52 protein-coding genes (2 of these 52 cut by a window edge) are annotated in these 56,737 nt (G+C 71.3%); 30 read left to right on the forward strand and 22 right to left on the reverse strand.

Features of this window, described 5'->3' with window-relative positions; translation table 11 throughout:
- From F5972_RS25495 to F5972_RS25505, 3 genes are all read left to right on the forward strand, one after another.
- Positions 1 to 285 carry the 3' portion of a class II aldolase/adducin family protein gene (locus F5972_RS25495; protein ID WP_150936597.1) on the forward strand. Its footprint begins 399 nt before the window's first position, so 285 of the gene's 684 nt are visible here — the last part of the coding sequence; the start codon falls outside the window, past its left edge; its stop codon occupies positions 283 to 285.
- 88 nt (positions 286 to 373) lie between these two features.
- Positions 374 to 1,597: an LLM class flavin-dependent oxidoreductase gene (locus F5972_RS25500; RefSeq protein WP_150936599.1), complete on the forward strand. Its 1,224-nt coding sequence runs from the start codon at positions 374 to 376 to the stop codon at positions 1,595 to 1,597.
- 354 nt (positions 1,598 to 1,951) lie between these two features.
- Positions 1,952 to 2,728: a class I SAM-dependent methyltransferase gene (locus F5972_RS25505; RefSeq protein WP_150936601.1), complete on the forward strand. Its 777-nt coding sequence runs from the start codon at positions 1,952 to 1,954 to the stop codon at positions 2,726 to 2,728.
- Between the two features lie 5 nt (positions 2,729 to 2,733).
- On the opposite strand, the gene F5972_RS25510 is transcribed toward F5972_RS25505, so the two are convergent.
- The gene (locus F5972_RS25510) at positions 2,734 to 4,800 is read right to left on the reverse strand and encodes a cellulose binding domain-containing protein (RefSeq protein WP_150936602.1); all 2,067 of its coding nucleotides are present in this window, start codon (positions 4,798 to 4,800) and stop codon (positions 2,734 to 2,736) included.
- Between the two features lie 239 nt (positions 4,801 to 5,039).
- The gene (locus F5972_RS25515; RefSeq protein ID WP_150936605.1) at positions 5,040 to 6,449 is read right to left on the reverse strand and encodes an MFS transporter; all 1,410 of its coding nucleotides are present in this window, start codon (positions 6,447 to 6,449) and stop codon (positions 5,040 to 5,042) included.
- 390 nt (positions 6,450 to 6,839) lie between these two features.
- Here F5972_RS25515 and F5972_RS25520 point away from each other — a divergent pair, with 390 nt between their 5' ends.
- Positions 6,840 to 8,240 carry a hypothetical protein gene (locus F5972_RS25520; RefSeq protein ID WP_150936607.1) on the forward strand — a complete coding sequence of 467 codons (1,401 nt, stop codon included), beginning with the start codon at positions 6,840 to 6,842 and terminating at the stop codon, positions 8,238 to 8,240.
- A gap of 932 nt (positions 8,241 to 9,172) precedes the next feature.
- On the opposite strand, the gene F5972_RS25525 is transcribed toward F5972_RS25520, so the two are convergent.
- Both F5972_RS25525 and lpdA read right to left on the reverse strand, forming a co-directional pair.
- A complete protein-coding gene (locus F5972_RS25525; RefSeq protein ID WP_150936609.1) occupies positions 9,173 to 10,078 on the reverse strand; it encodes an HD domain-containing protein in 906 nt (301 codons plus the stop codon).
- Between the two features lie 138 nt (positions 10,079 to 10,216).
- A complete protein-coding gene (gene lpdA / locus F5972_RS25530; RefSeq protein WP_150936611.1) occupies positions 10,217 to 11,617 on the reverse strand; it encodes a dihydrolipoyl dehydrogenase in 1,401 nt (466 codons plus the stop codon).
- A 108-nt stretch (positions 11,618 to 11,725) separates the two neighbouring features.
- Between lpdA and F5972_RS25535 the strand changes: the two genes are divergently transcribed.
- A complete protein-coding gene (locus F5972_RS25535) occupies positions 11,726 to 12,127 on the forward strand; it encodes an SRPBCC family protein (protein WP_150936613.1) in 402 nt (133 codons plus the stop codon).
- 82 nt (positions 12,128 to 12,209) lie between these two features.
- Here the strand turns inward: F5972_RS25535 and F5972_RS25540 are convergent, their stop codons facing one another.
- Positions 12,210 to 12,539, reverse strand: a complete 330-nt coding sequence (locus F5972_RS25540) for a hypothetical protein (RefSeq protein WP_150936615.1) — start codon at positions 12,537 to 12,539, stop codon at positions 12,210 to 12,212.
- Positions 12,540 to 12,967: 428 nt separating this feature from the next.
- Between F5972_RS25540 and F5972_RS25545 the strand changes: the two genes are divergently transcribed.
- The gene (locus F5972_RS25545) at positions 12,968 to 13,540 is read left to right on the forward strand and encodes a COG4315 family predicted lipoprotein (RefSeq protein WP_150936617.1); all 573 of its coding nucleotides are present in this window, start codon (positions 12,968 to 12,970) and stop codon (positions 13,538 to 13,540) included.
- Here F5972_RS25545 and F5972_RS25550 read toward each other — a convergent pair.
- Entirely contained in the window at positions 13,537 to 14,037 is a 501-nt protein-coding gene (locus F5972_RS25550; protein ID WP_225311852.1) for a MarR family winged helix-turn-helix transcriptional regulator, read from the reverse strand. The genes F5972_RS25545 and F5972_RS25550 overlap by 4 nt on opposite strands.
- A gap of 71 nt (positions 14,038 to 14,108) precedes the next feature.
- Here F5972_RS25550 and F5972_RS25555 point away from each other — a divergent pair, with 71 nt between their 5' ends.
- The 8 genes from F5972_RS25555 (at position 14,109) to F5972_RS25590 (ending at position 18,775) form a co-directional block, all read left to right on the forward strand.
- Positions 14,109 to 14,531 (forward strand): nuclear transport factor 2 family protein, encoded by a 423-nt coding sequence (locus F5972_RS25555; protein WP_150936619.1) that lies wholly within the window; start codon positions 14,109 to 14,111, stop codon positions 14,529 to 14,531.
- A gap of 193 nt (positions 14,532 to 14,724) precedes the next feature.
- A complete protein-coding gene (locus F5972_RS25560; protein ID WP_150936621.1) occupies positions 14,725 to 15,198 on the forward strand; it encodes a GAF domain-containing protein in 474 nt (157 codons plus the stop codon).
- Between the two features lie 65 nt (positions 15,199 to 15,263).
- A complete protein-coding gene (locus F5972_RS25565) occupies positions 15,264 to 15,992 on the forward strand; it encodes a GAF and ANTAR domain-containing protein (protein ID WP_165900800.1) in 729 nt (242 codons plus the stop codon).
- On the forward strand, positions 15,964 to 16,329 hold the full coding sequence (locus F5972_RS25570; protein WP_150936625.1) for an STAS domain-containing protein: 366 nt from the start codon (positions 15,964 to 15,966) through the stop codon (positions 16,327 to 16,329). The genes F5972_RS25565 and F5972_RS25570 overlap by 29 nt, the downstream gene beginning before the upstream one ends.
- Positions 16,330 to 16,389: 60 nt before the next feature.
- Positions 16,390 to 17,442, forward strand: coding sequence for a quinone-dependent dihydroorotate dehydrogenase (locus F5972_RS25575; protein WP_150936627.1), 1,053 nt, complete (start codon positions 16,390 to 16,392; stop codon positions 17,440 to 17,442).
- Between the two features lie 28 nt (positions 17,443 to 17,470).
- Positions 17,471 to 17,668, forward strand: a complete 198-nt coding sequence (locus tag F5972_RS25580; protein ID WP_117408511.1) for a heavy-metal-associated domain-containing protein — start codon at positions 17,471 to 17,473, stop codon at positions 17,666 to 17,668.
- A gap of 121 nt (positions 17,669 to 17,789) precedes the next feature.
- Entirely contained in the window at positions 17,790 to 18,260 is a 471-nt protein-coding gene (locus tag F5972_RS25585; protein ID WP_150936630.1) for a hypothetical protein, read from the forward strand.
- A 107-nt stretch (positions 18,261 to 18,367) separates the two neighbouring features.
- Positions 18,368 to 18,775 carry a DUF4037 domain-containing protein gene (locus F5972_RS25590; protein ID WP_150936632.1) on the forward strand — a complete coding sequence of 136 codons (408 nt, stop codon included), beginning with the start codon at positions 18,368 to 18,370 and terminating at the stop codon, positions 18,773 to 18,775.
- Here the strand turns inward: F5972_RS25590 and F5972_RS25595 are convergent.
- From F5972_RS25595 to F5972_RS25610, 4 genes are all read right to left on the reverse strand, one after another.
- Positions 18,717 to 20,357, reverse strand: coding sequence for a beta-N-acetylhexosaminidase (locus F5972_RS25595; protein WP_150936634.1), 1,641 nt, complete (start codon positions 20,355 to 20,357; stop codon positions 18,717 to 18,719). The genes F5972_RS25590 and F5972_RS25595 overlap by 59 nt on opposite strands.
- A 163-nt stretch (positions 20,358 to 20,520) precedes the next feature.
- A complete protein-coding gene (locus tag F5972_RS25600) occupies positions 20,521 to 21,474 on the reverse strand; it encodes an N-acetylmuramoyl-L-alanine amidase (protein WP_150936636.1) in 954 nt (317 codons plus the stop codon).
- Between the two features lie 66 nt (positions 21,475 to 21,540).
- A complete protein-coding gene (locus F5972_RS25605; RefSeq protein WP_150936638.1) occupies positions 21,541 to 21,807 on the reverse strand; it encodes a hypothetical protein in 267 nt (88 codons plus the stop codon).
- Between the two features lie 115 nt (positions 21,808 to 21,922).
- Positions 21,923 to 23,026 (reverse strand): LacI family DNA-binding transcriptional regulator, encoded by a 1,104-nt coding sequence (locus tag F5972_RS25610; RefSeq protein WP_150936640.1) that lies wholly within the window; start codon positions 23,024 to 23,026, stop codon positions 21,923 to 21,925.
- Positions 23,027 to 23,258: 232 nt separating this feature from the next.
- Between F5972_RS25610 and F5972_RS25615 the strand changes: the two genes are divergently transcribed.
- Entirely contained in the window at positions 23,259 to 23,939 is a 681-nt protein-coding gene (locus F5972_RS25615) for a TetR/AcrR family transcriptional regulator (protein WP_225311853.1), read from the forward strand.
- A 302-nt stretch (positions 23,940 to 24,241) separates the two neighbouring features.
- Here F5972_RS25615 and bldC read toward each other — a convergent pair whose 3' ends face one another.
- Together bldC and F5972_RS25625 are read right to left on the reverse strand one after the other, a co-directional pair.
- Positions 24,242 to 24,445, reverse strand: coding sequence for a developmental transcriptional regulator BldC (gene bldC, locus F5972_RS25620; RefSeq protein ID WP_013133571.1), 204 nt, complete (start codon positions 24,443 to 24,445; stop codon positions 24,242 to 24,244).
- Positions 24,446 to 24,804: 359 nt separating this feature from the next.
- The gene (locus F5972_RS25625; protein WP_150936642.1) at positions 24,805 to 25,671 is read right to left on the reverse strand and encodes a hypothetical protein; all 867 of its coding nucleotides are present in this window, start codon (positions 25,669 to 25,671) and stop codon (positions 24,805 to 24,807) included.
- Positions 25,672 to 25,805: 134 nt separating this feature from the next.
- Between F5972_RS25625 and F5972_RS25630 the strand changes: the two genes are divergently transcribed.
- Together F5972_RS25630 and F5972_RS25635 are read left to right on the forward strand one after the other, a co-directional pair.
- Positions 25,806 to 26,924: a Leu/Phe/Val dehydrogenase gene (locus F5972_RS25630; RefSeq protein ID WP_318527632.1), complete on the forward strand. Its 1,119-nt coding sequence runs from the start codon at positions 25,806 to 25,808 to the stop codon at positions 26,922 to 26,924.
- 151 nt (positions 26,925 to 27,075) lie between these two features.
- Positions 27,076 to 27,306: a DUF3073 domain-containing protein gene (locus tag F5972_RS25635; protein ID WP_117410310.1), complete on the forward strand. Its 231-nt coding sequence runs from the start codon at positions 27,076 to 27,078 to the stop codon at positions 27,304 to 27,306.
- Between the two features lie 379 nt (positions 27,307 to 27,685).
- Here F5972_RS25635 and purM read toward each other — a convergent pair whose 3' ends face one another.
- Positions 27,686 to 28,714 carry a phosphoribosylformylglycinamidine cyclo-ligase gene (gene purM, locus F5972_RS25640; protein ID WP_150936645.1) on the reverse strand — a complete coding sequence of 343 codons (1,029 nt, stop codon included), beginning with the start codon at positions 28,712 to 28,714 and terminating at the stop codon, positions 27,686 to 27,688.
- Positions 28,711 to 30,147: an amidophosphoribosyltransferase gene (gene purF / locus F5972_RS25645; protein ID WP_150936647.1), complete on the reverse strand. Its 1,437-nt coding sequence runs from the start codon at positions 30,145 to 30,147 to the stop codon at positions 28,711 to 28,713. Before purF ends, purM begins: the two co-directional genes overlap by 4 nt.
- A 164-nt stretch (positions 30,148 to 30,311) precedes the next feature.
- On the opposite strand from purF, the gene F5972_RS37475 reads away from it, so the two are divergent.
- Positions 30,312 to 30,854, forward strand: coding sequence for a hypothetical protein (locus F5972_RS37475; RefSeq protein WP_191910311.1), 543 nt, complete (start codon positions 30,312 to 30,314; stop codon positions 30,852 to 30,854).
- Between the two features lie 37 nt (positions 30,855 to 30,891).
- On the opposite strand, the gene F5972_RS25655 is transcribed toward F5972_RS37475, so the two are convergent.
- Positions 30,892 to 31,332 carry a sterol carrier family protein gene (locus F5972_RS25655; RefSeq protein ID WP_150936651.1) on the reverse strand — a complete coding sequence of 147 codons (441 nt, stop codon included), beginning with the start codon at positions 31,330 to 31,332 and terminating at the stop codon, positions 30,892 to 30,894.
- 140 nt (positions 31,333 to 31,472) lie between these two features.
- Between F5972_RS25655 and F5972_RS25660 the strand changes: the two genes are divergently transcribed.
- Positions 31,473 to 32,021 carry an RNA polymerase sigma factor gene (locus F5972_RS25660; RefSeq protein WP_150936653.1) on the forward strand — a complete coding sequence of 183 codons (549 nt, stop codon included), beginning with the start codon at positions 31,473 to 31,475 and terminating at the stop codon, positions 32,019 to 32,021.
- The gene (locus F5972_RS25665; RefSeq protein ID WP_150936655.1) at positions 32,018 to 32,803 is read left to right on the forward strand and encodes a hypothetical protein; all 786 of its coding nucleotides are present in this window, start codon (positions 32,018 to 32,020) and stop codon (positions 32,801 to 32,803) included. Before F5972_RS25660 ends, F5972_RS25665 begins: the two co-directional genes overlap by 4 nt.
- Positions 32,804 to 32,863: 60 nt before the next feature.
- Here the strand turns inward: F5972_RS25665 and F5972_RS25670 are convergent, their stop codons facing one another.
- Positions 32,864 to 34,327 (reverse strand): MFS transporter, encoded by a 1,464-nt coding sequence (locus F5972_RS25670; RefSeq protein WP_150936657.1) that lies wholly within the window; start codon positions 34,325 to 34,327, stop codon positions 32,864 to 32,866.
- Positions 34,328 to 34,433: 106 nt separating this feature from the next.
- Here F5972_RS25670 and F5972_RS25675 point away from each other — a divergent pair, with 106 nt between their 5' ends.
- From F5972_RS25675 to F5972_RS25695, 5 genes are all read left to right on the forward strand, one after another.
- Positions 34,434 to 35,129: a TetR family transcriptional regulator gene (locus tag F5972_RS25675; protein WP_150936659.1), complete on the forward strand. Its 696-nt coding sequence runs from the start codon at positions 34,434 to 34,436 to the stop codon at positions 35,127 to 35,129.
- A gap of 274 nt (positions 35,130 to 35,403) precedes the next feature.
- Positions 35,404 to 36,144 (forward strand): collagen-like domain-containing protein, encoded by a 741-nt coding sequence (locus F5972_RS25680; RefSeq protein WP_150936661.1) that lies wholly within the window; start codon positions 35,404 to 35,406, stop codon positions 36,142 to 36,144.
- A 345-nt stretch (positions 36,145 to 36,489) separates the two neighbouring features.
- Positions 36,490 to 37,275 (forward strand): collagen-like domain-containing protein, encoded by a 786-nt coding sequence (locus F5972_RS25685; protein ID WP_150936663.1) that lies wholly within the window; start codon positions 36,490 to 36,492, stop codon positions 37,273 to 37,275.
- A 401-nt stretch (positions 37,276 to 37,676) separates the two neighbouring features.
- Complete coding sequence (locus tag F5972_RS25690; protein ID WP_225311855.1) at positions 37,677 to 38,267, forward strand: collagen-like protein; 591 nt, start codon at positions 37,677 to 37,679, stop codon at positions 38,265 to 38,267.
- 241 nt (positions 38,268 to 38,508) lie between these two features.
- Positions 38,509 to 39,165: a class I SAM-dependent methyltransferase gene (locus F5972_RS25695; protein ID WP_150936667.1), complete on the forward strand. Its 657-nt coding sequence runs from the start codon at positions 38,509 to 38,511 to the stop codon at positions 39,163 to 39,165.
- A 10-nt stretch (positions 39,166 to 39,175) separates the two neighbouring features.
- Here the strand turns inward: F5972_RS25695 and F5972_RS25700 are convergent, their stop codons facing one another.
- A complete protein-coding gene (locus F5972_RS25700; RefSeq protein WP_150936669.1) occupies positions 39,176 to 39,421 on the reverse strand; it encodes a hypothetical protein in 246 nt (81 codons plus the stop codon).
- Positions 39,422 to 39,590: 169 nt separating this feature from the next.
- Between F5972_RS25700 and F5972_RS25705 the strand changes: the two genes are divergently transcribed.
- On the forward strand, positions 39,591 to 40,598 hold the full coding sequence (locus F5972_RS25705) for a NosD domain-containing protein (RefSeq protein ID WP_150936671.1): 1,008 nt from the start codon (positions 39,591 to 39,593) through the stop codon (positions 40,596 to 40,598).
- Between the two features lie 64 nt (positions 40,599 to 40,662).
- Here the strand turns inward: F5972_RS25705 and F5972_RS25710 are convergent, their stop codons facing one another.
- The 5 genes from F5972_RS25710 to purS form a co-directional block, all read right to left on the reverse strand.
- A complete protein-coding gene (locus tag F5972_RS25710; protein ID WP_225311857.1) occupies positions 40,663 to 41,220 on the reverse strand; it encodes a DinB family protein in 558 nt (185 codons plus the stop codon).
- Between the two features lie 120 nt (positions 41,221 to 41,340).
- Positions 41,341 to 43,596 carry a phosphoribosylformylglycinamidine synthase subunit PurL gene (purL, locus tag F5972_RS25715; protein ID WP_150936675.1) on the reverse strand — a complete coding sequence of 752 codons (2,256 nt, stop codon included), beginning with the start codon at positions 43,594 to 43,596 and terminating at the stop codon, positions 41,341 to 41,343.
- Between the two features lie 34 nt (positions 43,597 to 43,630).
- Positions 43,631 to 44,314 carry a phosphoribosylformylglycinamidine synthase subunit PurQ gene (gene purQ / locus F5972_RS25720; protein ID WP_150936678.1) on the reverse strand — a complete coding sequence of 228 codons (684 nt, stop codon included), beginning with the start codon at positions 44,312 to 44,314 and terminating at the stop codon, positions 43,631 to 43,633.
- A gap of 194 nt (positions 44,315 to 44,508) precedes the next feature.
- Positions 44,509 to 44,958: an ATP-binding protein gene (locus tag F5972_RS25725; RefSeq protein ID WP_150936680.1), complete on the reverse strand. Its 450-nt coding sequence runs from the start codon at positions 44,956 to 44,958 to the stop codon at positions 44,509 to 44,511.
- 173 nt (positions 44,959 to 45,131) lie between these two features.
- Positions 45,132 to 45,377: a phosphoribosylformylglycinamidine synthase subunit PurS gene (gene purS, locus F5972_RS25730; RefSeq protein ID WP_150936681.1), complete on the reverse strand. Its 246-nt coding sequence runs from the start codon at positions 45,375 to 45,377 to the stop codon at positions 45,132 to 45,134.
- A gap of 398 nt (positions 45,378 to 45,775) precedes the next feature.
- Here purS and pdhA point away from each other — a divergent pair, with 398 nt between their 5' ends.
- The 4 genes from pdhA to F5972_RS25750 form a co-directional block, all read left to right on the forward strand.
- On the forward strand, positions 45,776 to 46,867 hold the full coding sequence (gene pdhA / locus F5972_RS25735; protein ID WP_225311858.1) for a pyruvate dehydrogenase (acetyl-transferring) E1 component subunit alpha: 1,092 nt from the start codon (positions 45,776 to 45,778) through the stop codon (positions 46,865 to 46,867).
- Positions 46,864 to 47,838 carry an alpha-ketoacid dehydrogenase subunit beta gene (locus F5972_RS25740; RefSeq protein ID WP_150936685.1) on the forward strand — a complete coding sequence of 325 codons (975 nt, stop codon included), beginning with the start codon at positions 46,864 to 46,866 and terminating at the stop codon, positions 47,836 to 47,838. The genes pdhA and F5972_RS25740 overlap by 4 nt, the downstream gene beginning before the upstream one ends.
- 13 nt (positions 47,839 to 47,851) lie before the next feature.
- The gene (locus tag F5972_RS25745; RefSeq protein ID WP_150936687.1) at positions 47,852 to 49,255 is read left to right on the forward strand and encodes a dihydrolipoamide acetyltransferase family protein; all 1,404 of its coding nucleotides are present in this window, start codon (positions 47,852 to 47,854) and stop codon (positions 49,253 to 49,255) included.
- 495 nt (positions 49,256 to 49,750) lie between these two features.
- On the forward strand, positions 49,751 to 56,737 hold the 5' portion of the coding sequence (locus F5972_RS25750; RefSeq protein WP_150936689.1) for a DUF7507 domain-containing protein. Its footprint extends 4,932 nt past the window's final position; only the first 6,987 of its 11,919 coding nucleotides appear in the window; its start codon is at positions 49,751 to 49,753; its stop codon lies beyond the right edge, outside the window.

Genomic DNA, 56,737 nt, shown 5'->3' on the forward strand with positions numbered 1-56,737 from the left:
CGGCCCATCCCGCCGAACTACGAGCCGCTGGTCAACCGCGGGCAGACGGTGGACATCCCCTGCGCGCCGTACCGCACGCGCAACAACGGAGACCTCGGCGCCTCGATCACCGCGCTCCTCGGACAGCACCCGGAGACCAAGGCCGTGCTGCTGGCCAACCACGGGCTGCTCGCCTTCGACGACGGCCCGCTGAGCACGGCGCGGCTGGTCGCCACGATCGAGGAGGCGGCGGCCCTGGAGATCCTCGCCGTCCCCCTGGGCGGCTCGAAGCCGATCGTCCAATGAGCCGGAGCACGACGAGCCGGAGCACGACGAGCCGGAGCACGATGAGCCGGAGCACGATGAGCCGGAGCACGACCGCAGGAGTGAACCCATGACCGAGCCCGGCTCCCTCCCGCCGCTCCCCGAGCGCCGCCTGGAGATCCTCTGGTACCTGATCGCGGGCGACGGCCGGTATCCCTGGGACCCGGCCTGGAGGCGGCGGGTCGACTTCGAGTACGTCCAGGCGTGGGCGAAGTCGATCGACGTCAACGGCTTCTACGGAGCGTTGCTGGCCACCCAGCCGACGAGCGGCATGGACCCCTGGATCACGGCGGCCTCGCTGGTCCCGACCACCCGGCGGATGAAGTTCGTGATCGCCGTCCACCCCTCGGTCTACACGCCGACGTCGCTGGTCAAGCTCGCGACCACGCTCGACCAGAACTCCGGCGGACGGGTCGTCCTGAACGTCGTCAGCGGCCACACCGGGCTGGAGGCCGCCGGGGTGCACCTCAAGCACGAGGAGCGCTACGAGCACACCGACGAGTTCCTCACCGTCTACCGGGCGCTGATGCGCGGGGAGCGGGTCGACTTCGACGGTAAGCACCTCAAGATCCGCGGAGCCGAGGCGGCGTTCCTGTCCCTCCAGCAGCCGTACCCGCCGCTGTGGTTCGGCGGCGCCTCGCCGATCGCCCGTGACGTCGCCGCCAAGCACGTCGACAACTACCTGACCTGGGGTGAGCCGCCCGCCGAGACCGCCGAACTGATCGCGGACGTCCGCGCCCGCGCGGCGAAGCACGGCCGGAGTCTCCGGTTCGGCATCCGGCTCAACCTCATCGTCCGGGACACCGACGAGGAGGCCTGGGCCGCCGCCCAGGACATGCTCGACCACCTGGACGACCACGTCGTCGCCCGGGTGCAGGCCGAGTCCGGGCGGCAGGAGTCGGTGGGGCAGGCCCGGCAGCTGTCGTTCCACAAGGGCGTCAAACCCCGCTTCGCCCAGGACCTGGAGGTCTATCCGAACGTCTGGTCCGGCTTCGGCCTGATCCGGGGCGGCCCCGGCCTGGCGCTGGTCGGCAGCCCCGAGTCGGTCGCCGCCCGGATCCGCGAATACCACGCCCTCGGGATCGACTCGTTCATCGTCTCGGGCAATCCGCTGCTGGAGGAGACCTACCGGTTCGGCGCCCAGGTCATGCCGTTGCTGCCGGTGACGCACGACGACCCCGGGCCGCTGCGGCCCGCCGGATACACCCGGCCGAACCCCGCCGGCTCGCCGCCGTCCGGGCCGTCTGCGTCCGGGCCGGCACCGTCCGGTTCGCCGCTGGTCGCCGCCGGCTGAGCCCGGAACCGTCCGTACGCGGCGCCGACGCGGCACCGCCCTCCTCGTCGCGAAGAACGAGGAGGGCGGGCTTCATGCGGTTTTTCGCCATCTCAACACCGGGCGGCTTTGCTGGCGATGAGCCGCGGGGTCGCGCCCGGCGAGGCGGGCGCTTGTGAGAAAGCCTCTCACGGCGTAATTCACCCTTCAGCGGCATCGAGGGCAAGAATTCGCCGCAATCGTCAAAAACAGCATTTCGTCATTCGAGGATTTCCGGGAACCCCGGCGTGGCGGAGCCGTTCTTCCGGGCAAATTTTCCTTGATGCCGTACGTGAAACCGAATGACCTCGCCTGCCGCGCGCCTACCTTTGGGGCATGCAGCGACAGCCATACGTGAAAAGGCCGCGGTCACGTCTCAGCTACCAGGTGGCCTACGCCTTGCGTCATCCCGGAAAGGTCTGGCCGCATCTGCGGCGGATGACCCGCGACGCGCGGCTGCGGCTGACGACCGCCGACCACGTCTCCTACTACCGGGAGGTGATGCGCGCCGACATCGCGGAGATGGACGCGGACGCCGCGATCGGCAGTCACGGCAGGGAAAGCTGGCTGCGGATCGGCAAACTGCAGTTCGACTACCTGGTCCGGCACGGGCTCACGCCGCGCGACCGCGTGCTCGACATCGGCTGTGGCAACCTGCGCCTGGGCTGGCGGCTGATCGACCACCTGGAGCCGGGCCACTACCACGGCATCGACATCTCGCCGGAGATCCTGCTGGCCGCCGCGGACACGGTCGCGCAGCGCGGGCTGCAGTCGCGGCTGCCGCACCTGACCCTGGTGAACGACCTCACCTTCGGCTTCCTCCCCGACGCGCACTTCACCGTGGTCCACGCGCACAGCGTCTTCTCCCACAGCCCGATCGAGGTCATCGACGAGTGCCTGCGGCACGTCGGGCGCGTCCTGCACCCCGACGGCTTCTTCGACTTCACCTTCGACCGTACGGAGAAGGCCGAGCACCATGTGCTGCGCGAGGACTTCTACTACCGCACCGAGACGCTGGTGCGGCTCGCCGAGCGGTACGGCCTGAAGGCCAGGTTCATGGACGACTGGGAGCGGTCCCGGCACCGGCAGTCCAAGCTGCGCGTCACCCACTGACAGGCCTACAGCGTCGAGCAGACGGTGCCGTTCAGGCGGAAGACCGTGGGGGAGGGGTAGGCCCCCTCGTTCGCGCCGACGAACCCGACGCCGACCGACCCGCCCGCGGGGATCGTCGCGTTCTGTTCACCGGGGACGACCCGTACGTCCTGACCCTCCGACGTCCACGTGCCGCCCGACCCGCTGCTGACGCGTTCCCCGGCCACCGGGAAGCGGAACGCCAGCGTCCAGCCGGACACGTCGGCCGCGCCGCGGTTGGTGACGGTGACCGTGGCGACGAAGCCCCGGCCCCAGCCCTGCGTCACCCGGTAACGGACCGCGCAGGCGCTGTCCGGAGGCGTGGGGGCGGTGAAGGTCACCGGGGCGGAGGGCCGCGACAGCCGTCCGGCCCGGTCCCGGGCCAGCACGTTGACCGTGTAGGCGGCGCCGGGCTCCAGACCGCGCAGCGTCAGCGAGGTGTCCCGGGTCGTGCCCAGCAGCGTGGTCTCCGTGCCCACCTGGCGGTACACCTCGTACCGGTCCGGCCGCGGTCCCCCGGCGGCGGGCCAGCTCACGGTGACGCCGTCAGCGGCGCCGCGCGCCGTCGGCGTGCCCGGGGCCGGCGCGGGCTTCGGGCCCTTCGCCGCGCTCAGCGTCATCGTCGTCACCGAGTACGGCGGCAGCGTCCGCGCGTACGGGCCGCCCTGCTCCGCCCGGACGATCGAGGTGGCCCCGCGCGTGAAGGCGTACGTCACTGGGGGCCGCCCCGAGGGGGTGAACCCGTCGTACCGGAGCCGCACGGGATAGGCGGTGGCCGGATCCTTGTTGACCAGCACGACGGACAGGTCGCCGTCGGCCCGCCTCACGGCGTGCACGGCCACCTTCGACTGGTCGGAGGCCGCCCTGATCAGGTCGTCGCCGGGACGGGCGGCGGTGCCGAGGATCTCGATGCCGTGGTAGGAGGGGAACGGCGTGTTGACGGGAGGTTCGCAGACGCCGTCGGCGCACTGGCCGAGCGACAGGAAGCCGATGTCCTGGAAGTCGGTCTCGCCGTCGATCGTGCTGATCTTCTCGACCGCGTTGTGGGTGTCGAACCAGTCCACGGTGAAGACGCCGTTCTCCAGCGCGGTCAGGTAGGCGTCGGTGGCGAACAGCCCGGCCGCGTGCGTGTTGCGCCCGATGTTGGAGGCGACCTCGGTCAGCGCGAGCGGCATGTCGCGGCCGCCCAGGGCGGCGACGTCGGCCCGCACCTGGGCCAGCATCTCGGCGAGCCCCGGCGGGGAGGCCAGCAGCTTGGCGACGTCGCCGGTCGTGTCCGGGATGCTCGTGCCCGGATACCAGTGCACGGTGAAGAAGTCGACCTCGGAGGCCAGGGCCGGGATGACCGTGTGGTTCCAGTTCGCCGAGTCGCCCGCGGCCACCACGCCGTCCGGCCAGCTTCCGGGGATGGTGAGCACCGCCCCGACCTTGACGGCGGGATCGACGGCCTTCATCGCGCGGACGAAATCGAGCGCGTTGCGGGCGTACGCCGCGGGGCTCTTGTCCTGGTGGTCGTCGGACTCCCAGGTGGCGCCGTAGTGGCCGTTGCCATAGATCTCGTTGCCGATCTCCCAGTACTTCACGCCGTACTTCTTGACGACGTTGGCGTACCGGACCCATCCGGCCGCCTCCTCCGGGGTCCCGGTGCCGTAGTTGGCGATCACCACGGGCTGGGCGCCGGCGGCCCTGACCGTGCGCATGAACGCGTCGAAGTCCGTGCCGGGCGCGACGGTCCCGCCCGGCGCCGTGTGGGTCTCCCAGTGATAGAGGTCGCCGTACGAGCCGCCCGGGTAGCGCACCGCGGCGATGCCCGCCCGCCGGTACAGCCGCGCCACCACCGGGTCGTTCATGTGCGCGTCCCAGATGGCGGCGTTGGCGCCGTACGCCGCCTCGTGGACGGCGCCGAGCCCGGCGTTCGCGTTGACCGTGACCGTGACGGTGCCGCCCCGCGCCGGTGGGGCGAGCGGCGGCGGAGAGCTCTGGGCGGGGGCCGCGGCGGCGAGCAGGGGCGCGGCCACGAGCGCGGCGAGCGGAACGGCCAGGGCTCTTCGCATGAAGTACTCCGGTACGGGGGGAGGGGTGCTTCCGGTGCCACCAGGCTCCGACGATCGCCCGCCGTGATCGTTTCGTCAAGCCCGGCGCCCGCCCGTCCGGCGTCGTCCCCGGGTGGGCGCCGATCAGCGCCGATCAGCGGTGGTCGGCCGCGATCGGCGCCGGTCACGGCCATGATTCGTTCAGCCCCGTCGTCAGCCCCGCTTGGCCGGGGCCGGTGGCGGTCACGGCCGTGATTCGTTCAGCCTCGCTCGGCGGCGGGTGCGGCGTCGCGCGGGCGGGACACCCTGGGCCCGCCCTCACCGCGCGCCCGCAGGGCGGCCGCCGCGACGGCCACTGCCGGCATGAGGATGACCGCCGCCGCGACGTTGACCGCCTGGAATCCGCCGGCGGCGAGGATCGGGCCCGCCAGAGCGGCCGCCACGGCCCCCGCGTAGCTCATGCCGGCGTCGGTGGCGCCCTGCAACGGAATCCGCAACCGGTCCGGTGCGGTGTTGGCCAGCAGGACCGACGCGGAGAGCATCGAGGCGGACCAGCCCAGGCCCAGCACGATGAGCGCGGTCGCGGTGAGCGCGCTGCCGGCCTGCAGGGCGGCGGCGGAGAAACCGAGGACCACGGACGCCGCGAGCATCGCCATCCCGGCGAGGGCGACCCGGACCGGGCCGAACCGGTCGGCCAGCCAGCCGAAGAGCGGGCTCAGCGCGTACATCCCGAGCACGTGCAGGGAGATCACCACGCCCACCAGTTGCAGCGACATGCCGTGGTGCTGCATGTGCAGCGGGGTCATGATCATCACCATCACCATCACCGCGTGCGCCACCGCGATCAGCACGACGCCGAGCCGGGCCACCGGATGCCGCAGGGCCCAGCCCAGCGCGGCGCGCGCCCCGCCCGGAGCCGCGCCGGGAGACGAGCCCGGGGATGTGCCGGGGGAGACGCCGTCCGCGCTCTCCGCGCCGGAGAACGTGTCGTTCAGCCCCGGAGACGCGCGATCCACGCCGGGGGACGTGCCGTCCGCGCCCCGATCACCCGCTGCGGCCCCGGCGCGACCGGCCGGGACGGGCGCGCGGGCCGCGCGCGGCAGGAACAGCACGGCCACGGCCGCCAGCGCGAAGGACAGGACCGCGAACAGGTACGGCCCGGTCAGCGCGGGCAGGCCCAGCAGGCGGCCGGTGCGCTCGCCCGGCTCGCTCAGGTTGGGCCCGGCCACCGAGCCGATGGTGGTCGCCCACATCACCAGCGACATCAGCCGGGCCCGGGTCGCCGCGGGCACGCCGTCCGCCGCGGCGTACCTGGTTTGCAGGTTGACCGCCTGGGCGACGCCGAAGAGGGCGAGCCCGGCCAGCAGGACGACGATCTGCGCGACCACCGCCGCGGTGATGATCAGCACGGCGCCGGTCATCGCCAGCGCGTATCCCACCCCGAGTGAGCGGCGCCGTCCGGACCGGGCGGCCAGGCCGGCCAGCGGGACCGCCGCGACCGCCGAGCCGAGCACGCTCGCGGCCTGGCCGAGCCCCGCGAACGCGGTGCCGCCCAGCCGTTCGACCAGCAGTCCCCCGACCGCGAACCCGCCCGCGACCCCGATGCCGCCGAGCAGGTTGCCGGTGACGAGGAGCCCGATCCTGCGCGTGTGGAACCTCGCCCCGCCCATCGGCGGCCCCCTTCTCCCGGCACCCGTCCACCGTCCGGCGGACCGGCACCGATCGTACGCACTCAGACCGACACAACCCGGGCACAGGCTGCGCCCTCGCTCCCCACCCCGGGCGCGGGCCGCCCTATCGGGAAATCGACCCCTGACGAATTGGCGCCGGTTCCCGGCAATTGCGGCGAGCGCGTTAAAAGGTGATGCCGGATCGGTCGCGGCCCTGACAGGGGGCCATCCGGGTCCTATCCTTGACGACGTCATTTACAGAACTTCTCGCGGATTGCGGGAGAAGACGTGCCCAAGACCACGTGTACGCCGCGAAGGGAGAAAGCGCGAAGCGAGATTTCGTGGGGAGAAGGGCTTCGTGATCGGGATGTCGAGTCTTTCATGGAGGTGATGCGGGCGCGCATCCGCGCCGACGCCGAGACGACAGGAGTGGATCTCCGGGCCCTGGAGATCCAGGTGAGGTTGCACCTGCCCCGGCTGAGCAGAACGGCGATCGTCGGATGGTCGCCGGACAAGGTCTACGAGGAGATCCGGCTGCAGGCCGTCGTACGGGCGGCGCAGGTGCGGCAGTCGGCGCAGGACGCGGCGCACCAGGCGCACGCCTCCGTCCTGCTGAACGTCGAGAAGGTGCGCCGTGATCTGAGCCTCTCGTTCACCGACGGCTACCGGACCCGGCTGCGCTTCGGGCAGGTCAGGCCCAGCGTCGGTCATCTCGTCCAGTCCCGCCTGCACTACCTGCACAGCGAGCGGGCCGACACCCTCCTCCAGTTCGGGCTGTTCCTGCCGGGCGCCACGATGCCGCTCACGTACGTGGCCTTCTCCCGGTGCGACCGGCAGTACGTCATGGACGCGCTGGCGGGGCACGGGCTGCGGGCAGAGCCCGGCCGGGTGCTGGTCCTGACGAGAATGCACGGACTGGCCGGGATCCCGGCCAACCTCATGAGCCTCACCGTCGCCCGCGCCGTCAGGGAGATCAGGCTCGCGGACGCCGGCGACTACGTCGTCACCGCCTACAACCCGATGCTCGGCTTCGACGGCGCCGCGTTCCTGGCGTCGGGGTTCACCCCCGTCGCGCTGTCGCCCGTGGCCTACAGGTACGACGAGACGGGGCTGTTCCAGACGCGGCGCATGCCGGGCGGATCGGTGCCGCAGCTGCTGGACACCCCGCGCAACGTCCTCATGATCCTCGGGGTCACCGCGACGGCGAAGCGGAACGTCCGGGCGCTCGACGGCGTGATCACGGTGCCGCGGCGCACCCACTCCGGCGGCGACCACGTGAGGCCCCGGCAGGCGGATCTCGCCTCGCCCGAGTGGCGGGCCCGGCTCCTCGGCTACCGGCGGATGCTGGAGGCCTGCTGGTCGGACCGGACGGTCCATCCGCGTTACCAGGAGGAGCGGGCGGGCGGCGGCGACCCGCGCGGGCAGTGCGGCGTGACCTCGGTCTGGCTCGCCCGCGAGCTGCGCGCCGGCCTGCTGCTCGAACCCGCGTACTGCTACGGCCGCCTGCGGGTCGGCCGGTGCGGCGACGAGGACGTGAGCCACCACTGCTGGGTCGAGATCGGCCCGTCCCACGACCCGGGGCGGCTCGTCGTCGACCTGACCGGCGACCAGTCGAGGAGCGTGCCGGAGCCGATCGTCCTCGGTGAGCACCGGTCACTGGCCGATCAGGGCCTGCGGTACGAGCCCACGACACGGCTCGGCCTCGACGAACTGCCGAAGGATCGGGTGTGGCCACGGTTCCTCGCGCTCGACGACCACCTGCTCGACGGCCGATCGGAGGCCCGGCGATGAGGGCGCCGGGTCTCCTCCGGACGAGGGCGGCCGGCCCGCCGGACGCCCGCCCCTCGGTGCTCCTGCTCTCGTCCGACCTGCGGCGCAGGTACGCCGAGGACGTCCTGACGGCGCTGGCCCTGCCCCGAGGGGCGGTGATCCAGTTCCGCTACAAGGCCGGCTACGTCGCGCGGGCCCTCCAGCGGGCGGTCGCGGACCGCTCGGTCGTCGGGCGGCGGTGCCTGCTCGGCTTCGTGGCCGACGCCCACTCCCCGGCGCCCGAAAGTCCGGCGCCCCCAGCCCCGGCGTCACAGTCGCCGCCGCCGTTCGTCGTACCGGTGCGCCTCGCGAGGGTCGTCGCGGCCGTGCGGGTCGCCGACATGTTCGTGTTCCGCCTCCGGGTGGACGACTACGCGAACCTGGACGACTTCCCCCTGACCGAGGCGGAGATCAGGGCGAGGGGCGCGTCGTTCGTCGCCGGGCTGGAGGCGGTCAACGGCGCCCGCTTCTACCCGGCCACCGCCCGGTTCCCCGACCCGCTCCCGCCGTCGCGGACCCGCGACGACGACCCGCACCTGTGGCTCGGCGTGGCCCGGCGGCTGGCGCAGCATCCCACCTTCAGGTCCTCCTACTTCGTACGGGTGGAGGAGCCCGTGCTGGGCGACGACAGGAAGGCCGGGCTCGACGCGGCGGGCCGGCTGAGCCTCAGCGACAGCGACTCGGTGAAGGTGCGGGTCACCTTCTACGCGGACGGCTACTGCGAGCCGGTGCGGCAACTCGCCTGCGCGACCGACGGCACCTACCTCAAGATCTCCTCCGACTGGTCGTACGACCTGTCGCTCCGCTACGACACGGTGGAGTTCTGGCTCCAGCCCGAGGCGCTCGCCTTCGACGCGCTCGCGCGGGTGACGATCAGACTGGCGGCCGAGGGACCGGCGGAGCAGGCGCCGGGCTCACTGACGACGAAGGTGGGCTTTCCCGTGGTCGTGCACCGGTCGCGGTCGCGGCTCTTCCTCCGGGTGTCCGCGAACGCGGCCGGCGCCTTCCTCGTCGCCCTGCCCGCCGTGCTCGGGCCGTCGTTCCCGTTGCACCTGCGGATGCTGTCCGCCGTCACCGGGGCGGTCCTGCTCGCCCTGGCGACCATCGTCATCTCCCGCGGCGGGAGGTGACGGCTCCTGAGGTGCGGCCCCGCCGGAGAAGAGGTGAGGCCGCCGGGCGAACTCCCGGCACAGCTCCTCGAAGAGAGGCAGCAGTGCCGGGCAGCTCGCCGCGATCTTCCGCCGGGCCGTGATCTCGGTGCGCCGGTACGCCGCCCAGGTCGGCCGCAGCGGGTGATGGTCGGCGAGGAGCACGTTGGCGTGGGGGAGCAGCTTGTCCAGCGCGTAGACGAACCTGCTCTCCGCGTCGCGCTGCGCCCGGTAGCCGTCGAGGTCCTCGACGAGCCAGGGGAACGTCCCGCCGAAGTCGCGGGCGATGATCTCCCGCGCCTCCTCCTCGCGTACGGCCTTCTTCTCCCGCTCCGCCGGGTCGGCGTACACGGAGACGTCCCCCGCGTGGACCTCCGGCAGGTCGTGGACCAGCGCGTACCTGGCGATCCTGCCGAGGTCCAGCGCCGGGTCGACCAGCGGCGCGAGGCAGACGGCGGCCAGGCCCAGGGCGAAGGAGTGCTCCGCGTCGTTCTCGTGCCGCGTGACGTGCTGCGGCACGACGGAGGACCGCTCGATCAGGTAGGGCGGGAAGACCAGCTCACGCATGACGGCCAGCAACGCCGGCGCGTCGGCGGAGCCGGCGTGGCCGGGCGGAACCGGCGTGCCCGGCGTGCCTGAGGTGCCTGTGCCGTTCGCGTCGTCCCTCGCCATCGGGCCGCCCTCGCGTCGTCCGCCCGTACCGGGCCGCCGCACCCCGCGCGGGCCGTACGGGGCCGCCCCTGAGGGCCGTCCCCACCCGCGTCCTCGCGCCTGGCCTTCCGATCAGGGTAACCGACCGTGCGGGGCCCCTCACATGTTGATCATGTGGCCGGCCAGGCCGTGGATCGCCTCCTTCACCGCCTCGCCGAGGGTGGGATGGGCGTGGACGTTGCGCGCCACCTCGTGCACCGTGAGGTCCCACTGCTGGGCCAGCGTCAGCTCCGGCAGCAGCTCGGTGACGTCGGGCCCGATGAGGTGGGCGCCGAGGATCTCGCCGTACTTCGCGTCGCTGAGCACCTTCACGAACCCGGCCGGGTCGGCGAGGCCGTGGGCCTTGCCGTTCGCCGTGAAGGGGAACTTGACCACCTTCACGTCGAAGCCCTGCTCGCGCGCCTGCGCCTCGGTGTGACCGAAGCTCGCGATCTGCGGCTGGCAGTAGGTCGCGCGGGGGATCATCACGTAGTCGAGCTCCATGGTCTCCGCGCCGGCGATCGTCTCGGCGGCCACGATCCCCATCGACTCGGCGGCGTGCGCGAGCATGAGCTTGGCCGTGACGTCGCCGATGGCGAAGATGTGCGGGACGCTGGTGCGGCACCTGCCGTCCACGGCGATCGCGCCGCGCTCGGTGAGCCGTACGCCCGTGTTCTCCAGGCCGTATCCCTCGACGCGCGGCTGGAAGCCGATGGCCTGCAGGACCTTGTCGGCCTCCAGCACGGACGTCTCGCCGTTCCGGGAGACCGTCACCCGCACCTTCGCGCCGCTGTCGTCGATCGACTCGACCCGGGTGGAGGTCAGCACCTCGATGCCGAGCCGCCGGTAGCGCCGCGTGAGCTCGGCGGACACCTCCTGGTCCTCCAGCGGGACCATCCGGTCGAGGAACTCGACGATCGTCACCTTGACGCCGTAGTTGTGCAGCACGTACGCGAACTCGACGCCGATCGCCCCGGCGCCCGCGATGACGACACTCTCCGGCAGGTTCTCGCTGAGGATCTGCTCCTCGTACGTCACCACGCGCTCGGACAGGGACGTCCCGGGCAGCAGGCGGGTCGTCGCCCCGGCCGCGATGATGCAGTGGCCGAACGTCACGGTCCGCACGGAGCCGTCCGCGCCGCGCACCTCCATGGCGTTCGGGCCGGTGAAGGAGCCCCGGCCGTCGTACTCGGCGATGCCGTTCTTCTTCATCAGGTAGTGGACGCCCTTGACGCGGCCGTCCGCGACCTGGCGGCTGCGCCGGAACGCGGCGCCGTAGTCGAGGGAGATCCGGCCGTCCACCTGGATGCCGAACGTCTTGGTCTCGTTCGTGAGGAGGTGCGCGAGCTCGGCGTTGCGCAGCAGCGCCTTGGAGGGGATGCACCCGACGTTGAGGCAGACTCCACCCCAGTAACGCTCCTCGACGACCGCCGTGCTGAGCCCGAGCTGGGCCGCGCGGACCGCCGCCGTGTATCCGCCGGGCCCCGCGCCGAGGACCACCACATCGTAATGATCGGTCATGCACCGGACCCTACGCCGCCGCCTTCTTCCGCGTTCCCCGGGGCCGGATGGACGGGCCAGCCCGGGGTAGAGGCCGGTTACGCGCCAGACAGGGAGGAATGACCGACCATGAGCGAATTCGAGCGTTCCCGCAGGATGCCTGCCCCGGCCGACCAGGTCTTCCGGCAGGCGAGCGACGTCGGCGGCCTCGATCTGTGGATGCCGCGCGAGCTGCATGTGCGCGAGGAGGAGCCGCCCGCGGTCACCGTCCACGAGGACCAGACAGGGGAGGACGAGCGCGCGCTGCTGCGGGCCGAGCAGGACCAGTTGCGCATGGAGTGGGGCACCCGGGACGTCGACCGGTACGCCGGCTGGCTGCAGGTCGCCGGCATCGACGACGACAGCAGCGACGTCACGGTCCACCTGTCCTTCTTCGACGAGGGGTACACGCCGCCCGCGGAGGCGGTCGAGCGGGCCCTCGACGAGAGCCTCGAACGCCTCGCCGAACAGGTGCGCGGCCAGGCCGCCTGACCCGCGGAACCCGTCAGGGGCGGTTCGCGGAGCCGCGCGCAGGCGTACGGCGCGGCTCGCCGGAGCCTCCGCACCTCCGTGTCTACTCGCCGCCGGTGCCGTCCGCGCCCGGCCCGGCGGCCGGGTTCCCCGCCCGGGCGGCGTCGTCACGATCGGTGCCAGGCTGAGCGCTGCCGGCCGGGGCGCTGCCGGCCGGGGCGCTGCCGGCCGGGGCACTGTCGGCCGGGGCGCCGTCGGCGGGGACGGTCTCGGCAGGGGCGGTGGGCCGGGGCAGGGGAAGGGCGAACGCCGAGGCCCGGGCCCCGGCCAGGCCGAGGACCTGCCTTATCCACGCCTCCAGACCTGTAGCGTCCGGCGAGCTCATCCCGGCCTCGGACGGCTCGACGGCGGGCGGTCGCGTGTCCTCGGCCATGTGGATGCTCCTTTTCTTCAGCGGCGTCGGCGACGGAGTGCCCCTCGCGAGGGACGTCGTCGGCGAGGGGCGTCATCGGCATGACCCCGGTCGCCGGCCTGCCGGGCGTGCCCACGGGCCGCCGCGGGTTCAGCTTCGCACCGCCCGGGGCGGGCGCCCGTGCACCTCCTCGTGATCGTTCCGCGTGTCGGCGCGCCCCCGGCGACCCGCCGGTGGACGCGGCGCGGCCGTACGGCTTCGTGTCGTCTTCCCGGGACGCGGCGGTTCATCCGCGGACGTCCGTCCTCCGCCCCGAACGGGCGGGAGATCGGTGAGGCGGAACCCACGGAACGGCAAAGGCCTGTCCCCGATCTTGGCGTCCGACGGCGGGGGCCCCGGCGCCGCGTGTGTCCTTGGAGCCGACTCGCCCACTTCCGAGGAGGCCGAACATGAGGAAACTGCTGTATGCCGGCGCGGTCGCGCTCAGCCTGCTGGCCGCCGGATGCGGCGGTGCCGGCGACAACGAGGCGAACCGTGTCGCCAACGACCAGGTCAACGAGCCGACCCCGGGGGAGCCCTCCGAGTATCCTTCGGGGACGGTCGCGCCGAGCACCGGAGTCCCGGCGACGCCGACCTCTCCCGTCCAGGCCACCCCGACCGGTCCCGCGCGTCTCGACGCGGCGTCCACCTCGCTCGGCACCGTGCTGGCCGGTGTGGACGGCCGGACGGTCTACCTTTTCACCAAGGACAAGGGCGGCGTCTCCGCCTGCACGCAGGCCTGCGCCGCGGCCTGGCCGCCGGTGCTCACCGCGGGCACGCCCCAGCCCGGCTCGGGGGTGCGCGCGGACCTGCTGGGGACGATCAAGCGGCCGGACGGCGGCACCCAGGTGACCTACAACAAGCACCCGCTGTACTACTACGCCAAGGACCGGAAGGCCGGGGACGTGACCGGCCAGAACGTCCGCGACTTCGGTGGAGAGTGGTACGCCGTCACGGCCGAGGGGAAGAGGGCCAAGCATTAGTCCTGAAGCGCGGCCATGCTGTGCAGCAGCCGGGCGAGCAGGGCCGACAACTGCTCGCGCTCGTCCGGCGACAGCAGAGCCAGGAGCGACTCCAGCCCCCGCACGTGGTCCTCGACGCTGCGCTTGAGCAGATCCCGGCCCGCGTCGGTGAGCCGTACGCGGACGCCCCGGCCGTCCTCCGGATCGGGCAGGCGGGACAGCAGCCCCGCCGCCTGGAGGCGGTCGAGGCGGTTGGTGGTCGCGGCGGGGGAGAGCAGGAGCGCCCCGGCGAGCGCGCCCGCCGACATCTCCTCCCCGCCCCGGTAGAGCGTGGCCAGCACGTCGAACTCCCCGCGGTTGAGCCCGTGCGCCCTCAGGGTCGCCGCGATGGCCCCGTTGGCCAGGGTGTCGGCCCTGGTCAGCCGTCCGAAAAGGGCCATGGGCCGGGGGTCGAGGTCCGGCCTGCGCGCGACCCACTGGTCCACCATCTGCCGTACGGGGAAGTCTGGATCCCTCACTCATCTATTTTGACATCAAAAGACATCTGTGCAACTCTTTCGACGTCGAAATACTTTGAGGAGGGGTTCGCATGTCCGCCCAATCGGAGAAGGCACAGGCTGAGAACAACGCCGGGGTCGTCAGGGACTTCTACGACGCGCTGGGCAGGGGAGACCTGGAGGCCGCCGGGGCGTTCCTGACCGACGACTCGGTGCTCCACGTCCCCGGGAAGAGCGCGAACACCGGCGACTACGCCGGGCGGGAGGCCGTCATCGGTTTCGTGATCAAGGCCGCCACGCTCAGCCAGGGGACGCTCAAGCTGCACGTCCACCGCGTCCTGGCCGACGACGAGGCGGCCGTCGCGCTCGCGACGTACACCGCGACGCGGCCGGACCGCGAGGTGCCGCTGGAGAACAACCTCGCGCACGTCATCACCATGCGCGACGGCAGGATCGCCGAGTCGTGGCTGCACAGCCGCGACCAGTACGAGGTCGACGCATTCTGGGGCGAATGACCCCGTTTCCCCATCCGTTCCCGATCGGTTCCCGATCCGCCTTCCCCCGCAGGAGGGCGGATTTTTCGTGTCCTCTCCAGCCCTGTCGGCCAACCCTGAGGATCACCTGGATTCAACTGCTCACAGCCCACTAGGCTTAGGGGTAATCCGCCCTGTGTCCGCGGCCGCTTGATCATTTGAGAGTGGGCTCGCGATGGCATCGGACGCGTCGTCGGTACTGGAGAACGTCCTCACCGGCATGGCCGGTCTGTTCGGCGTGGACGGCGCGGCGTTGATGCTCCTCGACACACAGGACCGCCTCCGCGCGATCGGTGCGACGGACGACGACGGGGTCCTGCTGGAGTCCGCCCAGGAGCACGTGGGCGACGGCCCGGCCATCGCGAGCGCCGCGAGCGGCGGTCTCGTCGCGATCCAGGATCTGCACGCCGATCGCCCCCTGGGGTTCCCGCATGTGGCCGTCCACGCACTCCCGGTCCGGGCCGTCCTCTCCGTACCGCTCATCGAGGGCGGGGAACTCATCGGGGTCCTGGACTTCTACGCCCGAGCGGGGCACGTCTGGGACCGCACAGAGGTGGAAGCCGGTTACCGCCTCGGTGAGCTGATGGTCATCGTTCTGCAGGTCCTGGCAGAGAACAGGACTGATCGCGCCCCTTCCGGGCAGTTGTGATGGCCGAATCGCCACCTCTCCCACAGCCCCGGCGGTGCGAGGTGAGGTTCACGAGAGGATACGGAATGACCCATATCGATCCTGAGGCTCTTGTCGCCAGCCTACGACGTCTGCAGAAGGACAGGTCGGCGACCGGGATCGTGCACCACCTTGAGCGCATCGTCCAAGTGGTCGATCGGCTTTTCGGGTACTCCGGCGCCGGCCTGATGTTCGCCGAGGAGGATCGCACCCTGCGTTACCTCTTCGCGACGGACGAGCGCGGCCGCAGCCTTGAACGGGCCCAGGCGGTGACAAGCCAGGGCCCGTGCGTGGCGGCGTACGTGGGGGACACCGCGGTGACGACGGTCGACGTGCGGGCGGACCGGCGGTGGCCGGCTTTGCGTGACCTGTTGCACCCCGAGGTGCGCGGCGTGGCGGGGGTGCCGATCCGGCTCGGCGGTGTGCCCGTGGGCACCCTGAACGTCTACCAGGACGCGCCGCACGAGTGGCAGGAGACCGACACCCAGGCCCTCCACGCGTACGCGCACGTGATCGAGCAGGTCCTGCTCGCGTCCATGGAGGCGGACGAGAAGGCCGTGCTCGCCGACCAGCTCCAGTACGCCCTGGACTATCGGGTGGTGATCGAGCGGGCCATCGGCTATCTCATGGGCAAGCACGACCTGACGGCCTCACAGGCGTTCACGGGACTGCGCAAGCAGGCCAGGGACAGCAGGCGGAAGGTATCCGAGCTCGCGGCGGAGCTGCTGGGCGAGCAGGGCCCGAGGAATGTTGCGAATCCAGACCACGTCGTCTGAGGCGGGCCTCGGGCTCATCCTGAGCGGCGACCTCGACGTGTCGGGGGAGCCGGAGTTCCGCGCGTGCCTGGGCCAGGTGCTCGGGACCCACCGGCCCGGGCACGTCGAGATCGACCTGTCCGGGGTCGGCTTCCTCGACTGCGCGGGCGCCCGGAGCCTGGTGTGGGCCGACGAGCGCGTGCGGAGCTGGGGCGGCAGCGTGACCTTCCACCACCCCGGCAGAAGTCCGCTGCGCCTGCTGCGGCTGCTGGGCTTCGACGCCGTGCTGTCCATCCGGGTGGCGAGGCGGGTGCCGCTCGTCCAGCCGACCGCCCAGGGCCGCCCGCGGCTCAACTGACCCGCCGGAACCGGGAGGTGCGGGCCGGACGCCCGGCCCCCGGACGATAGTCTGACCGTGATGTATCGACTCGTGTTCACGCAGGTCCTGAGCCGCCTCGACGCCGAGGCCGCCCACCATCTCACGATCAGGCTGCTCCGCCTGCTCGGGATGTTCCCGCCCCTCACGCGGCTGCTGCACCGGCTGCTCGCGCCGCGGGCGGAGTCGCTGCGCGTCCAGGCGTTCGGCGTCCACTTCCCCTCGCCGTTCGGCCTCGCCGCCGGGTTCGACAAGGACGCCCGCTGCGTCGAGCCGCTCTCGGCGATCGGCTTCGGCCACGTCGAGGTCGGCACGATCACCGCGCACGCCCAGCCGGGCAACCCGCGCCCGCGGCTGTTCCGGCTGCCCGAGAGCCGCGCGGTCATCAACCGGATGGGCTTCAACAACACGGGAGCGGCGGCCGCCGCCACCCGGCTGCGCCGGGTGCGCCACCTCCCGGCGGTGGTCGGCGTGAACATCGGCAAGACCAAGGTGGTGCCCGAGTCGGAGGCCGTGCGGGACTACGTCGACAGCGCCCGCAGGCTGGCGCCGCTCGCCGACTACCTGGTCGTCAACGTCAGCTCGCCCAACACCCCCGGCCTGCGCGACCTCCAGGCGGTGGACCGCCTGAGGCCGCTGCTCTCGGCGGTGAAGGAGGCGGCCGGGCGCACCCCGCTGCTCGTGAAGATCGCGCCGGACCTCGCCGACGAGGACGTGGACGCGGTGGCCGAGCTCGCCGCCGATCTCGGTCTCGCCGGGATCATCGCGACCAACACCACGATCAGCCGTACGGGTGTCTCCAGCACCGAGACCGGAGGGCTGTCCGGGCGGCCGCTCAAGACCCGGTCGCTCGAAGTGCTGCGCCGCCTGCACCAGAAGGCCGGCGACCGGCTCACGCTCGTCTCCGTCGGCGGCGTGGAGGACGTCGACGACGTGTGGGAACGGCTGCTCGCCGGGGCCACCCTCGTCCAGGGATACACCGGCCTGATCTACGAGGGCCCGCTGTGGCCGTCCCGGATCAACCGGCAGCTCGCCCGCCGGCTGCGGCGGCACGGATACCGCTCGGTCCGCGACGTGATCGGCCGCACCGCCTGAACCCCGTTTTCCCGGATATGGAGACCGCATGAGCGTGAAGACCTACACCGTCGAAGGCATGACCTGCGGCCACTGCGTCAGCTCGGTGAAGGAGGAGGTCGGGGAGATCCCCGGCGTCACCGGCGTCGAGGTCGATCTCGGCAGCGGCCGCCTGGAGGTCTCCGGCGACGTCACCGACGACGCCGTACGCGAGGCCGTGAAGGAGGCCGGTTACACCCTGGTGTGACCCGGCTGGTCTTCGTGGGCGGATGGGCCGAACGCGATCTTTTCCGGGGAAAAGTGCGAGATCATGCATGGGCGACGTCTCGCAGCCCGCCCCGACGAGAACTGGTAAGCGTGACACCCCCATGAGCGCCATCTACGACCAGGCCGACGGCGAGAGGATCGCCGTGGCCGACAGCGGTGATCTCGTGAGCATCGTCAACCGCTCCGGGAGGATCGTCGTCGCCAAGAAGGACGTCCGCAGGCTCGCGGAGCGGATCCTCGCCGCCGCGGGCCGGATGGCCGTCGTCCTGTTCCCGCCCGCCCTGCGGAAGGACACCCTCTCGGTCGCCGCACGGTCCGGCGGCTGGACGGTCCGCGTCTCGCCGAAGAACGGCGCCCGCGTCCTCGCCGAGATCGACCCCCAGGGGCTCGGGCCGGACGACGCCTACGAGTTCGCCGCCGCCCTCGCGGTGGCCGCCCACCACATCGGCGACGCCGCCCACGCCGACCTGAGCCTGACCACCAGGATCCGGGAGGTCATCGAGGCCCACAAGGACCTCGACACCGAGAAGATCGCCGCCGCCGTCGTGGCCGAGGTCCTCGACGGCACCTGACCGGTCCCGCCCTGCCTCAGGGCCCGGCGCTCACCGGGGAACTGCCACGGAAGTTCCTCGGTCATCCGACCGGCTTCTCCCCGCCGGGCGCCGACAGGACCCGCCACATGCGCGCCGCCGACGGGCCGCTCCGGCATGGTGTCGTCGTGGCGGAGCCGGCCGGCCGGCTCGCCGGGCATCTCGGGTTCGACCCGACCGGGGGCGTCGGCTTGGCCGACTGGCTGGCCATCTCCACCCAGGCATTAGCGGAGGTCACAGCGGGCGCGGTCTTCCACGACGGGCTGGGCCTGCTCGGGCCGGTCCGCGAGCGCCTCGCCTGGTATCCCGACGATGTCTGGCGTTACATCCTGGCCTGCCAGCGGCCACGACCTGGCGGGAGCGCGAGCGCCACCTCGCCGCCTACAAGGCCGTCGGGGCCCTGCACAACGACCTGGGCCTCACGGTGGACCGGGGGATTCACATGCTGGGGCGGGTGGAGTCGGCGGAGAGGCTCAGCTCGTGCAGGTGGCGCATGACCTCCTGGACGGTGACGACTCCCGGACGGTGCCGCCGTCGGCCGGCGCCGCCGCGCTGCCAGGGCCGGGGCCCCGAGAGCGGGCGATACTCGACGCCGATCGCGTCCAGCCGCCCGAGGTGCCTGCCGAGACGGCGGGCGAAGTCCTCGGACGCGGCCGGGCCGCCGGTCCACGCGACCTCCGCGGCGGCGCAGCCCCGGGGCCAGGCGCGGTAGTCGAGTGCGCGGCCGTCCGGGATGTGCTCGCTCCACAGCTGGAACTGCGTTCCGATCACCCGGGCCCGTTCCTCCGAGGACCATGACGCGGGCGCCGGTTCGAACGCCGCCACGTCGGCCACCGTGATCGCGTCGCCCAGGCCGGCCGGTTCCTGGGGTGAGGCGGCCTCGGCGTAGTCGAAGTACATCGGGAAGACCGGCGTCGCCACCACGTCGTGCCCCGCCGCGGCGGCCCGCCGGGCCACGTGCTCGCCGCGCCACGGCATCACGATCGTGTCCGGTCTGAGCCCGCCGCTGACGAACGCCTCGTCCCACACCACCGCACGGCTGCCGCGCTCGGCCAGCGCGTCGGCCAGCCGCCGCAGGAACCACGCGTGCAGGTCGCCGACGCTCTCCAGCCCCAGCGACGCGCGGTACGCCGAGATCTCGGCGGAGGCGGCCCAGTCGTCCAGCACGCACTCGTCCCCGCCGATGTGGAAGTACGGCGCCTCGCCCAGGGCGCCGGCGATCTCGCCGAAGACGGTGAGCAGGAAGTCGACGGTCGCCGGAAGCGGGGAGAGGATCACCGGCGAGATGCCCCACCGGTCGAGCACCCGGTGACGCTCGCCCGGCCGCGACGCGAGCGCGGGATAGGCGGCCAGCACGGCCGAGGCGTGGCCCGGAACGTCGATCTCCGGCACGACGACGACCGCCCGCGCGCGGGCGTAGGCCGCGATCTCCGCCAGGTCGGCGAGCGTGTAGTGACCGCCGTGCGGGACGTCGTCGAAGGCGAGGTCCTCCCCGCGATGACTGACGACCGTGCGGGGACGGTGCGAGCCCACCTCGTGCAGCAGCGGGAACGCCCTGCTCTCCACCCGCCAGCCCTGGTCGTCGGCCAGGTGCAGATGGAGGCGGTTCAGCTTGTGCGACGCCATCAGGTCGATCATCCGCAGCACCTCCCGCTTGGGCAGGAAGCTGCGGGCCACGTCGAGGTGCGCGCCGCGCCAGGCGAAGGCGGGCGCGTCCTCCACCCGGCCACAGGGGATGGTCCAGCTCGTCCCGGGCGGGAGCGCCGACCGGAACGCCTCGTCCGGCAGCGCCTGCCGCAGCGTCTGCGCCGCGTAGAAGGCGCCCGCCCGGCCCCCGGCCTCGATGCGCACACCGTCCCCGGCGATCGTGAGCACGTAGGCCTCAGGCCCGAGCCGGAGGTCCTCCTCCACCCGCAGGGCCGCCGTGGCGGCGTCGCCGGGCCGAGGGTCGAGCACGCCGAGCGCGAGCCGTACGGTGTCGCGAAGGGAGGCCGGCCCCGACACGACGGCCCCGACGGCGATCTCCGTCGATCCGGCGCCCGTCTCGATCAGCCTCGGCAGGGGAAGCAGGTCGTCCATGCCGCGATGATGCCAAACGCCACCGACAGGCGCGGCGACGCCTCCACAGGCCGCCCGGAGCCGCCCCAGATGTGCGAGCAGCCGCGGCGGTGCGCCCACGCGCGTGCGGCTCGGGCCGTCCCCAGCCGGCGGCCCGCACCGGGCCGGCCTCCCGCGGGCCGCCCTAGCGGGTGATGAGGTAGGCCTTGAGGCCCTTGGCCAGCGACTCGGCGATGGTCTGCCGGAAGCTCGCGTCCCTGAACTTGCGGGCCTCGCCGGCGTTGCGCATGTTCCCGCACTCGATGAAGATCTTCGGCACGGTCGACAGGTTGAGCCCGCCGAGGTCGCTGCGGTAGTTCAGCGCCTGCCTGCCGATGTAGGTCGAGTACGGCAGCCCGGTGCCGTTGTGGAAGGCGTCGCGAACCTTCCGGCCGAGCTCCTGGGAGTCGCCGACGACCGGGTCGACCGGCCCGCCGATCTTCTTCGGCATGATGACGTGGAACCCGTGTGCGCCCGGCGCCGCGCCGTCGCCGTGGATGGAGATCGCGGCGTTCGCGTGCGCCCTGTTCCCGATCGCTGCCCGCTGGTTGATGCACGGGCCCCAGCCGGCGTTGTTCGCCCGGGTGAGCTTGACCGTGGCTCCCTGGTCCCGGAGCAGCCGGGCGAGCCGGGTGGACACGTCCATGGTGAAGGCCGCCTCGGTGTAGCCGTCGTTGGTCGACGTCCCGGTGGTGTCGCAGGCCTTCTTCTGGGTGAGGATGTTCACCTGCCGGTTGATCTCCCGGGTGTGCCGGAAGTTGCCCCCGTTGTGGCCCGGGTCGATCACCACGACCTTCCCGCTCAGCGGCTTGGCGGCAGACTCGGACGCGGCCGCCGTACGGGTGACCGGGGCGGAGGCGCCGTCCTCTGTGCCGTCAGCGGCGCCGTCCGGCGTGCTGTCCTCCGTGCCGTCCGCGGAGGCGTCCCCGGAGCCGGTCGCGGGGCCGTCGGTCGTTCCGGTGGCGGTGTCCACGGCTGCGGCCGGCGGAGAGGCGGCGGGGGCCGCGGCCCCCGTCTCGGTGGCCTCACCGCCGCCGCAGGCGGCGGCACCGAACCCGCACAGGGCCAGGGCTGCGGCGGCGAGCGGGCGTCTGATCACGCTGGAAGTCCCTTCCCGGAGGTGTGGTCTCACCAACCTAACCGGAAGGCGGTCGTGATCAGACCGTTATGCCGGGAACCTGGCTATCCAGGCCGGCTCGGGGATCTCCTGCCGGTGCAGGAGTGCGGCCAGCTCACGGGCGTCGTCGGCGTCGAGGCCCAGCACCACGCGGGGCCGTCCCCACGGATGGTCGATCGAGTGGGCGACGTAGCTCGCCACCGACTCCGCGACGTCCTCGCCGTCCAGCCCCCGGCTCTCCCGCCAGTGCGCCCAGGCCCGCTCCAGCTCGACCGCGGCCCGCTGGGCGCAGGAGACCAACTCAGGATCACGCATGAATCCCCCCGATTCTCGGTCGCCGGCCCGCGGGAAGCCACTCGGCGACCCGCCGGGGGGCCGGCGTCACGGCCGCAGTCAACACCGGCCGCGAGGGGACACGTCGCCGGTTGACCTAGCTTTTGGCCTCGCTTGGCGCGGGACCGGTGCTGCGCCGTACGACGAGCTGGGGGGTCACCTGCCGCAGCCGCGCGGTCTGGCCCGGCTCGGTGATGCGGTCGCTGAGCAGCGCCGCCGCCGAGCGGCCCATGGCCCGCCGGGGCTGGTCCACGCTGGTCAGCGAGATGTGGGTGACGGACGCCAGGTGCGTGTTGTCGTACCCGACCACCGACAGGTCCTCGGGCACCCGCAGGCCCAGCTCGCTCGCCGCGCTCAGCACGCCCATGGCCACGATGTCGTTCGCCGCGAAGATCGCCGTCGGGCGTGGTTCGCGCCGCAGCAGCGCCAGCGCCGCGCGCCGGCCGCCCTCCTCGCTGAAGTCGCCGTGCTCGACCATGATGTACGGCGCCAGCGCGTGGCGGCGCATGGCCACCAGGTATCCCTCACAGCGGCAGCGGGCCGCCGACGACGGAGCGCCCTCGATGTGGGCGATGCGCCGGTGGCCCTGCTCCACGAGGTGGTCGACGGCGAGGCGGGCGCCGTACTGGTCGTCGTCGACGACGATGTCCACGCCCTCGAGCTCGACGTCGCGCTCGCCCACCACCACGGTCGGCGTGTACGCCGCGGCCTCGGCCAGCGTGTCGCTGGAGGGGGCGACGCCGAGCAGGACGAGACCGTCCACGCGCAGCTCCAGGAAGGCCTCCACGGCCTCGTCCTCGAACGCCGGGTCCCAGCGGCCGCTGCCGATCAGCAGCCGCAGCCCGTCGCCGTGCAGGCTCTCCTGCAGGCCGTCGAGGAACTCGGCGTAGAACGGGTTGTGCAGGTCGGCCACGAGGGCGCCCACCAGGTGGGTGCGCCCCTCGACCAGGCTGCGCGCCACCGCGTTCGGCCGGTAGCCGAGCTCGCGGGCGGCCTGCAGCACCGCTTCCCTGCGGTGCTCGCTGACGTGCGGGGAACCCCGCAGTACGAGTGACACCAGCGACTTGGAGACGCCGGCGCGTTCGGCCACGTTGCGGATCGTGGGACGTGGCCGAGGGCTGAACCCGTCGGACAGTCCGCAGTCGGGTATCCCGACCCCGGCGTCTTTCCGGGCAGTGGTCTGCATGGACGGTCCTGACATGGTTCTCCCCACGATGCGTGGACGTGCACCTGACACACCAAACGATCGAGTTGCCCTGAGGGTACGGGTTGACCGCCTTAAGAGCGCCTTAAAGCGGGATCATTCCTTCCCAGCGGGTGTGGGAAGGGTAGCCGGAACGCGGGTACGGCGCCCGCGGCGGATGCGGTTCCGGGGTCAACCCTTGATCTGCCCGATCCCCCCATAACGAGGACGATTCGCTAGGGTGCGGGATGTGGGTGCCACACGCCAAGCGGAGGAGGGCGCACGGCCGGCCCGGCGCAGGCTGAGCGTCGACCGGCGGCGGGAAGAGCTCATCGCCGCAGCGCTGGAGCTGTTCAGCAGGCATGACGCCGAGGACGTCTCGATCGACGACGTGGCGGTCACCGCGGGCGCTTCCCGGGCGCTCGTCTACCACTACTTCGGGGGCAAGCAGGAGCTTTACGTGGCGGCCCTGCGCAGCGCCGCCGCCGAGTTGCAGGCGCGGCTGCAGCCGCAGAGCGAAGGCGGCCCCCTGGAGCGGCTCGCGGTGGGCCTGACGCGTTACTTCGACTTCGTGGAGGAGCACGCGGCCGGCTTCGCCGCGCTGCTCAGGGGCGGCCCGGCCAACCGCGCGGGCGAGATCGGCGAGATCGTGGACGGCGTACGGCAGCGCATGCTCCGCATGATCACGTACGAGCTGGGTGTCGAGACGCCCGGCCCGGCGCTGCGCGTCACGCTGAGGTCGTGGATCGCGTCGGTGGAGACGGCCGGGCTCGACTGGCTGGAGCACCGCGACATGGCGCGGGGAGATCTGGAGCGGCTGCTGGTGGGCCAGGTGGTCGCGCTCCTGGAGGTGGCCGGTGGGCACGATCCCGAAGCGGGGACGTTGCTGAGTCCTCCGGCGCTCGTGCCGGATGCCGGGGCGGCCCGCTGAACCGGATCAGGCCAATCGCCGAACGGGGCCGTCTGGTCGCCGAACGGTCGGGTGCGCTCCCCGGTTTTCCCCGTACGGGGACGGTGAGGATGCCCGCTCCAGGCGTTCCGGTAAGGATCGGGTGACCGCGGCGACAGGGAAGAAAGGCGCACGGGACACCGTGCGCGCGGGGAGGCGCCGGGCGGGCGGCGCCGGCCCCAGATCCGTCCCGTGACCACTGACGGGTCACGGGAGCATGGTGGGCGCGCTCACATCCCCGACGCGAGCGCGCCGTCGTTCCCCCGTGACGCGGCGGCCACGTCCTACTCGGACCGCTGCTGCGGAATCCCCGCGAGCAGTGCGCGGACCTCGGTCTCCCGGTACCGCCGGTGACCGCCGAGGGTGCGGATCGACGTCAACTTGCCCGCCTTCGCCCACCGCGTGACGGTCTTCGGGTCGACGCGGAACATCGTGGCGACCTCCGCCGGGGTGAGCAGTGGCTCGGCCTCGGGTGTACGAGCTGACATTTGTGCGGCCTCTCCTCCGTGTGGACCGTCGGCAGCGATCTCCGACTTGTCTGACGCTCGTGCCGCTCCGTACAGCACAATGCTGTCGGCGCGGCACTGTCACGGATGTCCGTCAATGATCCAAAAACGTGCGGTTTCTAAGACCATTTACGGCATCACCCGATGTGACCATACAGCCACGTAGCGCGATTGGCGAGCCCTCCGGGCACAACGTCTCGACCACGGGTTGATGTCACGCTGGGTGATTCTAGCGACACGTTTCGTGGTATCGCAGTGAAAACGGCAAACTACTCAGTTCGTAGATGTGTGATCGACTATCCCATGACCAGAATCTGCACGTCGGGGCGTGTTGATGACCCTCAGTTTGCCGATTCGAGGGCGCGGATCGACCTCCAGCGGACAATCACCCGCTGATACATCGCGAAGGCAAGTTCTTCCTGACCGGTATCCAGGCCCGCCAGGGCCGCGGCGACCTCCGCGACGGACTGGTCGCCCTGGAGCGTCCGGTCGTCCATGAGGTGAACGAGACCGCCGTAGTCGAGCTCGACGAGCGAGTGGGGATGGAACTCCTCCAGCCAGCGGCCGATGTCCTCCACCTCCGTCAGCGCGGAGACCTGCCCGACGTGCCGGCGGATCACCACCAGGGCCCGGGCCACGCGGCGGCGGGCCTGCGCCATCGAGGTGACGTACAGCATGTTCCGGGGCGGTGCGGCGGTGGTCTGCGAGACGGGCTCGGCCGGCTGCTCCGACCCCAGCACGAGCCAGCGCTCGGCCGAGTCGAACGGCACGAACCACGAGGTCGGCACGTGCCAGGTGCTCGCCCGGATGTAGGTGCGCAGGGACTGGTCCCCGCGCTTGAACCGGTCGAAGTCGTCGGCGGTCTGCTCGGCGATGGCCTGGGGGACGAACCGGGAGGCCAGCTTGACCGGCGTGCCGCCCCGGAAGGAGGCGAACGCCAGCCACGACCGGAGCCTGCTCTGCCAGGGGCAGACGTAAAGCGTCTCCTCCACCCGCCGCAGGTAGGCGTTGGGGCTCTCGCGCTCGGGCGCGGGCAGGGGCGGGACGCTCAGCAGGCGGCGGACCGCCTCGCCGTGCTCGACCTCGAGCGCGCCGGCCCGGCGCGGCCGGTCGCGCGAGCCTGCGTACCGGGCCCACCGCGCCCGATCCTGAGGGGTGAAAGCGGTCAGCGGCTCGTACACACGGAGATAGGCGGCGTAGGGGAGCACACCAGAATCGTGCCATGGCGGGGGAGGAACGCGCAGCACTGTCCCGGTTTTTCATGATCGTTTCTTGGCCGGGTCCGATAAGCTGGTGGCGAATCGCCGCAACGAGGCGGCGTACACGATCAGGAGTCACCACCGTGACCGACGTTTTCGGGCTGTCCCACAAGGAATCCGGCTCGGGTGACGGCGCCAACCCCGTTCAGCCGGTACGGCACGAGCAGGTCGTCTTCTGCTCCGACGAGCGCAGCGGCCTGTACGCGATCATCGCGATCTACAGCACCGCCCTCGGCCCGGGGCTCGGCGGCACCCGGTTCTACCCCTATGAGAGCGAGCAGGCCGCCCTCGCCGACGTCCTCAACCTCTCCCGCGCCATGGCGTACAAGAACGCGCTGGCCGGGCTCGACCACGGCGGCGGCAAGGCCGTGATCATCGGTGATCCCGCGGCCGACAAGAGCGAGGCGCTCCTGCGCGCCTACGGCAGGTTCGTCCAGTCGCTGGGCGGCCGCTACTACACCGCCTGCGACGTGGGCACCTACAGCGAGGACATGGACGTGGTGGCGCGCGAGTGCTCCTACGTCACCGGCCGTACCCCGGCGCACGGGGGCGCGGGAGACTCCTCCATCCTCACCGCCTTCGGGGTCTTCCAGGGCATGCGGGCCGCCGCCGACCACGCGTACGGCACCTCGTCCCTGAGCGGCCGGCGGGTCGGGGTCGAAGGGGTCGGCAAGGTCGGCCGCCGGCTCGTCGACCACCTGATCGAGGACGACGCCGAGGTCGTCGTCTGCGACGTGGACGAGCGGGCCGTCGAACGGGTGCGGCAGCGCCATCCGGCCGTCGAGGTCGTGCCCGACGCCGCCACGCTGGCGGCGTCCGACATCGACGTGTACGCCCCCTGTGCGCTCGGCGGGGCACTGGACGACGAGACCGTCCCCCGGCTCAAGGCGAAGATCGTCTGCGGCGGCGCGAACAACCAGCTCGCGCATCCGGGTGTCGAGAAGCAGCTCGCCGAGCGGGGCGTGCTGTACGCCCCCGACTACGTCGTGAACTCGGGCGGGGTCATCCAGGTGGCCGACGAAATCGAGGGGTTCGACATGGAACGCGCCCGCGCGCGGGCCGCCATGATCTTCGACACGACCCTCAAGATCTTCCGGTCGGCCGAGGAGGAAGGGGTGCCTCCCGCGGTCGCCGCGGATAGGCTGGCGGAGCGCAGAATGTCGGAAATAGGTCGGCTAAGGGGGATTTGGCTCCGGCGCTGACCGCCGCCGCTCCTACGACGTACCGAGCGGCGCACAAACCAGGTACGGTAATAGGCGAACGAGAGACTGACGCCTGAAGTCAGGTGGCGTCGGTGCGCGGTGCGTTAGTGACGAGGGGTCGGGCACGACCCCGCATGAGGGGGTCGAGCCAATGGGGCGCGGCCGAGCCAAGGCCAAGCAGGTCAAGGTCGCCCGTCAGCTGAAGTACAACAGCGGCGGGACGGATCTTGAGCGCCTGCGCGCGGAGCTCGGAGTCGTGGACGCCGACGATTCCGGCCACAGTGACGAGCATGACCCTTACGACGAGTTGGCTGATCGCTACAGCGATTACGCGGCCGTCGACGACGATGACGGCGACGACGGCAGCCCCGGGCGGCGTTGAGCCGCTACCGATCGCCAGTTGAGTAACCCGGCGGGGATCGTTCCCCCGCCGGGTTGCTGACTCATATGCGGTGATCAGCGTGTCCGCTACCTGGGACGTGACCTGGGACACGCCTTCACGCGAGGTGGTGCGTACGGTTGTGCGCGCGTTCGCCTCGCGTTCCGGCCACGGCGGCCGGTTCGCGGCTCGCCCGAGAACGCCCGCGTTCTTCCGTTGACGGGCAGCACCCTGCGACGGGAGCCCGTCCTGATGGCGACCCCTGCTGACGAGAACCCGTGCGGTGGGAGCCGGGGCGATCCCTCGCCGCAGGCCCGTGATGGGCGGCGGACATCCGGCGAGAGGTGTCGCACACACCGGACGACCGCCGGACGACGCGGGGTCACTGACGGAAACGCGCCTGTCCCTCTCCGGGGACGATCTCACCCAGCACCCAGGCGGGCAGACCGCGGCCGATCAGCAGCGCCATCGCCCTGTCGGCCTCCGCCGCCGGGACGATCGCGCACATGCCCACACCGAGGTTGAACGTCCTGTCCATCTCCTCCTGGGGCACGCCGCCGTGTCCGGCCAGCACCTCGAAGATCGCGGGAGGCGTCCAGGAGTCGCGGTCGAGCACGGCGTCGGCCGTCTCGGGAAGCGACCTGGCCAGGTTGGCCGCCAGCCCGCCGCCCGTGATGTGGGAGAGGGCGTGCACCTCGGTCTCCCGGATGAGCGTCAGGCAGTCGAGCGAATAGACGCGGGTCGGCGTGAGCAGTTCCTCGCCGAGCGTGCGGTCCAGCTCGGGCAGCTCCCGCTCCAGGTCCAGCCCGGCCTTCGCGATCACGTGCCGGACCAGCGAGTAGCCGTTCGAGTGGACGCCGCTGGAGGCCAGCCCCAGCACCACGTCTCCCGGCACGACCCGGTCGGGCCCGAGCAGCTCGTCGGCCTCGACGACCCCGGTGCCGGCGCCCGCGAGGTCGTACTCGTCGGGTCCCATCGCGCCGGGATGCTCGGCGGTCTCGCCGCCGACCAGCGCGCAGCCCGCGAGGCGGCAGCCCTCGGCGACGCCGCCCACGATGTCGGCGATGCGCTCCGGCACCACCTTCCCGCAGGCGATGTAGTCGGTCATGAACAGCGGCTCGGCCCCGCACACGACGAGGTCGTCCACCACCATGCCGACGAGGTCGATGCCGATCGTGTCGTGCTTGCCGAGCCGCTGGGCCAGCATGACCTTGGTGCCCACCCCGTCGGTGGACGTGGCGAGCAGCGGCCGGCGGTAGCGCAGGAAGGCGGAGGCGTCGAAGAGCCCGGCGAAGCCGCTGGCGTCGTCCACGACCTCGGGCCGCCGCGACCGCGCGACCCGCGACTTCATCAACTCGACCGCGCGGTCGCCCGCCTCGATGTCGACGCCGGCGGCGGCGTAGCTGGTCATCGCTGGGCCTCCAGCACGAACTTGCCCACCCGGTCGTCCTCGATCGGGATGGGGTACTCACCGGTGAAGCAGGCGCGGCAGAGCCGGTCGGCGGGCAGCGTCGTCGCCGTGGTCAGCCCGTCGAGCGAGATGTAGCCGAGGGAGTCGGCGCCGAGGGAGGAGCGGATCTCCTCCACCGACAGAGACCCGGCGATCAGCTCCGCCCGGGTGGCGAAGTCGATGCCGTAGAAGCAGGGCCAGGCGACCGGGGGCGAGGAGATCCGGACGTGCACCTCGGTGGCGCCCGCCTCGCGCAGCATCTTCACGATCGCCCGCTGGGTGTTGCCCCGGACGATCGAGTCGTCCACGACCACCAGGCGTTTGCCCTCGATGACCTCGCGCAGCGGGTTGAGCTTGAGCCGGATGCCGAGCTGGCGGATGGTCTGCGACGGCTGGATGAAGGTGCGGCCGACGTAGGAGTTCTTCACCAGGCCCTGGCCGTACGGGATGCCGCTCTCCTCGGCGTAGCCGATGGCGGCCGGGGTGCCGGACTCGGGCGTCGGGATGACGAGGTCGGCCTCCACCGGGTGCTCGCGGGCGAGCACGCGCCCGACCTCGACCCGGGTGGACTGCACGCCGCGCCCGGCGATCGTCGTGTCGGGCCGGGCGAGGTAGACGTACTCGAACAGGCAGCCCTTGGGCTCGGCCACCGCGAAGCGGCGCGAGCGCACGCCGCGCTCGTCGATCGTCAGCAGCTCGCCGGGCTCGATCTCGCGGATGAACGACGCGCCGACGATGTCGAGCGCCGCGGTCTCCGAGGCGACCACCCAGCCGCGCTCGAGCCTGCCCAGCACGAGCGGCCGGATGCCCTGCGGGTCGCGGGCGGCGAAGAGCGTGGTCTCGTTCATCCAGACGAGCGAGTAGGCGCCCTTGACCTCCGGCAGCAGCTCGGCCGCGACGTCGTCGACGGGACGCGAGGCGTCCTGCGCGAGCAGCGCGGTGAGCACCTCGGTGTCGGTGGTGGCCCGCATCGCGCCGGACGTGAGCCGTTCGGCGAGCTGTGCGGTGTTGATCAGATTGCCGTTGTGGGCGAGCGCCAGCCCGCCGCCGTCGGTGGAGCTCAGCGTCGGCTGCGCGTTCTCCCAGACGCTCGATCCCGTCGTGGAGTAACGGCAGTGCCCGATCGACAGGTGCCCGCGCAGGGTGCCGAGGATCGACTCGTCGAAGACCTGGGCCACCAGGCCCATGTCCTTGTAGACGAGGATTCGGCTGCCCTCGCTGACCGCGATGCCCGCGGACTCCTGTCCACGGTGCTGCAGCGCGTAGAGGCCGTAGTAGGTGAGTTTGGAGACGTCCTCCCCGGGCGCCCATACGCCGAAGACGCCACAGGCGTCCTTCGGAGCGCGGTCCTGGGGGTCGAGGTCATGGCCCAGCCGGCCGTCGCCCTTCAACACACAGCCGAGTCTATTTGGGCGTTGGCGCTGCTCAAACCCGCGCATGCCTTTCGGCCGCCGTAACCCTCACCTGCTCTTTGCCGTGTCGTCCCTGCTCACAGGGTGATTACGGGAGAGCCTGAGGGCCGCGGCAGAGGCCAGAATCACGTACGGGAGGGAGCATCGTGGCGAGACCCGGCGACCCCGGGCCCCCGCGCGGGCCGTACGGCGAGCCCCCGTACGGGGGACCTCCGGGCGGGCCTCCCTACGGAGGGCCGCCTTTCGGCGAGCCTCCGGGCAGGCCGCCGTACGGCGGGCCGTTGCCGCCGCCGCCCTGGGGGCCGGACGGTCCCGGCGGCGGGCCCTGGGGCCCCGGCGGGCCGGGCGGTGGACCCGGCGGCGGGCCCGGGGGCGGGCTCGGCACGGCCGCGCTGGTGCTCGGGATCTGTTCGCTCGTCCTGCTGCTGTTCTGCGGCGCCGGGACGGTCCTGGCGGTCGTCGGACTGGTCATCGGCATCGTGGCGATCGCCCGGAACTCCAACAGGGGCAGAGCCACCGCCGGGGTCGTGCTGAACGCGCTGACCCTGCTCCTCGCCCTGATCCTCGGCGTGGTGCTCTACCACTGGTTCCAGAGCAGGCACCTCGGCGAGTGCTTCGACTCCCGGCTCTACCCCACCCAGCAGGACGCGCGGCGCTGCGTGGACGACAGGCTCGGCCGCCCGCGGTGACCGATCCCCGGTCACGCCAGGGCGCCGGGGTGCCAGGTCACGCCAGCGGCAGTAGTCCGGACAGGTCGGCTCGGGCGCCGCTGGCCGCGATCTTCCCGGCGTCCGTCGCGTCGGCCCAGGACAGGCGGCCGGTGGCCAGCTCGAGCCAGGTCCGCGGATCGGTCTCGATCACGTTGGGCGGGGTGCCCCGCGTGTGCCGGGGCCCCTCCACGCACTGCACGGCCGCGTACGGCGGCACGCGCACCTCCACCGACCGCCCCGGTGCCCGCACGGCCAGTTCCTCCAGCAGGTGCCGTACGGCCGCGCGGGCGGCGGTCCTGACCGGCGCCCTCCCGGCCTCGAAGGCGTCCAGTACGGCCCTCACACACGCGCCGGCCGCCATGGTCGCCGGGCCGTCGTACGGCGGCCGTCCGAGATCGGCGAGCTGGGCGTCGAGCGCCTCTCTGATCTTGTCGGGGTCGAGTCTGCGTGCCGGCACCGGCCCATTGTCCCGGATCCCGCCCCCGCCGCCCTTCTCGGGGAGGGTGGAGATCTTCGGCGCGAAATGATGGGCGGTCTCCGCACATGGAAGGGATGTCGATACCCGCGCGGACAAAGGAACGATCATTGGGACCCCCCGTGAACGACGAACCGTCGGCCAGGTTCGAGGCGGTCTACCGGGAGACGTACGGCCGGCTGACGGCCTATGCCGTGCGCCGCTGCGACTCGCCACAGGACGCGGCCGACGTGGTGGCCGAGGTCTTCACCGTCGCGTGGCGGCGGCTGGACGACTTACCGCAGGGAGACGAGGCCGTCCTGTGGCTGTACGGCGTCGCCCGCAAGGTGGTGGCCAACCACCGCCGGGGCGAGCTGCGCCGCCAGGCCCGCAGCGCCCCGCTCGACGCCGAACTGACCGCCCTGTACGGAGACTCTCCCGAGCGGGGGGCCGAGCTGGCCGCGATCGGCGAGGCGTTCCGCAGCCTGTCCGACGACGACCGTGAGTTGCTGTCGCTGGTCGCCTGGGAGGGGCTGAGCCGGCAGGAGATCGCCACGGCGCTCGGCCTGTCGCGCAACGCCGTACGCATCCGGCTCTACCGCGCCCGAAGGCGCCTTGCCCGCGCACTCGCCGAGGCGGGCGTCCATCTCACGTCACGCAGCCGGCTGGCGCCGGCGGGGAGGTCGCTGTGAAGGACGCCGAGAAGATCATCGGGCCGCTGGCCAGGGTCGAACCGGGAACACCGGGCGGCCACCCGTCCGACGCGGGGGCGCGGGCGTTGCTGGCCTCGATCACGGCCAAGCCGCCGGGAGGAGGCCCCGGCGCGCCGGCGCGGGCCGGGCGCCGCGGACCACGCCGGCTCGCTCTGGGCCTGGCCGCCGCCATGGTCGCTGCGGGCATCGTCGTCGGGCCGAGCCTGCTGGACGACGGAACCCTCAGCACACCCTCCTACGCCGTGACCAAGGACTCTCATGGGGTCGTGTGGGTCAAGGTGCGTGACTTCCGCGACGTCGCGGGGCTGACGAAGCAGTTGCGGGGTCTGGGAGTCCCGGCCGTCGTCGACTACGTGCCTCCGGGAAAGAAGTGCCGGGAGCCGCGCGCCGCCTACGTGAGGGACATCCCCAAGGGCCTCTACGACCCGCCCACGAACATCAGGGGAGAGAAGGAGGGCTGGCAGATGCGGATCGACACCAGGCTGTTCAAGCCCGGCCAGACCTTCGTCTGGACCCTCACGGCCCTGCCCGGCGGGGGGTCCAGCACCAGCACGATCCTCATGGAGGACCCGGTGGCGCCCTGCGTGCTCGTGCCGGAGGACGTGAAGAGCGAGATCATCGAGAAACCTCCATACCGCCTCGCGACTCTCAAGGGCCGCGCGCTCGCCGGCTACCGAGTGGACGGGAAGACCGTGGGCGAGGTCGTGCCGGAGATCGAGAAGCGCGGCATGACGGTCACCTATCTGATCACGACAACGTGATCAAGGAGTAGTCGTGGTCGTCCCCGTACGGCTCCGCGCGCCGCGGAGCCGTACGGAGACTCAGGCGACGGGCTCGGCGACGGCGTCCAGGGGGACGGCTGGGGCGGTGGTCCGGGTGCGGCGCAGGGAATAGAGGCTGACCGGCACGCCGACCAGCACGATCGCCGCCGCGATGAGCAGCGTGAACCGGTAGGCCTCCAGGAAGGTGTGCAGCGGAGGGCCGGTGAGCGCGCTCTGCCTGGCGCTCAGGACGGCGCCCAGGATCGTCACCCCGAGCAGGCCGAAGACCTCGCGGGAGACGTTGAGCACACCCGAGGCGACACCTGCCCGGGCGGGGGGCATGGCGTTCAGCACGACGTTCGTCAGCGGGACGAGCAGGCCGCCGCCCAGGCCGTAGAGCAGGAACCAGGGGAGCAGGTCGCCGTAGTGGGAGCCCTCGCCCGCGCTCGACAGCCCGCCGACGGCCACCGCCATCAGGCCGAGACCGGCCGCGACGGTCGGCCCGCTGCCGAAGCGCTCGGCGAGCCGGGGTGCGACGGTCGCCGACACCGCCATGAGCAGCGCCATCGGCACGAAGCCCGCACCGGCCTCGATCGGGGAGAACCCGAGCGCGCTCTGCAGGTAGATCGCCGTGAAGAAGTAGATGCCGAAGACCCCGAACGCCCACAGCCCCATGGACAGCAGCCCGCCGCTGAAGACCCGCTCCCTGAACAGCGTCAGGTCGATCATCGGCTGCGCCGTACGGGACTCGACCACGAGGAAGACGCCGGCGGCCACCGCGGCGACGGCGAACGCGCCGAGGATCGGGCCGGAGGTCCATCCGCGCGACGCGCCCTCGATCAGCGCGTAGGTGAGGGCGAACAGCGAGACGGCGGAGGTGGCCAGGCCCGGCAGGTCGAGGGAGAGCCGCCCGGTCGTGGCCCGCCCGGTGGTGGCCTGCTCAGTGGTGGCCTGCTCGGATGTGGCTCGCTCCACGCGGATCGCCCGGGCGCCGATCACGGCCGCCACCACGCCGATCGGCGCGTTGATCAGGAAGATCCACCCCCAGTGGGCGTTCTCGCTGAGGAAGCCGCCGGTGAGAGGGCCGATCGCGAGGGCCAGGGCGCCGACCGCGCTCCAGACGCCGACGGCCGTCGCCCGCTCGCGCGGGTCGGGGAAGATCCGCGGCAGCAAAGCCAGCGTGGCCGGTGTCACCAGCGCCGCACCGAGCCCCTGCAGGGCCCGCGCGCCGATCAGCGTCTCCTGGTTCCAGGCCAGGCCCGCCGCCACCGAGGCGAGCGTGAAGACCGCCAGGCCGGTGAAGAACGCCGCCCGGGGGCCGAAGACGTCAGCGAGCCGCCCCCCGGCGAGCAGCAGACCCGCGAACACCAGGATGTACGCGCTCACGATCCACTCCAGGCCGGAGATCGTCAGCGCCAGGTCGCGCTGGATCGTGGGCAAGGCCACGTTGACGACGTTGTTGTCCAAATAGGTCATGAATGTCGCGAGGGCCACGGCGACGAGCGCCCACCACCGTCCAGACATGAGTCCTCCTCCTGTACGAGGTACATGTACGGCGTACATGTACGATGCATAGGAAAACTTGTACGGCGTATAGTTGTCAAGCGCGGAGGTAGTGAGGGAGCGGACCATGGCTGACACGGAGCGGCTGAGCCGCCGGACGCTGGTGGAGAAGGCCGTGGAGGTGGCCGACTCCGAGAGCCTCGACGCCGTCACGGTGCGGCGGCTGGCCCAGGAGCTCGGCGTGACGCCGATGGCGCTGTACTGGCACGTCAAGAACAAGGACCAGTTGCTCGCCTGCCTCTCCGACCACCTGCTGGCCGAGGTGACGCCCGAGTTCGAGCCCGGCGCGCCGTGGAACCTCCGGCTGCGCGCGATGGTCGAGGCGCTGGTGGGGGTGATGCGGCGGCACCGGTTCATGCCGGGACTGTTCGCGCTGGTCAAAGAGGAGGAGGTGCCCAGCTTCACCCGGGCGACCGAGGTCGTGCTCGACCTGCTGTCCCTGGCGGGCTTCACGCTCGCGGAGGGCTGGGCCGTGTCCCACTACCTCCTGAAGGGCGCGATCGCCCTCGTCGACGGCGAGCCGGGGTGCCCCCGGACGCTCACACCTGCCCAGGCGGCCGAGTGGCGGCGGCAGAAGCGGCTCGCCCTGGAACGGCTGCCGGCCGACGAGTTCCCCCGGATGGTGGAGTTCGCGAAGCTGATGGAGAACGAGACCGACGTGGAGGCGTACTACACGTTCGGCCTGGACCTCCTGATGAGCGGCGTCGAGACCATGGCCGCTCGGAAGTCGCAGGGTGACGCGCCGGACGACCCCAGGTCATGAGCCCGATGACCAAAGATGCGCATCCGTGATGTTTCGGACGTCAACCACAGCACCTTCCGACACGTGAGACACACGCATACAACTGTGATCTTCGCGCTCCGTGTGCCGCAGAAAGGGAAGTCCCGTGGCTATCAAGTTGCCGGGCGGTCGGACTATCGGCCTTGTGACGGCTGGTGCTCTGGTGGGGTCGGTTCTGGTTCTGGGTGGGGCGGCGACGGCTTCGTCGGCGAGTGGTGGCGCGTACTACGCGTGTGTGAACAAGTCGACGCGGTATATGCGTTTGGTCGGGGTGACGACCACGTGTAAGGCGACTGAGTACAAGGTGTCGTGGAACCAGTCGGGTCCGCAGGGTCCGGCGGGTCCGGCGGGGATCGGTGGCACGGGTGCGCAGGGTCCTCAGGGTCCGCGTGGTCTGCAGGGTCCGCGTGGCCTTCAGGGGCCGAAGGGTGACACCGGAGCGCAGGGTCCCAAGGGCGACGACGGCAAGCAGGGACCGCAGGGCGAGCGCGGCCCGGCGGGTCCGCAGGGTGCGAAGGGCGAGGACGGCAAGGCCGGTCCCGCCGGCCCGCAGGGGCCGAAGGGTGACGACGGCAAGGCCGGCCCGGCCGGTCCGCAGGGCCCGAAGGGCAACGACGGCAGGAACGGCGAGCAGGGCCCGCGTGGTCTGCAGGGCCCGAAGGGCGACACCGGCCCGAAGGGGGACAAGGGCGACACGGGCGCGCGTGGTCCCGCGGGCCCGGAGGGTCCGGCAGGTCCGGCGGGCGGGGGAGGATCCGCCACCGTCGTCACCAAGGCCGAAGCCCTCTATCTGCCCGCCAGTGGTGGCGGTGACTCCATCATGTGCCCGAGCGGAACCATCGCCACGGGAGGCGGCTTCATCGCCGGCGGTCCGGGCACGACGCCCAACATCACCACCAACGCGCCCTCCCTGGACGACGACGGCAAGGCGGTCGGTTGGAGGCTCTGGGGTAAGAGCGTCCAGGGCACCATCTACGTGCTGTGCCTGAAGAGCTAGCGAGCACGGTGCGCGACGCGTGAACTGCCGGTGCGCGGATGTGGTCCAAGGCAGACAAAGCTGACTGCACGGCCTGACTCGGAGCGCTGATGCGCATACGTGACGTTTGTTTCGCCAACCATCCCTTTCTTTCGCACGTGTATCACTCGTAGCTCTTGTTCAAAGCACCTCGTGTGCCGCAGAAAGGGAAGTCCCGTGGCTATCAAGTTGCCGGGCGGTCGGACTATCGGCCTTGTGACGGCTGGTGCTCTGGTGGGGTCGGTTCTGGTTCTGGGTGGGGCGGCGACGGCTTCGTCGGCGAGTGGTGGCGCGTACTACGCGTGTGTGAACAAGTCGACGCGGTATATGCGTTTGGTCGGGGTGACGACCACGTGTAAGGCGACTGAGTACAAGGTGTCGTGGAACCAGTCGGGTCCGCAGGGTCCGGCGGGTCCGGCGGGGATCGGTGGCACGGGCGCGCAGGGTCCTCAGGGCCCGCGTGGTCTGCAGGGCCCTCGTGGCCTTCAGGGCCCGAAGGGCGATGAGGGCAAGGCCGGTCCGGCGGGCCCGCAGGGTCCCAAGGGCGATGACGGCAAGACCGGCCCGCAGGGCCCGAAGGGCGATGAGGGCAAGGCCGGTCCGGCCGGCCCGCAGGGTCCCAAGGGTGACGAGGGCAAGGCCGGCCCGGCGGGCCCGCAGGGTCCCAAGGGCGATGACGGCAAGGCCGGTCCCGCCGGCCCGCAGGGGCCGAAGGGTGACGACGGCAAGGCCGGTCCCGCCGGTCCGCAGGGGCCGAAGGGTGCCGACGGCAAGGCCGGCGAGCAGGGCCCGCGTGGTCTGCAGGGGCCCCAGGGTGAGCGCGGCCTGGCCGGTCCGCAGGGCCCGAAGGGCGAGACCGGAGCGCAGGGCCCGGCCGGTTCGCTCACCGTGTCGACCCTCACCGACTCGTTCAACTTCCCGGGCAACGGCGGCTCCGAGACCCTGAGCTGTGGCATCGGCAAGATCGCCACTGGTGGCGGGTTCGTCGCCACCTCCACCTCCCCGCAGATCAGCGCGAGTGCTCCGGTGCTGGTCGGTGGCAAGCCGACGGGGTGGAAGGTCAGCGGCAAGAACGCCTCCGGCACCATCTACGTGATCTGCGCCGCGGGCTGATCCTTTCGATCGGCGTCCACCGAAGGCACGCGGGATGTACCGGTCCGGGCCCGGCACATCCCGGACGGCGCATCGCGGACCGCGCGGGGCGATCCGGTACTAAACGCCCCTCTTTACCGTGGGTGCTTACTCGTTGCGGAGATGCACATACGTGATGTTTAGGGTGCAAACCTCCGTACCGCCTTACGCGTGAACCATGTGCATCTCTTTTCGCGTTCTACGCACCTCGCGTGCTTCGGAAGGGAAGTCCTATGGCGCTCAGGTTGCCGGGCGGTCGGACTATCGGCCTTGTGACGGCTGGTGCTCTGGTGGGGTCGGTTCTGGTTCTGGGTGGGGCGGCGACGGCTTCGTCGGCGAGTGGTGGCGCGTACTACGCGTGTGTGAACAAGTCGACGCGGTATATGCGTTTGGTCGGGGTGACGACCACGTGTAAGGCGACTGAGTACAAGGTGTCGTGGAACCAGTCGGGTCCGCAGGGTCCGGCGGGGATCGGCGGCACGGGCGCCCAGGGTCCCCAGGGTCCCCAGGGCCCGCGTGGTCTGCAGGGTCCGCGTGGTCTCCAGGGCCCGAAGGGTGATGAGGGCAAGGCCGGTCCGGCCGGCCCGCAGGGTCCCAAGGGCGACGACGGCAAGCCCGGCTCGCAGGGCCCGAAGGGCGACGACGGCAAGCAGGGACCACAGGGTCCCAAGGGTGACGACGGCAAGGCCGGTCCCGCCGGCCCGCAGGGCCCGAAGGGTGACGACGGCAAGAACGGCGTCGCCAGTGTCTCGTACAAGTCGGCCGAGTTCAGCTTCGGCCTCGGCGGCGGCTCGAAGAGCCTGAGCTGCGACAGTGGGACGTACGCGACCGGCGGCGGCTACCGCGGCACCAACATCGTCGGTGAGGTCACCACCAACGGCCCGATCATCACCGGGAGCAAGCCGACCGGCTGGGAGGTCAAGGGGTCCGTCGGCACCAAGGGCACCATGTACGTCATCTGCGTCGGCGCCTGAGCCGACCACACGCCGGAGGGTGGAGTCCGTGGGGGCTCCACCGTACGGCGCTCCAAATGCTTGCCGTACGCGACGAGGCGTTGGCGTACGGCACGGCGAAGGCCCTTCCGGAGGGGTTACCGGAGGGGCCTTCGCGCTTTTCCGCCCCGCTGCCGCTCCCGGAGGCCACGCCATGGGCACGGGACCGGCCCACGTCGTCCTGGAAGGCCCTTGCCGGTCCCATGGACTAGGGTGGCCGGTCGTGATCGAGCCTTCTTACGTCCGGGTCGCCCGGGCCGCGTACGACGCGATGGCCGAGGACTACGTCGACTTCGCCCGGCACTCGCTGGCCGGCAAGCCCTTCGAACGCGCGATGCTCGCGTCGTACGCCGAGCTCGTGCGGACGTCGGGCCTCCCGGGGCCGGTGGCCGAGGTCGGCTGCGGAACCGGCCGGATCACGGCCCACCTGCACGCGCTCGGCCTCGACGTCTTCGGCGTCGACCTGTCACCGGGCATGATCGCGGTGGCCCGCCGGGATCACCCGCACATCCGGTTCGAGGAAGGCCGCCTCGCGGCCCTGGACATCGCCGACGAGTCCCTGAGCGGCGTGGTCGCCTGGTATTCGATCATCCACACGCCGCCGGAGGAGCACCCGGCGGTGCTGGCCGAGCTCCACCGGGTGCTGGCGCCCGGCGGTCATCTCCTACTGGCCTTCCAGGTCGGCCAAATCGGCGACGAGCCGTTCCACCTCGCGGAGGCGTTCGGGCATCAGGTGGCGCTCGACTTCCATCGCGTCTCGCCGGATCACCTGACCCGGTTGCTGGCCGACGCGGGAGTCCCCGTGATCGCCCGCCTGCTCTGCGAACGCAAGGAGTCCGAACGGACCCCCCAGGCCTACCTCGTCGCCCGCAAAGGCTAGAGCGTCAAGGTCAGGTCCACTCCACGTGGGCCCGTACGGCCCCGGCGTCGTCGACCCAGTCCTTGGACGCCGCGTACTCCAGCATCCGGTCGAGCTTGTCCAGCCACTCCGGGTCCCGGCCGTGGTCGCCGGCCAGGCGGATGATCTCCTCCCGGGTGAGCCAGACATGGTCCTCGCGCCGGGCCGTCACCTTGAAGGCGGTGAAGTCCTCCGCGTCGTGAAGAGACCGGGGAGTCAGTTCCGCGTCAAGCCACACTGCCTTCTCCTCTGCCGGAGGCGACGATCACCGGAGTGACTTTACGCGCTCCCACCCCGGATGAACCGTCCGATCACATTGGTCCCGGGACGCCGTTCATGCAACGGTGTAGCTTCGCACCACATCGCGCCCTTTGTGGTCGACGCGTATCCGCACGGAAAGACGTCTCATGAGAATCCACGCCACGCTCGTCGGCGCCTTCGTCGTATCCCTGATCGTTCCCGTCGTGGCGTGGCCGGCGGCCGCGAGCGCTCCCGAACCCGGGTTGGCCCTACCGGCCGGGGCGGACATGATCCGTTGCCCGAAGCCGACCAGGACCGTCGGCAACAGCGGTGAGCTGCGCAAGGCGCTCAGGTCGGCACGCCCGGGCGACGTCATCCGGCTGCGGCCCGGCACCTACCGGGGCAGGTTCGTCGCCCGGACCTCGGGCACGCCGAAGAAGCCGATCTTCCTGTGCGGCACCGGCCCAGCGGTGCTGGACGGCGGCGGCGTCGGCAAGGGGTACGGCTTCCACCTCGACCGGGCCTCCTACTGGCGCCTGCTGGGCTTCACCGTCCGGAACAGCCAGAAGGGCGTCATGGCGGACGGCACCCGGGGTTCGGTCATCCAGGGCCTCGTCGTCCGCGACATCGGCGACGAGGCGGTGCACCTGCGGGCCTTCAGCAGCGGCAACACCGTCCAGTACAACCTCGTCGACAACACCGGCCTGCGTCGTGCGGAGTTCGGCGAGGGCGTCTACCTCGGCTCGGCGAAGTCGAACTGGGGCCGATACTCCGGCGGGCGGATGGACCGGAGCGACCGGAACGTGGTGCGCGGAAACGTGATCCGGTCCAGGGCCGAGGCGGTGGACGTCAAGGAGGGCACCCACGGGGGCCGCATCATCGGCAACCACTTCGAGGGGTCGGCGCTCGTCGCCGCGACCGCCGACTCCTGGGTCGACGTCAAGGGCAACGGCTACCTGATCGAGGGCAACTCCGGCATTCACACGCCGGTGGACGGCTTCCAGACCCACGAGCTCGTCGACGGCTGGGGCACCGGCAACGTCTTCCGGAAGAACACCATGAATCTCAGGGGTGCCTCCGGAGTCGGCGTCAACGACACGGTGGGCGGCAACCGGATCACCTGTGACAACAAGACCGTCGGCGGCCGTCTCACCAAGAACGGCAGGTGCTCCTGACGCCTCCGGGCGCCACGCCTCACCTGCCCACGCCTCACCTGCCCACGCCTCACTGACCCGCGTCTTACTGGCCCACGCGGCCGTCGACGCACTCCCGCAGCAGGTCCGCGTGGCCGCAGTGCCGGGCGTACTCCTCGATCCGGTGCACCAGCAGGTCCCGGACGGCGATGGCGTCCTTCCCCAGACGCACACTGAGATCCGGGTGCTCGGCCAGTGCGGCGTCGGTGGCCGCCTGCTCGCGGGCGAGGTCGGCGTACGCGGCGTCGACCACCGCCTGATCGGCGACCGCTCCGCCGAAGTCCCCACCCGGGCCGTACAGCTTCGGCAGCGGGTCGCCGGGCAGGATCCAGCCGCGCCAGTCCCGCTCCACCTCGGCGAGGTGCCGGAGCAGGCCGAGCAGCGACATCGTCGACGGCGGCACCGACCGGCGGGCCAGTTGCTCCGCGCTGAGGCCCTCGCACTTCATCAGCAGGGTCAGCCGGTAGTTCTTCAGGTAGTCCCGCAGCGTGGCCAGTTCGCCTTCCGGACTGGCTTCGGCGTTCTCGCGGGGATCGTCAGCCGGGTCCACCCACATGTCCGAATAGACGGTCGCCTGAGTCCACCGCTGGGGTTCGTCGCTCATCGTGCCCATGCTGCTCCCCCGGTCACCCGTCCCGCCAGCGATTTTCCCCGCCGAGACGAGAGCACGGCCAAAGCGAGGGCCCTTCCGGACGGGGTGTCCGGAAGGGCCCTCGGGTGACGATCAGCCGAAGACGCGGGGCAGGGCCGAGGTGTGGGCCTCGCGAAGCTCTTCGACCGGGACGTCGAGAACGCCCTCGACCACGAGCGCGTCGCCGCACGTGAGGCCGAGCCCGGAGCAGGGCACCTCGTACCGGGCGCACAGGTCGGCGAAGGCGTCGAACGCCTCCGGCCGGACGCACACCAGCGCACGCGCGGCCGACTCGCTGAACAGGTCGGTGAACGCGTCGTCGCCCGGCAGCGTCACCGTGCAGCCGACGCCCAGGGAGAGGCACGCCTCGGCCAGGGCGATCGCGAGACCGCCGTCGGAGAGGTCGTGGGAGCCCTCCAGCAGCCCGCGGGCCGCCGCCTCGGCCAGCACCGCGCCCAGGGTGCGCTCGGCCTCCAGGTTCACCTGAGGCGGCAGCCCGCCCAGGTGGCCGTGGACCACGTGCGCCCACTCCGAGCCGCCGAACTCCTCGCGGGTCTCGCCCAGCAGCAGCACGCGCAGGCCGGCCTCCGGGAAGCCCGACCTGACCCGCCGCGCCACGTCGTCGATCACGCCCAGCACGCCGATCACGGGGGTCGGGTTGATCGGGGTCGAGCCGGTCTGGTTGTAGAACGACACGTTCCCGCCGGTGACCGGCACGCCGAGGGTGCGGCAGGCGTCGGCGAGCCCGCGTACGGCCTCCGAGAACTGCCACATGACCTCGGGGTCCTCCGGCGAGCCGAAGTTGAGGCAGTTGGTGACCGCGAGCGGCTTCGCGCCGGTCACGGCGACGTTCCGGTACGCCTCCGACAGCGCGAGCTGCGCCCCGCTGTACGGGTCGAGCCTGGCGTAGCGGCCGTTGCCGTCGGTCGCCAGCGCGATGCCCCGGGTGGTCTCCTCCGCCCCCGGCATCGCCTCGGAGATCCGCAGCATGCCGGCGTCGGCGGGTTGGGCCAGGACGGTGTTGCCCCGCACGTACCGGTCGTACTGCGAGGTCACCCACTCCTTCGACCCGAGGTTGGGCGAGCCGAGCAGGGTGAGCAGGGTCTCGCGCAGGTCGTCGGGCCGCGGCAGGCGCTCCGGGCCGTCGGCGTTGAGCGCCGCCTGCCCGGCGGGCTCGTGGAACGGGCGCTCGTAGACCGGGCCCTCGTCGGCGGCGGTGCCCGGCGGGATGTCGACGATGACCTCGCCGTCCCACGTCATGACGAGCCGGCCGGAGTCGGTGACCTCGCCGATCACGGTCGCCGGGACGTCCCACTTGTCGCAGATCGCCATGAAGGCCGGGATGTCGTCGGGCGTGACGACCGCCATCATGCGTTCCTGCGACTCGCTCATGAGGATCTCCTCGGGCCGCAGCGAGGGATCCCGCAGCGGAACGAGGTTCAGGTCGACCCGCATGCCGCCGGTGCCCTTGGCGGCCAGCTCGGTGGTCGCGCAGGACACCCCGGCCGCGCCGAGGTCCTGGATGCCGACGACCACGTCCGCCTGGTAGAGCTCCAGGCAGCACTCGATCAGCAGCTTCTCCATGAACGGGTCGCCGACCTGTACGGCGGGCCGCTTGGCCTGCGACTCGTCCTCGAAGGTCGCCGACGCGAGCACCGACGCGCCGCCGATGCCGTCCGCGCCGGTACGCGCGCCGAACAGCACGACCTTGTTGCCCGGGCCGGGGGCGGTGGCGAGCTTGATCTGGTCCTTGCGCAGCAGGCCGACGCAGAGGGCGTTGACCAGCGGGTTGCCGATGTAGCAGGGGTCGAAGACGACCTCACCGCCGATGTTGGGCAGGCCGAGGCAGTTGCCGTAGTGGCTGATGCCCTCCACCACGCCCGGCAGCACCCGGCGCGTGTCGGGCTGGTTCGCCCCGCCGAAGCGCAGCGAGTCCATGACCGCGACCGGACGAGCGCCCATCGACATGATGTCGCGCACGATGCCGCCGACGCCGGTCGCGGCGCCCTGGTGCGGCTCGACGTACGACGGGTGGTTGTGCGACTCGATCTTGAAGGTGGCGGCCCAGCCGTCGCCGATGTCGACCACGCCGGCGTTCTCGCCCATGCCGACGAGCAGGGCCTCCGACTCGGGCGCCTTGGTCCCGAACTGCCGCAGGTGGACCTTCGACGACTTGTAGGAGCAGTGCTCGCTCCACATCACCGAGTAGATCGCCAGCTCGGAGCCGGTCGGCCGCCGCCCGAGGATCTCCCGTACGCGCTGGTACTCGTCGTCCTTCATGCCCAGCTCGGCGTACGGCTGGCGCTCGCCGGGCGTCTCCTGCGCACGCTTCACGCTGTCGGTGTTCATCGGTCGCTCACCGCTCCTCGTTCGCTCCCGGTCATCACGCGTTCACCAGTCTCTTCAGGATCGAGGTGAAGAAGCCGCGGCCGTCCACGCTCGGCGCGCCGGTCAGGTCCTCGACCGCGTGCTCGGGGTGGGGCATGAGGCCGACGACGTTCCCGGCCTCGTTGGCGATCCCCGCGATGTCGTTGAGCGAGCCGTTGGGGTTGCCGCCGGCGTAGCGGAAGACCACCCGGCCCTCGCCCTCCAGCGCCGCCAGCGTGGCGGCGTCGGCGACGTAGCGGCCCTCGCCGTGCTTGATCGGCAGCACGATCTCCTGGCCGTCCGCGAAGTCCGAGGTCCAGGCCGTACGCGTGCTCTCGACGCGGATGCGCTGGTCGCGGCAGATGTAGTGCAGGCCCTCGTTGCGGGTCAGCGCGCCCGGCAGCAGGTGCGCCTCACAGAGGATCTGGAAGCCGTTGCAGGTGCCGAGCACGGGCAGCCCGGCCTGCGCGGCCGGGATCAGCTCGGTCATGAGGGGGGAGAACCGGGAGATCGCCCCACAGCGAAGGTAGTCGCCGTAGGAGAACCCGCCGGGCAGGAAGACGGCGTCGACGCCCTTGAGGTCGTGGTCGGCGTGCCACAGCGGCACGGCCTCCGCTCCGGCCAGCCGTACGGCTCGCGCGGCATCCTGGTCGTCGAGTGTTCCGGGGAAGGTGACGACGCCCACCCGGGCAGCGCTCATGACTGTGTTCCCTCCAAGGATCGCCGCCAGGCCGGACGTCACCGTCTCATGTGCCGGACGGCGGTCAGTGGCGGTACACCTCAGAGTATCGGAGCCGCCAAATCAGCCGCTCTGGCGGAGCCCCGAACCGATCGGGCCGCGTCATGCGCCACACGTGCCGCGCCGTGCGCCGGCGCGGCCGGTGGCCGGAGCCTTCAGACCCCGGCCAGGTGGCGGTCGAGAGTGAGATGGTGGGCGATGGCGTCCTCGGCCCAGTCGAGCTCCTTGCACATCCGCACGGTCGTGCCGCGGCCGGGCGTGATGTCGAAGGACAGGTCGTCCAGGACGGCCCGCATGATCAAGATTCCTCTGCCGTGCTCGGTCTCCGCCGGCGGATGCTGCCGGGGGATCATGTGCAGACCCTGGCCGCCGTCGGCGACGCGCAACTCACATCGGCCGTTGCCGATAGTGGCCATGACCTCGTAACGGTTGGCCGGTCCACCGTGCCTGACGGCGTTGGCGCACGCCTCGGACGTGGCCAGGAGTATGTCGGACACGCACTCCTCGGTCACCCCGAGCGACCGGAGCGCGTTCCCCACCACACGGCGGACCATCGGGATGCCGATCGCATCCCTCGGCATGGCCAGCGAGAACTCAATATCCACCGGACCCCTCCCCGGTGTCGAAGGTCACCACGGTAGGCTTCCCCGATGAATCAGGGCTAACCGCAAAATCACGGTCCTGTTATTCGGGGCGTGCCTCATGGGTGGGTTTAAGACGACCTATGTCCTATTTACGAGGGAGAAGTCAGGGGCACGGCGGTGTGAAATGCACCACTTCACTCCGCGACGCTGATCGCGAAGTCCTCGATCACTGTGTTGGCCAGCAGGGTTTCGGCCATCTTTCGGACCTCCGAAAGGGCGGCCTCGTCGGCGGGCCCGTCCAGCTCCAGCTCGAACCGCTTGCCCTGCCGCACCTCGGAGACCCCGGAGAAGCCGAGCCGCGGCAGTGCCCGGGCGATCGCCTGGCCCTGCGGGTCGAGGATCTCCGGCTTGAGCATGACGTCGACGATCACGCGCGCCACGATGTGCCTCCAATTTCGGGTGGACCCGCCGGCTTCGGGGGCCCGCCAACTTCGGGTGGGTCCGTTTTCGGGGTCAAGCCTAGTGGCGGCCCGGTGACGCGTTCGCGACGGGCCGCGCGGCGGGCCACGCAGCCCGCGACGGGCCGCGCTGCGGGTCATGCGACGGGCCACGCGAGGGACAGGGCCGCGCGGCGGGAGGGTGTGACGCCTCACACCCCGGGAATCGGAGAGGTGTGGACAGGAGGGTGAGGGGTCTTGCGCGTAGGGGTGTGACTTCTGCCACGATGTCCGCATATGCGACCGGTCGCCCCACCCCCGCGGCCGTGCGCCGACCCTATCCGGCCCTCCGGCGGTGGCGACCCCACCCGTGGGGGGCAAGAGACGCACAGGAGCGGCATGTGACAGCCCACGCCCCTCGCGGTGCCGACGCACCCCCGGAGCTCGTCCAACTGCTCACCCCCGAGGGAGAGCGGGTCGAGCATCCCGACTACGACATCGAGCTGACCGCCGAAGAGGTCCGCTCCCTCTATCGCGACCTGGTCCTCGTACGCCGCATCGACCTGGAGGCCGTCGCGCTCCAGCGGCAGGGCGAGCTCGGCCTCTGGGCGTCCCTGCTCGGGCAGGAGGCCGCGCAGGTCGGGTCCGGCCGGGCGCTCACCGGCGCCGACATGGCCTTCCCCACCTACCGCGAGCACGGCGTGGCCTGGTGCCGCGACGTCGACCCGGTCAACCTGCTCGCGCTGTTCCGCGGCGTGAACAACGGCGGGTGGAACCCGGCCGAGCACAACTTCCACCTCTACACGATCGTCATCGGCTCCCAGACCCTGCACGCGGTCGGCTACGCCATGGGCATCCAGCGCGACGGCGGGGACTCCGCGGCGATCGTCTACTTCGGCGACGGCGCGACCTCCCAGGGCGACGTGAACGAGTCCTTCATCTGGGCCTCGGTGTTCAACGCGCCGGTGGTCTTCTTCTGCCAGAACAACCAGTGGGCGATCTCCGAACCGCTGGAGAAGCAGTCGAAGATCCCCCTCTACAAGAGGGCGTCGGGCTTCGGCTTCCCCGGCATCCGGGTCGACGGCAACGACGTCTTCGCCTGCCTGGCCGTGACCCGCGCCGCGCTGCGGAACGCCCGCGAGGGACAGGGCCCGACCCTGATCGAGGCGTTCACCTACCGGATGGGCGCGCACACCACCTCCGACGACCCCACCCGCTACCGCCTCGCGAACGAGCTGGAGGCCTGGAAGCTGAAGGACCCCATCGAGCGGGTCAAGGCGTACCTGTTCAAGAACGAGCTCGCCGACCAGGAGTTCTTCGAGAAGGTCGACGCGGAGGCCGACGCGCTCGGCAAGGACGTGCGCGACCGGTGCCTCGCGCTGCCCGACCCGCCGCCCGGGGCTATCTTTGATCACGTGTACGCGGGCGCCCACGCACTCCTCGACGAGGAACGCGAGCAGTATCTGACCTACCTGGCGGGATTCGAGCGATGACCACACTGACTCTCGCCAAGGCGTTGAACGAGGGCCTGCGCCGCTCGATGGAGGACGACGCCAAGGTCCTCCTGATGGGAGAGGACGTCGGCAAGCTCGGCGGCGTCTTCCGGGTGACCGACGGCCTGCAGAAGGACTTCGGCGAGGACCGCGTGATCGACACGCCGCTCGCCGAGTCGGGGATCATCGGCACGGCGATCGGCCTGGCCCTGCGCGGCTACCGGCCCATCTGCGAGATCCAGTTCGACGGGTTCGTGTTCCCGGCCGCCGACCAGATCATCACGCAGCTCGCCAAGATGCCGCTGCGCTCGCTCGGCACGCTGAAGCTGCCGGTTGTCGTGCGCATCCCCTGCGGCGGCGGCATCGGGGCGGTCGAGCACCACTCCGAGTCGCCGGAGGTGTACTTCACCCACACCGCCGGCCTGCGGGTGGTCGCGTGCTCCAACCCCGCCGACGCGTACACCATGATCCAGGACGCGGTCCGCTGCGACGACCCGATCATCTTCTTCGAGCCCAAGCGCCGCTACTGGGACAAGGCCGAGGTGGACCTCGCCGCTCCCGGCCTGCCGCTCGACCGCGCCCGCGTCGTACGGCCCGGCCGGGACGTCACGCTCGTGGCGTACGGGCCGATGGTGAAGACCTGCCTGGAGGCCGCGGCGGCGGCCGAGGAGGACGGACGGGACATCGAGGTGATCGACCTGCGCTCGCTCAACCCCCTGGACGCCGAGGTGCTGACCGAGTCGGTGACGCGGACCGGCCGCTGCGTGGTCGTCCACGAGGCTCCGGTCTTCACCGGGTTCGGGGCCGAGATCGCGGCGCGGGTCACCGAGCGCTGCTTCTACCACCTTGAGGCCCCGGTGCTGCGGGTGGGCGGGTTCTCCACGCCCTACCCGCCGTCCCGGCTGGAGGAGCACTACCTGCCCGACCTCGACCGGGTGCTCGACGCCGTCGACCGCTCGTTCGCGTACTGAGGGGAGAGATCTGATGCTCCGCGAGTTCAGGCTCCCCGACGTCGGCGAGGGGCTGACCGAGGCCGAGATCGTCAGGTGGCACGTCACCCCGGGCGACTCCGTGAAGATCAACCAGACGATCGTGGAGATCGAGACGGCCAAGGCCGTGGTCGAGCTGCCCTGCCCGTACGAGGGCACGGTGTCGGCCCTGATGGCCGACGAGGGCCAGACGGTCGACGTGGGCGCCCCGATCATCTCGGTCCGTACGGGCGACGGCGAGGGCCCGGCCGACGCCGGCCGGGAGGCGCTGGCGGACGACCTGGTGCCGGACGTGGCAGACGGCGCCGAGCCGAAGAAGGAGAAGCGCCAGCCGGTGCTCGTCGGGTACGGCGTGAAGACGTCCGCGACCCGCCGCCGCCCCCGCAAGCCCGCCCCGCCCGCTCCCGCTCCGTCCGCTCCTGTTTCGGCCACCCCGGCTGCCCCGGCCCCGGCCGCGTACGCCCCACCGGCCCCCACGGCCGCCCCGCCCGCCTCGCCCTCTGTGCCCCCTGCGCCCGCGAACGGGCACGCGGCGTCGGCCCGGGTTCAGGTCCTGGCGAAGCCGCCGGTGCGCAAGCTCGCCAGGGACCTCGGCGTCGACCTGACGGCCCTCACCGGCACCGGCCCGCAGGGGTCGATCACCCGGGCCGACGTGGAGGCCGCGGTGGCGGCGCCCGCCCCCGCGACCTCGGTGGCCGCAGGGGTGCGGGAGGAGTACATCCCCGTCAGAGGGGTCAGGAAGGCGACCGCGCAGGCCATGGTGGCCAGCGCGTTCTCGGCTCCGCACGTGACGGAGTGGCTCCAGGTCGACGTGACCGAGACGATGGAGGCCGTACGGCGGCTGCGGACGCTGCCCGAGTTCGCCGAGGTCAAGGTGTCGCCGCTGCTCCTGGTGGCGAAGGCGCTGATCACGGCGGTGAAGCGGCACCCGATGGCGAACGCCTCGTGGACCGGCGAGGAGATCGTGGTCAAGCACTACGTGAACCTCGGCATCGCCGCCGCCACCGACCGCGGCCTCATCGTGCCGAATGTCAAGGACGCCGACGCGATGTCGCTGCCCGGCCTGGCGCGGGCGCTCGGCGAGCTCACCGAGCGGGCGCGGGCGGGGAAGTGCCAGCCGGCCGAGCTGACCGGCGGCACGATCACGATCACCAACGTGGGGGTCTTCGGCGTCGACGCCGGAACGCCGATCCTGAATCCGGGAGAGGTGGCGATCCTCGCCGTCGGGCAGATCAGGGACATGCCCTGGGTGGTCGACGGGCAGCTCGCGGTCCGCAAGGTGACCACGCTGGCGCTGTCGTTCGACCACCGCGTGGTCGACGGCGAGCTCGGTTCGTACGTCCTGCGCGACGTCGGCGCCATGCTGGAAGATCCACTGCGCATGCTCGCCTGGAGCTGACACGCACGAATACGGAAGGGCCGGAAACCGGTGGCGGTCTCCGGCCCTTCCGCTGCCTGCGAGCCGAACGCGACCTGTGCGGCGAGGGCCGGTGCCCTTTTCACACCGTCAAGAAATCGGCACAGTCAGCCGATAAATGTCTACCCGCGTTTCAGATATGACCGAGTACGGCGGTCATCGCCGGAATTGGCATTATGTTTACCGCCTCCCCATAGGGATATCCTCCGAGCGTCACGATCAAGGTCGGGACGTGGCGAAGCTGTGACCCCCCGTTTCTCCTAGAAATCGGCTGTTGTGCCGTGAAGGATCCGGGAGGTCCATTTGCTGGCTAGGTCCGGCATGCGCAGAAAACTCTTCACCGGTGGTGTGGTGGGCGCTGTCGCGTGTGCGATTGGTTTGGGGCCGTTGGTGTTCCCCTCTTTCGCTACTTTCCGCCCGAAGATCGGGGATCTGCCCGTCGTCATCGACTGCGGCCCGGATCGGGTGGGGCCGACCTTGCGGTTGCGGCAGCAGTCGCGAACGGACGGCGACCGCGTGGACGTCACCGTGCTCATCGCCAACACCGGTCGGGAGGACGCGAAGGCGGCGGGTTTCACCGAGGACCTCTCCGGCGTTCCCGGGCAGGCGGTGGTGGGCGAGGCGCAGGCGAGTGGTGGCGCGCTGTCCTTCCACAAGCCGATGCTCAGGTGGACGGGTGACCTCCCGGCCGGTGACAGCGTGACGGTGCGTTACGCGATCAAGAAGCCGGCCAAACAGGCGACCATCCCGATGGTCGACACGACCGCCGGACGGACCTGCCGCGACATGGCCCCGAGCGCCGAAGCCGCCGGCGCTTCCGGCACGGCCATCGGTGAGGCCACCAGTACGGCGGTGCCGGCCGACGCCCAGCCGGTCACCGCCGCCGCCACAGCCCCCACCACGAAAGCCCCGACGCCCGGAGCGACGCCCGGGACCGCTTCCGGTCCCGCGTCGGATGAGGGGATGGCAGCCGAGCGGCGACCGGCCCGGCGCGGGTCGGCCGCCGAGACGGCGACCGCGAGCGGACCCGAGTCGCTGCGCAGGACGTCGAAGGCGCTTCTGGCGCCGGTGCCGTTCTCCCAGCGTTACCTCGGCAACTACCGGGGGGCGGTGACCCGGGTGGCGAACGCGGTGGTCACCTGTTACCCGCCGGCGGTGTCGGATTGTGCGACCCGGCGCAACGGGGTGGGCAACAACAACGTCGCGGCCGCCTATGTCGACGTCGACTCCGACGCCTCGACGTTCGACTCCAGCACGGCGGACCTCACGCTGACAGCCGGCGCCCAGGTGGCGTACGCGCGGCTGTACTGGGGAGGGCGCGGCCAGACCACGACCGACACCCCGGGCCTGCCGGCGAACAACCGCTTCGCGCCCAACATCGCCCAGCGTGGGCAGGTGCTGATCAAGGTGCCGGGAGCGAGCGGCTACCAGACGATCAGCGCGGCGGCCGCGGACGTCGGTGACACCCCCGACAACGTGACCGCGAGCGGGATCGTTTACGGCGCCTCGGCGGACGTGACCTCCCTCGTGGCGGCGGCGGGAGCGGGCACCTACACGGTGGCCAACGTTCAGGCGTCTCAGGGATTCGACAATCTCGGTGCGTTCGGCGGGTGGACGCTGGTGGTGGCCTACCGGGACCCGTCGCTGCCGTTGCGGAACATCGCGGTGTTCGACGGGTTCCTCAACCAGCAGAACAACACGCCCGCCACCACCATCACGTTGTCCGGGTTTCAGACCCCCACGACCGGCCCGGTGAACGTCACTCTGGGCGAGGTGGCTCTCGACGGAGACAACGCCATCGTCGGCGACTCGCTGGCCGTGAAGTCGACGAACGGGCCGCAGACCACGCTCAGCGACGCTCTGCACCCGGCCGACAACTTCTTCAACTCCACGATCGCCACCCTGGGCAGCCAGGTGACGAACCGCAATCCCGCGTACACGAACACGCTGGGGTACGACTCGAGCGTCATCGACGCGTCGTCGGCGTTCCGGAACAACGACACCTCGGCGCAGTTCACCTTCAGCACGGTGGGTGACTCCTACTGGCCGTCGGCCTTCTTCACGCAGATCGACCTGCACCAGGCGAACATCCAGGTGAGCAAGTCCGCTCAGGTGGTCGGGGGCGGGACTCCGGCGCCGGGCTCGACCGTCGAGTACACCCTCACCGCGACCAACACCGGCGACGACAACTCAATCAACACGATCCTGACCGACCCGATCCCGGCCGGAGCCACGTACAGCCCGGGGACGATCGTCGTGGCGTCAGGGCCGAACGCCGGTCCGAAGACCGACGCCGTCGGCGACGACCAGGGCGAGTTCGTCGGCAACCAGGTCCAGGTGCAACTCGGCACGGGCGCGACTCCCTTCGCCGGGGGCACGCTGGCGCCCGGACAGTCGACCTCCGTCACGTTCCGGGTGGTGCTCACACCCGCCTCGGGGGGCACGACGGTGACCAACACCGGGACCGTCGGCTACGCCAGTGCCGACACTCCGACCCAGCCGGGCCAGTCCTCCGGGAGCGGCTCGATCGTCGTCCCCGCGCAGATCTCCTCCCTCGCGTTGCTGAAGACGGCCTCTCCGGGCACGGTGTCGTCGGCCGGTCAGACGGTCACCTACTCGTTCCGGGTCACGAACACCGGCAACACGACGTTGACCGGGGTGAGCGCGGTGGACACGTTGTTCTCGGGCACCGGTACGCCGCCGGTGATCAGCTGCCCGGTCACCACGTTGACGCCCGGGGCGTCCACGACGTGTACGGGGACGTACACGGTGACGCAGGCGGACATCGACGCGGGGACGATCGTGAACACGGCGACGGCTTCGGGCACACCGCCGTTCGGGCCGGCGGTGACGTCGAATCCGTCGACGGCGACGGTGAACGCCCCGCGTAACGCGCAGCTGGCGTTGCAGAAGACGGCGTTCCCGAACACGGTGTCGGCGGCAGGGCGGACGATCACGTATTCGCTGCTGGTCACGAACACCGGCAACACGACGCTGACCGGTGTGACGGCGGCGGACACCGCCTTCTCGGGTACGGGTACGCCGCCGGTGTTCTCGTGTCCGGTGGCGACGCTGGTGCCGGGTGCGTCCACGACGTGTACGGGGACGTATACGGTGACGCAGGCGGACATCGACGCCGGGTCGATCGTGAACACGGCGGTGGCCTCCGGTACGCCGCCGACGGGTCCGGCGATCTCGTCCAATCCGTCCACGGTGACGGTGGCCGCTCCGCGTAACGCGCAGGTGGCGTTGCTGAAGACGGCGTCGCCGAGCACGGTGTCGGCGGCGGGCCAGACCGTGACGTACTCCTACCTGGTCACGAACATCGGGAATACGACGTTGACCGGGGTGAGCGCGGTGGACACGGCGTTCTCCGGCACGGGAACGCCGCCGGTGATCTCGTGTCCGGTGACGACGCTCGTGCCGTCCGCGTCGACGACGTGTACGGGGACCTACACGGTGACGCAGGCGGACATCGACGCGGGGTCGATCGTGAACACGGCGACGGCCTCGGGCACTCCGCCGACGGGCCCGGCCGTGACATCCAGCCCGTCGACGGCGACGGTCAACGCTTCGCGCAACGCGCAGGTGGCCCTGTTGAAGACGGCGTCTCCGGGCACGGTGTCGGCGGCGGGCCAGACCGTGACGTACTCCTACCTGGTCACGAACACCGGTAACACGACGCTGACCGGGGTGAGCGCGGTGGACACGGCGTTCTCGGGCACCGGCACACCACCGGTCATCACCTGTCCGGTGACGAATCTGACACCGGGTGCCTTGACGACGTGTACGGGGACGTACACGGTGACGCAGGCGGACATCGACGCGGGGTCGATCGTGAACACGGCGACGGCCTCGGGCACTCCGCCGACGGGTCCGGCGGTGACGTCGAACCCGTCGACGGCGACGGTCAACGCTTCGCGCAACGCGCAGGTGGCCCTGTTGAAGACGGCGTCTCCGGGCACGGTGTCGGCGGCGGGGCGGACGATCACCTACTCGTTCCTGGTGACGAACACCGGCAACACGACGTTGACCGGGGTGAACGCGGTGGACACGGCGTTCTCGGGTACGGGGACGCCGCCGGTGATCACCTGTCCGGTGACGACGTTGACGCCGTCCGCGTCCACGACATGTACGGGGACGTATGTGACGACCCAGGCGGACATCGACGCGGGGGCGATCGTGAACACCGCGACCGCCTCGGGCACGCCGCCCTCCGGGCCCGCTGTGACGTCCAACCCGTCCACCGCGACGGTCACCGCTCCGTCGACTTCACAACTGGCACTGCTGAAGACGGCGTCTCCGGGCACGGTGTCGGCCGCGGGCCAGACGGTGACGTACTCCTTCCTGGTGACGAACACGGGGAACACGACGCTGACCGGCGTGACGGCGGAGGACACGTCGTTCTCGGGCACCGGTACACCGCCGGTGATCACCTGCCCGGTCACCACGTTGACACCGGCCGCTTCCACGACATGTACGGGGTCGTACACGGTGACCCAGGCGGACATCGACGCGGGGGCGGTCGTGAACACGGCGACCGCCTCGGGCACGCCACCGACCGGCCCGGCGGTCACGTCCAACCCGTCGACGGCGACGGTGAACGCTCCGCGTAACGCGCAACTGGCGTTGCAGAAGACGGCGTTCCCGAACACCGTGTCGGTGACCGGGCGGACGATCGTGTACTCCCTGCTGGTGACGAACACGGGCAACGCGACGCTGACCGGCGTGACGGCGGTGGACACGTCGTTCTCCGGTTCGGGGACGCCGCCGGTGTTCTCGTGTCCGGTGTCGACGCTGGCGCCGGGTGCGTCCACGACGTGTACGGGGACGTATGTGACGACGCAGGCGGACATCGACGCGGGGGCGATCGTGAACACGGCGGTGGCGTCGGGGACGCCGCCGTCAGGTCCGGCGATCTCCTCGAATCCGTCGACGGCGACGGTGACCGCTCCGCGTAACGCCCAGTTGGCGTTGCAGAAGACGGCGTCCCCGACGACGGTGTCGGCGGCCGGTCAGACGGTGGCGTACTCCTACCTGGTGACGAACACGGGGAACACGACGTTGACCGGTGTGACGGCGGCGGACACATCGTTCTCGGGCTCGGGTACGCCGCCGGTGATCACCTGTCCGGTGACGACGCTGACGCCGTCCGCGTCCACGACGTGTTCGGGGTCGTACACGGTGACGCAGGCGGACATCGACGCGGGGGCGATCGTGAACACGGCGACCGCCTCGGGCGCTCCGCCGACGGGTCCCGCCGTCACATCGAACCCGTCCACCGCGACGGTGACCAGCGCTGCGGCTCCAGGCCTGGCGTTGCAGAAGACGCCCTCTCAGACGAGCGTGCCTGTGGCGGGACGGACGATCGTCTACTCCTACCACATCACGAACACCGGCAACACGACGTTGACCGGGGTGACGGCGACGGACACGTCGTTCTCGGGCACGGGCACGCCGCCGGTGATCACCTGCCCGGTGAGCACGCTGACGCCGGGCGCGACGACCACGTGTACGGGGCCGTACACCGTGACGCAGGCGGACATCGACGCGGGGTCGATCGTGAACACGGCGGTGGCCACGGGGAATCCGCCGTCGGGTCCGGCCGTCACGTCGAACCCGTCGACGGCGACGGTCACCGCTCCGCGTGACGCGCAGCTGGCGTTGCTGAAGACGGCCTTCCCGAGCAGCATGTCCGAGGCGGGTCAGGTCATCACCTACTCGTTCCGGGTCACGAACACCGGCAACACGACGCTGACCGGGGTGAACGCGGTGGACACGGCGTTCTCCGGTTCGGGCACGCCGCCAGTGATCACCTGCCCGGTGACGACGCTGGTGCCGGCCGCCTCGACGACATGTACGGGGACGTACACGGTGACGCAGGCGGACATCGACGCGGGGGCGATCGTGAACACGGCGGTGGCCACGGGGAATCCGCCGTCGGGTCCGGCCGTCACGTCGAACCCGTCCACGGCGACGGTGAGCAGCACCGCGGCTCCCGGTCTGTCGTTGCTGAAGACGGCGTTCCCTACCACGGTGTTCGTGGCGGGACGGACGGTGGTCTACTCGTTCGCGATCGTCAACACGGGGGACGTCACGCTGACCGGGGTGACGGTCGCGGACACCGCCTTCTCGGGCACCGGGACGCCACCAGTGATCACCTGCCCGGTGACGACGCTGGCGCCCGACGAGTCCACGACCTGTACGGGGACCTACACGGCGACGCAGGCGGACATCGACGCCGGGTCGATCGTGAACACCGCGGTGGCCACGGGGACGCCGCCGACGGGTCCGGCGGTGTCGTCGAATCCGTCGACGGCGACGGTGAACACCCCGCCCGACCCGCAGGTGGCGTTGCTGAAGACGGCGTCGCCGAGCACGGTGACGGCCGCGGGCCAGACGGTGACGTACTCCTACCTGGTCACGAACACGGGCAACACGACGCTGACGGGGGTGAGCGCGGTGGACACGGCGTTCTCGGGCTCCGGGACGCCGCCGGTGATCACATGTCCGGTGACGACGCTGGTGCCGACCGCGTCGACGACGTGTACGGGGACCTACACGGTGACACAGGCCGACATCGACGCCGGTTCGGTCGTGAACACGGCGACGGCCTCGGGTACGCCTCCGACTGGGCCGGCCGTGACGTCGAGCCCGTCGACGGCGACGGTGAACGCTCCGCGTAACGCGCAGCTGGCGTTGCAGAAGACGCCGTCCCAGACGAGCGTGCCGGCGGCGGGGCGGGTCATCGTCTACTCGTACCACGTCACGAACACCGGCAACACGACGCTGACCGGGGTGACGGCGACGGACACGTTCTTCTCGGGCACCGGGACGCCGCCGGTGATCACCTGCCCGGTGACGACGCTGGTGCCGACCGCCTCGACGACCTGTACGGGGTCGTACACGGTGACGCAGGCGGACATCGACGCGGGGTCGATCGTGAACACGGCGGTGGCCACCGGCACACCGCCGACGGGCCCGGCCGTGGCGTCCAACCCGTCCACCGCGACGGTCATCGCGCCGCCGACTCCGCAGGTGGTGTTGCAGAAGACGGCCAACCCGAGCACGGTGTCGTCGGCCGGTCAGACGGTCACGTACTCGTATCTCGTCACGAACGTCGGGAACACGACGCTGACCGGGGTGACGGCGGTGGACACGTCGTTCTCCGGTACGGGGACGCCGCCCGTGATCACGTGCCCGGTGACGACGCTGGCGCCGCAGACGTCCACGACGTGTACGGGGTCGTACACGGTGACGCAGGCGGACATCGACGCGGGGTCGATCGTGAACACCGCGACCGCCTCGGGCACGCCGCCCGAGGGCCCGGCGGTGACGTCCAACCCGTCCACCGCGACGGTGACCAGCGCAGCGGCTCCCGGCCTGGCGCTGCAGAAGACGGCGTTCCCGAGCACGATTCCGGCGGCGGGACGGACGATCACCTACTCGTTCGCGATCGTCAAC

This window comes from Microbispora cellulosiformans (assembly GCF_008728085.1).
Lineage (GTDB): Bacteria > Actinomycetota > Actinomycetes > Streptosporangiales > Streptosporangiaceae > Microbispora > Microbispora amethystogenes.

Excerpts from the sequence above, each read along its gene's own strand:
- F5972_RS25500 (WP_150936599.1), top strand. The coding sequence starts at position 374 with ATGACCGAGCCCGGCTCCCTCCCGCCGCTCCCCGAGCGCCGCCTGGAG.
- F5972_RS25505 (WP_150936601.1), top strand. The coding sequence starts at position 1,952 with ATGCAGCGACAGCCATACGTGAAAAGGCCGCGGTCACGTCTCAGCTAC.
- F5972_RS25510 (WP_150936602.1), bottom strand. The coding sequence starts at position 4,800 with ATGCGAAGAGCCCTGGCCGTTCCGCTCGCCGCGCTCGTGGCCGCGCCC.
- F5972_RS25515 (WP_150936605.1), bottom strand. The coding sequence starts at position 6,449 with ATGGGCGGGGCGAGGTTCCACACGCGCAGGATCGGGCTCCTCGTCACC.
- F5972_RS25520 (WP_150936607.1), top strand. The coding sequence starts at position 6,840 with ATGCGGGCGCGCATCCGCGCCGACGCCGAGACGACAGGAGTGGATCTC.
- F5972_RS25525 (WP_150936609.1), bottom strand. The coding sequence starts at position 10,078 with ATGGCGAGGGACGACGCGAACGGCACAGGCACCTCAGGCACGCCGGGC.
- lpdA (WP_150936611.1), bottom strand. The coding sequence starts at position 11,617 with ATGACCGATCATTACGATGTGGTGGTCCTCGGCGCGGGGCCCGGCGGA.
- F5972_RS25535 (WP_150936613.1), top strand. The coding sequence starts at position 11,726 with ATGAGCGAATTCGAGCGTTCCCGCAGGATGCCTGCCCCGGCCGACCAG.
- F5972_RS25540 (WP_150936615.1), bottom strand. The coding sequence starts at position 12,539 with ATGGCCGAGGACACGCGACCGCCCGCCGTCGAGCCGTCCGAGGCCGGG.
- F5972_RS25545 (WP_150936617.1), top strand. The coding sequence starts at position 12,968 with ATGAGGAAACTGCTGTATGCCGGCGCGGTCGCGCTCAGCCTGCTGGCC.
- F5972_RS25555 (WP_150936619.1), top strand. The coding sequence starts at position 14,109 with ATGTCCGCCCAATCGGAGAAGGCACAGGCTGAGAACAACGCCGGGGTC.
- F5972_RS25560 (WP_150936621.1), top strand. The coding sequence starts at position 14,725 with ATGGCATCGGACGCGTCGTCGGTACTGGAGAACGTCCTCACCGGCATG.
- F5972_RS25565 (WP_165900800.1), top strand. The coding sequence starts at position 15,264 with ATGACCCATATCGATCCTGAGGCTCTTGTCGCCAGCCTACGACGTCTG.
- F5972_RS25570 (WP_150936625.1), top strand. The coding sequence starts at position 15,964 with ATGTTGCGAATCCAGACCACGTCGTCTGAGGCGGGCCTCGGGCTCATC.
- F5972_RS25575 (WP_150936627.1), top strand. The coding sequence starts at position 16,390 with ATGTATCGACTCGTGTTCACGCAGGTCCTGAGCCGCCTCGACGCCGAG.
- F5972_RS25580 (WP_117408511.1), top strand. The coding sequence starts at position 17,471 with ATGAGCGTGAAGACCTACACCGTCGAAGGCATGACCTGCGGCCACTGC.
- F5972_RS25585 (WP_150936630.1), top strand. The coding sequence starts at position 17,790 with ATGAGCGCCATCTACGACCAGGCCGACGGCGAGAGGATCGCCGTGGCC.
- F5972_RS25590 (WP_150936632.1), top strand. The coding sequence starts at position 18,368 with ATGCGCGCCGCCGACGGGCCGCTCCGGCATGGTGTCGTCGTGGCGGAG.
- F5972_RS25595 (WP_150936634.1), bottom strand. The coding sequence starts at position 20,357 with ATGGACGACCTGCTTCCCCTGCCGAGGCTGATCGAGACGGGCGCCGGA.
- F5972_RS25605 (WP_150936638.1), bottom strand. The coding sequence starts at position 21,807 with ATGCGTGATCCTGAGTTGGTCTCCTGCGCCCAGCGGGCCGCGGTCGAG.
- F5972_RS25610 (WP_150936640.1), bottom strand. The coding sequence starts at position 23,026 with ATGTCAGGACCGTCCATGCAGACCACTGCCCGGAAAGACGCCGGGGTC.
- bldC (WP_013133571.1), bottom strand. The coding sequence starts at position 24,445 with ATGTCAGCTCGTACACCCGAGGCCGAGCCACTGCTCACCCCGGCGGAG.
- F5972_RS25635 (WP_117410310.1), top strand. The coding sequence starts at position 27,076 with ATGGGGCGCGGCCGAGCCAAGGCCAAGCAGGTCAAGGTCGCCCGTCAG.
- purM (WP_150936645.1), bottom strand. The coding sequence starts at position 28,714 with ATGACCAGCTACGCCGCCGCCGGCGTCGACATCGAGGCGGGCGACCGC.
- F5972_RS25670 (WP_150936657.1), bottom strand. The coding sequence starts at position 34,327 with ATGTCTGGACGGTGGTGGGCGCTCGTCGCCGTGGCCCTCGCGACATTC.
- F5972_RS25675 (WP_150936659.1), top strand. The coding sequence starts at position 34,434 with ATGGCTGACACGGAGCGGCTGAGCCGCCGGACGCTGGTGGAGAAGGCC.
- F5972_RS25680 (WP_150936661.1), top strand. The coding sequence starts at position 35,404 with ATGCGTTTGGTCGGGGTGACGACCACGTGTAAGGCGACTGAGTACAAG.
- F5972_RS25685 (WP_150936663.1), top strand. The coding sequence starts at position 36,490 with ATGCGTTTGGTCGGGGTGACGACCACGTGTAAGGCGACTGAGTACAAG.
- F5972_RS25690 (WP_225311855.1), top strand. The coding sequence starts at position 37,677 with ATGCGTTTGGTCGGGGTGACGACCACGTGTAAGGCGACTGAGTACAAG.
- F5972_RS25705 (WP_150936671.1), top strand. The coding sequence starts at position 39,591 with ATGAGAATCCACGCCACGCTCGTCGGCGCCTTCGTCGTATCCCTGATC.
- F5972_RS25710 (WP_225311857.1), bottom strand. The coding sequence starts at position 41,220 with ATGAGCGACGAACCCCAGCGGTGGACTCAGGCGACCGTCTATTCGGAC.
- purL (WP_150936675.1), bottom strand. The coding sequence starts at position 43,596 with ATGAACACCGACAGCGTGAAGCGTGCGCAGGAGACGCCCGGCGAGCGC.
- purQ (WP_150936678.1), bottom strand. The coding sequence starts at position 44,314 with ATGAGCGCTGCCCGGGTGGGCGTCGTCACCTTCCCCGGAACACTCGAC.
- F5972_RS25740 (WP_150936685.1), top strand. The coding sequence starts at position 46,864 with ATGACCACACTGACTCTCGCCAAGGCGTTGAACGAGGGCCTGCGCCGC.
- F5972_RS25745 (WP_150936687.1), top strand. The coding sequence starts at position 47,852 with ATGCTCCGCGAGTTCAGGCTCCCCGACGTCGGCGAGGGGCTGACCGAG.